We start from the raw sequence: 57,671 nt of genomic DNA on the forward strand, positions 1-57,671 counted from the left end.
CAACAGCGTCCGTTGCCGCAGCTGTCGGTGGATCTCCGCTCGGTGCTCATCCCGCAGCATCAGTGGCGCAGGGGGTCGGCTCATGCATTGAGCATACACCACCCATCGTTAAGTATCAATACATTTCGGACAATGCACTAGGGACTGAACGAGATGGCCCTTGAGGCCGTGCAGGCGCTGGGGCGAAGGCGAAGAGGCTTTCGGTCAAGGGGGTTAAGGCTGTGTTGGCGGCGACGAGGCACCATGATCCTGCGCGAACAACCTAGCGAGGCACTGCAGCGCGCCGAAGGATCAGACCGCGTGGACCCCGGCGCGATCGGCGACTCACTCGCTCGCGTTGTGAGGAGAGGAGTCACGGCCCTGCGCTGGTAATCTTACCGTGCCTGGGCAGGCGCCGAGGACCTTTCGGAGGGGGCGCGCATGGAATCGATCCTTGGCTATATGGAGCGCTACGACTACGAGAACGTGTTCCTCTGCCAGGACCGTACAGTTGGGCTGCGGGCCGTGATCGCGATTCACGACACCACGCTCGGCCCGGCGACCGGCGGGACGCGTATGTGGACATACGCGTCTGAGATGCACGCGATCGAGGACGCCCTCAGGCTCGCGCGCGGCATGACCTACAAGTACGCCGCGGCAGGCATCAACCTCGGCGGGGGCAAGTGCGTGGTCATTGGGGACCCCCGGGCGGAGCGGAGCGAGATGCTATTCCGCGCTCTGGGGCGGTTCATCAACCGCCTCGGCGGGCTCTACATCACCGGCGAGGACGTGGGGACGACGCTGCGCGAGATGGAGTACATGCGCATGGAGACGCCGTACGTCGTCACACTGCCGGCCTCGTGGGGCGGCGCCGGGCCGATCGGACCGGCCACGGCGTTCGGTGTCGTGCAGGGCATGAAGGCGTGCGCGAACGCCGTCTTCGGCAGCGACTCGCTCGAGGGCCGGTCCGTCACAGTGCAGGGGATCGGCGCGGTCGGCTCGGAGGTGATTCCGCTGCTAGCGCAGGCCGGTGCGCACGTCACCATCGCCGACATCGACGCGGACAGGGTGAGCGCGCTCGCTGCCCGGTACCATGTCGAGGTGGCAACTCCCGAGGCCATCGCCGGGCTCCAGGCCGACGTCTTCTGCCCGTGCGCGCTCGGGGGCATCCTGAACGCCAAGACGATCCCGCAGCTCCGCGTGCGGATCGTCTGCGGCTCGGCGAACAATCAGCTCGGGGACGAGGAGGACGGGCGCCGCCTCGAGGACCGGGGGATCATGTACGCGCCCGACTATATCGTCAACGCGGGAGGCACGATCTTCGACACCGACCGCCTGAACCCGGGCGGGTTCAACCGTGAGCGCGCGATGGGCAACGTCGCGCGCATCTACGAGACGATGTCCGCGCTGATCGGCATCGCGCGCAAGGAGCGAATCCCGACGGCGCAGGCCGCGGACGTGTTCGCGGAGCGGCGGATCGAGGCCGTACGCAAGGCCAAGCTGCTTGCCCACGAGGGTGAGCGGCGCATGTAGGCGCCGGGCGGAGCGATCGCCGCCGACGGCGGCCGAGACCGCGTGCGCGGGCCGCGAGCGTCGGAATAGACGCCCGGCGCCTTCCGTCTAGTCTTCGCCGAACAGTCCCAGCGCGCGCGCCACGCGCTCCGGTGTGATCGGCAGCTCCGCGATCCGGACGCCGATCGCATCTTCGATCGCGTTCGCGACGGCCGCGGCCGGCGGGCCGATCGGCGGTTCTCCGATGCCTCGCGCGCCGAACGGGCCCTTGCCGTCCCCCGACTCGACGAGCAGCGGCTCGATGTCGGGCACGTCGAGCGAGGTCGGAATCAGGTACGCGGCGAAGCTGGTCGACAGGTTGACGCCGCGCTCGACGACGATCTCCTCCATGACCCCGTACCCCAGTCCCATCACCGCGCCGCCCTCGATCTGTCCCTCCACGCTCTGCGGGTTGATCGCCGTGCCGACGTCGTGGCAGGCGACGTGCCGCAGCACGGTCACGGCGCCCGTCTCGGCGTCCACCTCCACCTCCACGGCGTGCGCCCCAAACGTGTAGTCGGGAAACACGCGCCCTCCGCCGCGTTCAAGGTCTACGGGATCGCCGGCTGGAGCGTGGTAGCTGCCGAGGTAGCTCCGGGGCACGCCGAGGCGGGCGCATTCCTTCATGACGTCGGCAAGCGTGACGCGCCGGCCGGACGCAGCGACGGCGCCGTTCTCCCGCAGCGCCACCCGGTCGACGGGCGTCTCGAGCATCTGGGCGGCGACCCGCACGATCTGCGTGCGCAGCTCTGTGGCCGCGGTGAGAACCGCGTTGCCGGACATGTACAGCTGGCGGGTCGCGGTCGTGGTGCCGGCGAGCGGCGTGAGCGCGCTGTCGGCGATGTGTACGGACACCCGGTCCGCGTCCACGCCGAGGACCTCCGCCGCGATCTGGCACAGGGAGGACGCCTGCCCCCCTCCCACGTCCGGAACCCCGGTGCGGACCACCACGCTGCCGTCGGTCTCGACCCCGACCCAGGCGCTCGCCCAGTCGTGCAGCCAGACGATGCGGCCGTAGGGCTGGAGGTTGCACGCGAGTCCCCGGCCGACCCGGTGATGCGGCGTCGAAGGCGAGCGGGCGGGCCCGAGCGCCGTCCACGCGCGCCGCGCGGCCTCGGCCACGCCGACGTGATTGTCGAGCTCCTGGCCGACCGGCAGCCGGTCCCCGCGGCGCAGTGCGTTCGCGGTGCGCACCTCCAGGGGAGACAGACCCAGGCGCCGGGCGACCTGATCGATCTGCGACTCATACCCCAACACCATCTGCATCGCGCCGAAGCCGCGCATCGCGCTCGTCGGCGGGTTGTTCGTGTAGGCGACGCGCGCGTCAACCGCGACCGCGGGAGTCCGGTACGGGCCAGCGGCCGTCACGGTCGCGTACATCAGCACGAGCGCGCTGAGATAGGCGTAGGCGCCCGAGTCCGCCAGCAGCTCGACCTGCTGCGCGACGAGCGTGCCGTCCCGCATCGCGCCGGTACGGTAGTGCAACACGAACGGATGGCGCTTCGGGCGGGCGAGAAGCGACTCCTGGCGCGACCACACCATCCGCACCGGGCGGCCGGTGCGCGAGGCCAGGAGCCCGAGGAACACCTCCACGGTAACGTCTTCTTTGCCGCCGAAACCGCCGCCGACGTACGGGCCGATCACACGCACCTTGTTGTGCGGCAGCCCGAGCACGTCGGCCACGTCGCGGAAGTGCTCGATCACCTGCGTGGACGCGCGGATCACGACCACCCCGTCCGCGTCCACCCACGCGACGCCGGCCTCGGGCTCGAGGTAGGCGTGGTCGACGAGGCCGCATCGATAGGTGTGTTCGACCACGAGATCCGCCCGGGCGAAGGCCGCGGACACGTCCCCCCGCTGCACCTGCCACCGGGCCAGCAGGTTGCCCTCGTCGTGCACGCGCGGGGCGTCCGCGCGAAGCGCGGCCTCCGGGTCGAACACCGCAGGCTGCTCCTCGTACTCGACCCGGAACAGCTCGAGCGCCCTCGCGGCGATCTCACGCGTCTCGGCCGCCACGAGCGCCACCGGTTCCCCCTGGTAGCGGACCCGCTCGTCGGCCAGCACCTGGATGCGCGCGCGCAGCGGGCCGACCGTGGTCGTCTGACCGGGGACGTCCGTCCACAGGGAATTGCGCGGGACGTCGCGGGCCGTGAGCACGGCCGCGACACCCGGCAGCGCGGCAGCGGCCGCCGTGTCGAGCCGCACGATGCGCGCGGACGGATACGGCGAGCGCAGGACCGCGCCGTGCAACATGCCCGGCATCTGCCAGTCCGCGGCGTAGAGCGTGCGGGCGCGGACTTTGTCGCGCGCGTCGTGACGGGGAAGCCGTTGACCGACGACGCGCAGCGCCTCCCGCGTGACGGCGGCGCCGTCAGCCACGCGGGGCCGCCCGCTTGGCGCACGCGGCGATCGCATCAACGATCTTGGTGTACCCGGTGCACCGGCAGAGGTTGCCGGCGATCGCGCGGCGGATCTCGGCGCGGCCGGCCTGCGGATTGTCTCTTAAAAAGGCGTACGCGGTGAGGATCATGCCGGGCGTGCAGAACCCGCACTGCGCGGCGCCGTGTTCGACGAACGCCGCCTGGAGCGGGTGGAGCGCTTCGCCGTCGGACAGCCCGCGCAGGGTCACGATTTCCCGGCCGTCGACGCGGCCGGCGAGCACGAGGCAGCTGCTCACCGGCTCCCCGTCGAGGAGCACCGTGCACGTCCCGCAGACGCCCTCCCCGCACCCCTCCTTGACCTCGACCGCCCCGAGGTCGTCCCGCAGCACGTCGAGCAGCGTGCGGTGCGCGGCGACGCGGTGTTCCCGGCGCTTGCCGTTCAGCGTGAACGCGATCCGGAGCTCGGTCACGGGCCGACGCTCCCCGCGGCGCGGGCCGCCGCCCGGTCCAGCGCCCGCGCGGCGAGCACGCCGGCGAGGTGGCGGCGGTACGCGGCCGACGCGTGCACGTCGCCGTCCGGTTCGATCTCGAGCGGCCGCGCAGCCAGCGCCTTCCGGATCGTATCCCCCGTGGGCGTTTCGCCGGTGAGCGCTTCCTCCACGCGGGTCAACCGCTGTGGGACCGGTCCAACCCCGGCCATCGCGACGCGGGCGCGCGCGACCCGCCCGGCCGCGTCGAGCTCCACGACCGCCGCCGCGGCGGCGATCGCGAAGTCGCCGACGCGACGGCTGAACTCCTCGATCGCGGACCCGGTCCGGGCGCCGGGGACCGGCAGGAGGATCCCGACGACCAGCTCGCCGGGCTGGAGCGCGGTGGTGAGGATCCCCACGAAGAAATCGGCCGCCGCGATCTCCCGCCGTCCGCGCGCGCTTTGCGCGACGACGGTGCCGTCGAGCGCGCGGACGACCGCCGGGAACTCCGCAGCGGGGTCGGCGTGCGCGACGCTGCCGCCGATCGTGCCCAGCGCGCGCACGCGCACGTTGCCGATCAGCGGGGCGGCCTCCTGCAGAAGTGGGCAGGCGCCGAGCGCCCCCTCGCCGCGCTCGATCGCGCCGTGGCGCACGAGCGCGCCGATCTCGAGCATGCCGTTGTCGCGCCGGACCGTGCGCAACTCGCGGAGGCGGTCGAGGTCCACGACGATCGCCGGCCGCGCGAGGCGCAGCGTGAGCATCGGCACGAGACTCTGCCCGCCGGCGAGCGGCTTCGCGTCCTCGCCGCGGGTCGAGAGGAGCTCCAACGCCTCGGTGAGCGTGGCGGGTGCGGCGTACTCAAACGGTACGGCCGGCATCGCTCGAAGCCCCCTCCTCAGACGTCCCAACCGCCGTCGACGATCAGATCGTGCCCCGTGATCTGCCGGCTGTCGTCGGACGCGAGAAACACCACAGCGCGGGCCACGTCGTCATCGGTGGAGAAGCGGCGGAGGGCGGTCTCGTCCACGTACTCTTCGAACACGTCGTCCTTCGTGGCGCCGCGCACGCGGGCTTTCTCGGCGATGATTCCGGTCATGCGTCCGCCCTCCACCACGCCCGGACAGATCGCGTTGACGTTGACGTTGAACGGACCCACCTCGAGCGCGAGCGTGCGGGTCAGCCCCCGCACCGCCCACTTCGACGACGAGTAGGCGGCGCGGTACCGGTACCCGCGCAGGCCGGACGTCCCGGCGATGTTGATGATCTTGCCGGAGCGCTGCGCGATCATCGCCGGCACGACCGCGCGGCAGCACAGGAACACGCCTCTCAGGTTTACGCCCAGCACGTGGTCCCACGCCGCGGGATCGATCTTGTGGAGCGGCGTCTCGATCGGCCCCGTCACCCCCGCAGCGTTGACGAGGATGTCGATGCGCCCGAACTCCTCCTGCGTCCGGAGCGCGAGCGCCGCCACCTGGTCCTCCGCGGTCACGTCCGTGGGCACCACGAGATACCGGCCGCGCTGGTCCCTGGTGCGGAGGTCCGTCACGAGCGCCTCGAGCGCCCCCGCCTCCCGCGCCGCGGCCACGACGTGTGCGCCCTCGCGCGCCAGCGACCCGCAGATCGCGCCTCCCATGCCCTTCGCCGCGCCGGTGACGATCGCAACCCGGTCGCGCAGTTTCACGGCGCGTCCCCCCTCTGAGGGTTCGACATGTAGCCGTTCCACAGGTCGGCCTGCACGAGCTCCGTCGGCCGCTCCGCCGGGGGCCCGAACCCCCCGCCCCCGCAGCTCTCCACGACCACGAGATCGCCGCGCTGGAGGTCGCGGTTGTCCTTGCCCCGCAGCGGACTGTACCGCCCCTCCCGCTCCAAGAGTACGCGAAACGGGGCCCCGTCTCCCCCACCAAAGATTCCCCACGGCGCGACCCGCACCCGCTCGATCATCGTGGCGAGCTCCGCGTGCGGGCCGAGGAGCCGGTAGGCGCGCCGCAGGCCCAGCCCGCCGCGGTGGCGCCCGCCCCCGGCGCTGTCCGGGATCAGCTCGCACCGCTCGACGCGCAGCGGATACTCGCTCTCGATCACCTCGACCGGCGTGTTCATGACGTTGCTCATATGCACGCGCACCGCGTTCGTGCCGTCGCGGCCCGCACTCCCACCCTCGCCGCCGCCGTGCACCTCGTACAGCAGGTAGGGCCGCCCGCTCTCGTGCCGCCCGCCGAAGATCACCAGCCCCGACGTTCCCGGTCCGCCGGCGACGATCCGGTCGGGGAGGACCGGCGCGAGCGCACGGAGCAGGGCGTCGACGACGCGCTGAGACGTCTCGTGGTTGCCGCCGACGCGCGGCGCCTCCGGCCCGGGGTCGAGCAGCGACCCCTTGGGAATCCGCACATCGATCGGGCGGTAGCAGCCGGCGTTCGCAGGGATGTCGGGGCCAAGCAGCGCCCGGGCCGCGTAGAAGACGGCGGACGCGGTGACGAAGCGCGTGGCGTTCAGGGGGCCGCGGGCCTCCGGTGCCGTGCCCTCGAAATCGGCGCGGAACGTGTCCCCGTCCACGGACACGCGGACGGCGATCCGGAGCGGCCCGCTCTCTCCGTCGTCGTCCAGCCAGTCCTCCCCCGCGTACGTGCCCGTCGGCAGCTTCGCGATCTCCGCGCGCATCATCGTCTCCGATTCGTCGAGGAACCGCTCCATGCATGCGGCGACGACCTCGGCCCCGAAGCGCTCGAACACCTCCCGCAGGCGCGCGGCGGCCACGGCGTTCGCGGCGTACTGGGCGAGGATATCACCCCGCCGCTCCTCCCGGCCGCGGACGTTGCTCAGGACCATGTCAAGCATGGGCTCGTTCGGCTCGCCCCCCAGAAACAGCGGGACCGGCGGAATGCACAGACCCTCGGCGTAGCGGTCCCGCGCCGCGGTGACGTAGCTGCCCCGGCGGGCGCCGCCCACGTCGGGCCAGTGGGCGAGGCTGATCGCAAACGCTGCCGGCTGGCGGCCGAAGAACACCGGCGTGATCGCCTTGACGTCGGGAAGGTGGTTGCCGCCGACCTCCGGGTGATTCGTGAAGTAGACATCGCCCTCGCGCAGCGCCGACGCCGGGACCCGCCGCAGAAACTCCTCCACCGTGAAGGCCATCACGCCCAGGTGGATCGGAATGTCCTGGCCCTGCGCGATCAGCCGTCCCTGCGCGTCGGTCAGTGCGCAGGACAGATCCCCGGCTTCCTTCAGCACCGGCGAACGCGCGGACCGCATCAGGACGACGCGCATCTCCTCCGCGATCGAGAGGATCGCGTGGCGCACGACTTCCACGGTAACGGGGTCCATCGTCACGTTCCTTCGATCCAGAGCAGGTCCAGCGCGTCCCGCCGCACGGTCTGTCCGGGATAGACGACGACCGTCGACCACTCGTCCTCGACGATCGCCGGCCCCGGCACGGCGGACCCGACGTCGAGCTCGTGGCGTCCGCACACCACCGCCTCGGCCCACCCTGTCTGGTAGAAGAACGCGCGCCGGATCTTCGGCCCGCGGCGCGGCGCTGAGGACGCCGCAGGGAGGATCGCCTCGGGCGACGGCGCGACCGCGGCGACGCGCACGGTGACCGCTTCGACCGGCTCCTCGGTCGCGTACTCGTACTCCCTGCGGTGGGCCTGCGAGAACCGCCGCGCGATCGCCGCTTCGTCGAGCCCGGCGGCGACCGGCACCTCGATCTCGTAGTTCTGCCCGGAGTACCGGAGGTCCATCGAGCGCCGCAGGACCACGTCGCCCGGGGGGACGCCGTCGTCCGCGAAACGGGCCAGCAGCTCGGCTTCCAGGTCGCGCAGCGGGGCTTCCCAGACCTCCGGAGCGTCGCGCGCGAGCTGCGCGCGGACGGTCCGCGCCGCATCGTAGCGCAGGTCCGCGAGCAGGCAGCCGCAGGCGGAGAACACGCCGGAGTGTGGGGGAACGAGCACGCGCGGCATCCCGGCGAGGACCGCCAGCCGGCCGGCGTGGACCGGCCCCGCCCCGCCGTACGCGATGAGCGTGAGGCGCCGCGGGTCGAAGCCGCGCTGCAGCGAGACCAGCCGGATCGCGCGCAGCATCGCCGCGTTCGCGATTTCCACGATACCGGCAGCGGCCTCCGGCGCGGCGAGGCCGTAGCGCGCCCCGATCGATTCGATCGCCGCCGCCGCCCGGTTCGGATCGAGCCGGAGCCCCCCGATCTCCTCCTCGGGGTTGAGGTAGCCGAGCACCACGTACGCGTCCGTGACGGTCGGCTGTGCGCCGCCGTGGCCGTAGCAGGCCGGGCCGGGATCGGCCCCGGCGCTCTGGGGTCCTACTCGCAGGGCGCCCGCGCGATCGCGCCAGGCAATCGATCCGCCGCCGGCGCCGATGCTCTCGACGGCCAGCGACCGCAGGCGCACCGGCTGCCCCTGGACGCGGCGCTGCGAGACGGTCGCCACGCCGCCGTCGCGGATCAGGCACACGTCGGCGGACGTCCCCCCCATGTCGAGCGTAACCGCGTCCGTGACGCCGGCGTGCGCGCCGACCGCGCGCGCCGCCGCCACCCCACCCGCCGGGCCCGACATCAGCATCGCAAGCGGCGTTTGGCGCATCCGGTCGGGCGAGGCCATCCCGCCGCTCGACTGCATCACGTGGAGCGGCGCGCGCACGCCCGCCGCCGCGAGCCCGGCCACGAGGTCGTCGAGGTACCGGTCGACGAGCGGCATCAGCTGCGTGTTGACGCACGTCGTGTGCGTACGCTCGTACTCCCGGAACTCCGGGTTCACGTCGGAGGACAGGCACACATACGGAACGTGAGGAGCGAGCAGCGCCCCCAACCGGCGCTCGTGCGCCGGGTTTGCGTACGCGTGCAGCAGGCTGACGGCGACCGCCTCGACCCCCTCGCGCCTGAGCGCGTCCGCGACGCCCGCGATGTCCGCCTCGTCGAGTGGCGTGAGCACGCGCCCCTCGTGGTCGACGCGCTCGGTCACCTCGAACCGCAGCGCGCGGGGCACGGCCGGCGGCGTCCGGCCGGGCACGTCGAGCCGGTAGAGATGATCGCGCTGCTGCCGGGCGATCTCGAGCACGTCGCGAAAGCCCCGCGTGGTCACGAGCCCGACGCGCGCCCCGCGGCCCTCCACGAGAGCGTTCGTCACGACCGTCGTGCCGTACGTCAGGCGCGCGACGTCCGCGCCGGCGCGCAGCGCGTCCAACCCGTCGAGGAGCGCGCGCGACGGGTCGCGTGTCGTCGGCACCTTGCGCACCCGAGGCGGTCCCCCGTCGCGCAGGTGCGCGATCACGTCGGTAAACGTCCCGCCGACGTCAACGCCGACGTTCATCGTGGTTCGGCACGCCGCGGCGCGCCCGTCACGCGCCGTCGCCGCCAGCGTCCGCCGGCACGTATCCGCGCCGCTTGTCGACGACGTTCAGCAGCGGGTCGCCTCCGCGCCAGCGCGCGAAGTTCTCGCAAAACAGCTCCGCCAGTGCGTCCTGGGAACCGGCAAAGTCGCCCGACATGTGCGGCGAGACGATCACCCCCGACATGTCCCAGAACGGATGGTCCGTGGGAAGCGGTTCCTCCCTGAACACGTCCAGCGCCGCGCCGGCGATCCGCTTCGCGAGGAGAGCGGCGAGCAGCGCGTCCTCGTCGACGATCGGCCCGCGCCCCACGTTGATCAGGCGGGCGGTCGGCTTCATGCGCGCGAACGCCGCCTCGCCGAACAGACCCTTCGTCTCCGGGGTCAGCGGCACCGCGACGACGACGTAGTCCGCCTCGGGCAACACCGCCCCGAGATCGCGCGCGCCCACGATGCGCCCGAGATCGGGGTCCGACGCGCGGGCGGTCCGCGCCGCGCCGATCACGCGCATGCCGACGCAGCGCGCCAGCCGCCCGATCGCCCGCCCGATACCCCCCGCGCCGACGACGAGCGCCGTTTGCCCGCGCAGCATCTCGGTCTCGCGGAACTGCCAGGCGTGGCGCCGCTGCAGGCCGATCGTCGCGGCCGAGTCCTTCGCGAACATCAGCAGCAGGCCGAGCACGTACTCGCCCATCGCGTGATCGAACACGCCGCGTGAATTCGTGAGCGTCACGCCGCTCGACGCGAGCTCGGGGAACAGGACCGTGTCGACGCCGGCCGCGGCGACGTGGATCCACCGCAGGTGGCGTGCGTGCGCCCACGCGTCGCGCAGGATCGACGACTGGAAGTTCCACACCAGCGCGGCGTCCGCGCCGGCGAGCGCGTCCCGCAGCTCTTCCAGCGACGCCGCGTACCGAACCACCGCCGCCTCCTCCACCGGCTCGAGGCCGGGTGGCCGCTGCCCGCGCCGCACGAGCACGGCGACCACCGGGCGTTGCCCGGACGCCCGCCCAGTCATTGCGTGTGCGGGCCGGCCCGGCGCGGCATCAGGCCCGGCCCGCCGCCGCGACGGCACGCGATGGATGGGGAAGCGCAGCAAGAGCGCGCGAGCGCGGCGATGCCCCCGAAGGAGGGCGTGCGGCCGACCGGCGGCGGGCGTCTCATCGCCGGCGCCTCCGGCACCCGCTACCAGCGCGCAAGTCGCACCATGGCGTCGCGGATGCGATCGACGCTCGGGAGGTACGCCGTCTCCAGCGGAGGCGCGTACGGCACGGGCGTGTCGGGCGCGCCGACCCTGCAGATCGGGGCGTCGAGCGACGTGAAGAGGTGCTCGCCGATGTGCGCGGCGATCTCGGCCCCGAGCCCCCCGCGCAGCCGGTCCTCGTGCACGACCAGCGCGCGGCTGGTGCGGGCGACCGACTCCGCGATCGTGGCGAGGTCGAGCGGCAGGAGGGTGCGGAGATCGATCACCTCGGCCTCGATGCCGTCCCGCGCGGCGGCCTCGGCGGCCTCCAGGCAGCGGTGGACCATCATCCCGTACGTGATGACGCTGAGGTCGCGCCCGGGGCGCCGCACCGCGGCCGCGCCCAACGGGACGAACGCAAGACCGCCGTCTACCTCGGCGCGCTGCGAGCGGTACAGGGCTTTATGCTCGAGGTAAAGGACCGGGTTGGGGTCGGCGATCGCCGACAGCAGGAGCCCCTTCGCGTCCGCGGGCGTCGCGGGGAACACGATCTTCAACCCGGGCGTGTGAAAGAAGTACGCCTCCACCGACTGCGAGTGAAACGGTCCGCCGTGCGTGCCCGCGCCGCAGGGAGCGCGGATCACGAGCGGCACGCAGCCGCCGGCGCGGTACGCGGACGTCGCCGCGACGTTCACGATTTGGTTGAACGCGTTGGAGATGAAGTCGGCGAACTGCATCTCGGCTACCGGGCGGAGCCCAACGAGCGCCGCGCCGACCGCCGCGCCGACCACCGCGGCCTCGCTGATCGGCGTGTCGATGACGCGCCAGGCCCCGAACTCGTCCTGGAGCCCTTTTGTGAGCTTGAACGCCCCGCCGTACGCGCCCACGTCCTCGCCGAGCACGATCACAGAGGGGTCCGCGCGCATCGCCTGGCGCAGGCCGTCTGCGATCGCTTCCAGGTACGTCATCACGGCCACGGCTGGCCCTCGCAGTACACGCCTCGCTCGAGCTCGGAGGGATCCGGAGGCGGGCTGGCTTCAGCCCACGCCTGGGCCGCCTCGACGTCCGCGAGAGCCTCGGCCCGCATGGCCTCCGCCTGCTCCGCGGTCAGCACCCGCGTCTCCACCAGGTAGGCTTCGAACCGCGCGACGGGATCCCGCGGGCGCCACTCGTCCAGAAGCGCCCTCGGGACGTAGGATGCGTCGTCGGCTTCGGAGTGCCCACGGATCCGCATCGTCCGGCACTCCAGAAACGACGGCCCGTCTCCCCGCCGCGCCCGATCCACCGCGCGCCGGGCGCCGTCGTAGACCGCGAGGACGTCGTTCCCGTCGACGGAGCACGAGGCCATGCCGTAACCCGCCATGCGCTCGGCGATCGGCCCGGCGACCTCCCGGTCCACCGGCGTAGAGAGGGCGAATTGGTTGTTCCAGCACACGAGCACGAGCGGCAACTTGAGCACCGCCGCGAGATTCGCCCCCTCGTGAAACTCCCCGGTCGCGAGCGTCCCCTCCCCGAACGACGCCATCGCCACGCGCGCTTCCCCGCGCACTCGGAACCCCAGCGCCGCGCCCGCGGCCACGGGGATGCTCGCGCCGATGTGATCGATGTGGAGCAGGATGCGGGGCCCGAGCCCGCCGATGTGCAGGTTCCCTTCGCGGCCGCGGGTGGGCGACCCGACGCGCCCGAGGAAATTCGCGAAGTACAGCCCGAGCGGCATGCCCAGCACGAGCCTGGCGCCGAGGTCGCGGTGGAGCGTCGCCGCGACGTCGAGGGGGCCGAGCGCGTACGCCGCCCCGACGGCGATCGCCTCGTGGCCGTAGCCGGTGAAGCAGGCCCCGATCACGGCACCCTGCTGATACAGCTTGACGATGCGCTCCTCGGCCAGACGCTGCCGAAGCATCCACCGGTACAGCGCCCGGAGATCGTCCGAGGTGAGGCCCGCAGGGACCGCAGCCGGCGGGACGGCCGCCGGCTCACGCCGGTCTGTCATGCGCCGGCCCCCGCCGCTCGCGCCCGCGGGCCGCGCTCACCAACCGCCATAGGCCACCCACCCGCCGTCCACCGTGACGCACGACCCGGTGATGTAGTCGGCGTCGTCCGACGCGAGGAACGTGGCGGCCCTGGCGACGTCCTCCACGGTGCCGAAGCGCCCCGCGGGGGTGCGGCGCTCGATGTCGGCGTCCGAATAGTCTCCCGTCCCCTGATCGTGCACGTCCATCGGCGTCTTGATGTACGCTGGATCGATGCTCACGACGCGGATGCCGTGACGCGCCCACTCGCTGGCCAGCACCTTCGTCAGCCCGATCAGCCCGTGCTTGCTCGCGCAGTACGCGGCGCGCTTCGGCAGGCCCACCTCCCCCAGGATCGAGGAGACGTTGAGGATAACGCCCCGCCGCTGCGGGATCATCACGCGCGCCGCGGCCTGCGCGCAGAAGAACGCGCCGGTGAGGTTCGTGTCGATGGTAAGGCGCCACCCGTCCTCGGGCAGCGACTCGGACGGGCCGATCATGGAGGTCCCGGCGTTGTTCACGAAGACGTCGAGGCGGTTCCACCGCTGCTGCGCGGCCGCTGCGAGCCGGTCAGCGGTCGACCGCTCGCGCACGTCGCCGTCGACCGCGATCGCGTCGTGCCCGACGTCGCGCAGCGCGCGGGCCACACCCTCGCCCCGCTCCGGCGACCGCGAGTTGACGACGATGCGTGCGCCCTCCCGCGCGTACGCCCACGCGATCGCCTCGCCGATGCCCATGCTCGATCCGGTGATCACCGCCACGCGCTCGCGGAGTCGCATCGCTCCCCTCCCTTTCGCGCCGCCGGGCGCGGCGCACGCCCCTCGCGGCGCCCGGCCGGCCGCGGCCTCAGTAGCGTGAAATGACGGCGTGTCCGCCGAATTCATTCCGGGCCTGAAAAGGTCACTCCTCCGCTCGGGCTCGCCGGGTGAGCGCCCTCAGCGATCGCCGCTGACGCGCGCTTCTGATTATATCCTTGACGAACCCTTTGTCTTCGCGTCGTAGTGTCAAGAGCGTTGGATGCGCCCTAGGCCCTGACGCGGACGCCGGCGGGATCGTATGGAGGCCGGAGCCCGACCGTCGCCGGCATGCGCTCTGTGGCCACCTCGACCTCGTACGTCCCCGAGGCGAGAAAGGCGCCCGTCACGCCTTCCTCCGACTCCACGTACCCTAGTCCGACTGACCGGCCAAGCGTGTGCCCGTAGGCGCCCGACGTCACCCGTCCGGCGAGCACGCCGTTCCGGTAGATCGGCTCCTCGCCGAAGAGGAGCGGCGCCGGATCGTCGAGCGTGAGGCTGACGATTCGACGCGTGCGCGGCCGGGCGCGCTGGGCGAGCAGCGCGTCGCGGCCGATGAACGGCGTCGCCTTGTCGAACGCGACCGCGAAGCCGAGCCCCGCGTCGAGCGGCGTGTCCCGCCCCGTAATGTCGACGCCCCAGGCCCGGTAGCCCTTCTCACAACGCAGCGAGTCCATGGCATGGTAGCCGGCGTGCCGGAGGGCGGCGCCGCCGCGGTCGAGCAGCGTGTCGTAGGCGCCGACCGCGTACTCCGCGGGAACGTACAGCTCCCACCCCAGCTCCCCGACGTACGTGATCCGCAGCGCCCACACCGGCGCGTACCCGATCGTGAGCTCCCGGCACGATCCAAACGGAGCGGCCGCGTCCGAGAGGTCGGCGTCCGTGCAGCGCGCGAGCAGGGCTCGCGCGCCGGGGCCCATCACGCCGAGCACCGCGAACGCCGACGTGACGTCGGTGACGACCGCCGGCGTTCCCGCCGATATGTGCGAGGCGATCCAGTGATGGTCGTGGGCCCCCGCGGCCGCCCCGGTGACGACCAGATAGCGATCGTCCGCGAGCCGGGTGACCGTGAGGTCGCACTCGATGCCGCCGCGCTCGTTCAGCATCGAGGTGTAGACGACCCTGCCGGCGGGGCCGGCGACGTCGTTCGCGCAGAGACGCTGCAGCACGGCTTCGGCCGCGGATCCCTGGACCAGAAACTTGGCAAACGAGGACTGGTCGAACAGGCCGACCGAGTTCCGCACGGCGCGGTGCTCGTCGGCGGCGTACGGAAACCAGTTCTGGCGGCCGAACGAGTATGCGTAGGCCGGGTCGACGCCGTCCGGCGCGTACCAGTTCGGGCGTTCCCATCCGGCGGCAACGCCGAAGCACGCGCCGCGCGCCGCGAGCCGCTCGTGGAGCGGCGAGCGCCGGACGGGACGCGCCGTGTCCGGCTGGCGAAACGGCCAGTGCATCGCGTACAGCACCCCGAGCGATTCGACCGTGCGCTCGCGCAGATAGCGGGGCGTGCCCTGGAACCTCGAGAACCGTCGGATGTCGACGTCCCAGAGATCCAACGGCGGCGAGCCGTCTGCGATCCACTGGGCGAGCGCATGCGTCGCGCCAGGCGCGGACGCGATGCCCGTGGAGTTGAACCCCGCGGCCACGAAGAAATTCCGCAACTCGGGCGCCTCGCCGAGAATGAAGCGCGTATCGGGCGTGAAGCTCTCGGGCCCGGTGAACGTCTCCGAGGGCTCCACCGCCTCGAGCGCGGGGACGCGGGCCCGCGCGTTGTCCAGGAAGAGCCGGCACTGCTCCCAGTCCGTGTCCAGACGCCCGAACGCGAAGCCGTGCGGGATCCCGTCGAGGCCCCACGGCCTGGACGCCGGGCCGAAGCCGCCCATCAACAGACGCCCGTCGCGTTCGCGGAAGTAGATGAGCCCGTCGGGGTCGCGCAGCGCCCGGAGATCCGCGCTCACCCCGGCGAGCGGCAGCAGCAGGTACGAGTGCTCGGCGGCGCACAGCGGCACGTTGACGCCCGCGAGCCGGCCGATCTCGCGCGCCCACATGCCGGCGCAGTTCACCGCGACCTCGCAGACGATCGTGCCGCGGTCGGTGGCGACGCCCGCGACCGCGCCGCGGCGCGCGGCGATGCCCGTGACCGTGATCCCCTCGCAGATGATCGCGCCGCGCCGCCGGGCCGCCTCCCCGAGCGCAACGGCCGTGTCCCCGGGGTGGGTCACGCCGTCCCCCGGGAAGTAGGCAGCGCCGACGAGGTCGTCGGTGCGCATGAGCGGCCACAGCCCGCGGGCCTCGCGCGGTCCGATCAGCTCCGCCTGCACGCCGGCGGCCCGCGCCGTCGACACGCCTCGCTTGAGCTCTTCCATCCGCTCGCGGGTGCGCGCGACCGTGAGGCCGCCGGTCACCCTGAACCCGGTCGGCCGCCCGGTCTCGGCCTCGAGCCGCGCGTAGAGCGGGCGGGCCGCGGCGGCGAGCTTCGTCAGCGTCTGCGTGGCCCGCAGCTGGCTCACCAGCCCGGCGGCGTGCCATGTCGTGCCGGAAGAGATGGAGTGACGCTCGAGCAGGACCACGTCTCGCCAGCCGAGTTCGGCCAGGTGATAGGCGAGGCTGCACCCCGCGATGCCGCCGCCGACGATCACGACGCGCGCGTGGCGGGGAACGGCCGCAGACATCTTCGGGCGATCCGCTCCGCCGTCAGGCGGACGGCGGCCGCAGCCCGTGCAGGCCCCGGTAGTCGGCCGGGGTCGAGGGCGACCATCCGGCGAGCAGGTCGGGCGACGGTTGGTAGACCTCCACCCCGAGCGGCCGGCAGGTTGAGAGCGGATCGCCCCGCGTCGGGCCCCACATCTGCACGGACAGGTCGCCGTGCGGGCACGTGGAAAGGGCGCAGAGCAGATCCATCTCGGCGAAGAACTCGAAGAAATCTCCCTTTCGCGCCGGGCTGGCTTTCGCGAAGTACCGCCCGTCCCGCCGAAGCCCGGTGACCATGAAGACGTTCAGCACGTCGTGGACGTCGAACTCGGCGAGGCGGTACGGGGCGACCGCGCGCACAAGATTGGAGTGGCAGGAGTAGTCGAACTCCTCCCCGTTCAACAGCCGGTGCACATACGGGTCGCAGCGTGTGCCGAGCAGATCGTGGCACCCGGCCCCGTCCTCGTCGATGCCGTAGTTCACGGTGTCGTTCGTGATGGTGAGCATCGGCCGCAGGTACGGCAGGCACGACCACAACCGGTGGAACGTCGTCACGTGCGTACCGTACAGCTGACGCGTGCGGGCCGCCCAGAAGCGCTCGCGCGGGTTGTGCCGGTTCCAGACGTTAAAGTCGGCCACCTGCGGCCCATCGACGATCACGATGCGGCACAGGTGCGCGGCGGGGACGGTCCACGCCCGGCCGGACCTGATCGGCACGACGAACCGGTCGACCAGGGTCCGCCGCTCCATGCCCTGAGCGAGCCGCGCGTAGAACGCGCGGTCCACGTCGAGCGGGGTCCCGGGGCCGTGATCATAGAGCGCCCGTGGTTCTGCCATACGACACCTCCCTGCGATCGGGACGCGCGGACTTCCGGCGCGTCGCGCGCGGCTACGGCGCGCGGTCCCGGCGGGCGTCCGCGGCACCGAGGACCGCGCCCACGCCGAGGTACGCCCGCCGCACCGCCTCGTTCCGTGCGAGCTCGGCGCTCGGCCCCGCGAGCGCGATGCGCCCGTTTTCCAGCACGTACGCGCGCCGCGCCAGCCGCAGCGCGGCGTTCGCGTTCTGCTCGACGAGCAGCACCGTCGTGCCGTCCGCGTTGATCTCGGAGATCGTGGCGAAGATCGCGCGCACGAGGACCGGCGCCAGCCCCATCGACGGCTCGTCGAGCAGCAACACACGCGGTCTGGCCATGAGCGCCCGCGCCATCGCCAGCATCTGCTGCTCGCCTCCGGAGAGCGTGCCTGCGAGCTGGCCCCGGCGCTCCGCGAGCCGGGGGAACAGCGCGAACACTCGGGTCAGCGCCGCGCGGGGGAGGTGCCGCTCCGCATAGGCGCCGAGCCGAAGGTTCTCGTCGACCGTCATCAGGGTGAAGATCCACCGCCCCTCCGGCACGTGCGTCAGCCCCAACCGCACGATCTCGTGCGCCGGCCGCGTGTCGATCCTCTCGCCGGCAAACCGCACCTCGCCCGACCGCGGACGCAGGAGCCCCGAGATCGTACGCAGCGCGGTCGTCTTCCCGGCGCCGTTCGCGCCGAGCAGCGCGACGATCTCGCCCTCCTCCACGTCCAGCGAGATGCCGTGGAGGGCCTCGATGCTCCCGTAGGCCGTGACGAGGTCCCGCACCTCGAGCAGGCTCACGGGGACGTCCTCACACGTCGTCCTCCCGGCCGAGATACGCCTCGATGACCTTCGGGTTGCGCTGGATCTCGTCGGGGATCCCCTCCGCGATCTGGACCCCGTGGTCCAGCACAACGATGCGATCGCTGATCCCCATCACCACGCTCATGTCGTGCTCGATGAACAGCACCGTGGTGCCGGACTCGCGGATCCGGCTGACCAGCTGTACAAGCCCCGCCTTCTCCGCGGGGTTCATGCCGCTCGCCGGTTCGTCCAGGATGAGGAGCCGCGGCCCGGTCGCGAGCGCCCGGGCGATCTCCAGCCGCCGCTGGTCACCGTACGCCAGCTCGCGGGCGCGGTTGTGGGCGCGATCCTGCAGGCCGACGAACAGCAGCCACCGGTACGTCTCCTCCCGGGCCCAGGCCTCTTCCCGCCGGTGCAGGGGCGTGTGCAGGAGCGAGTCGAGCGTGCCCGCCCTGGTCCGGCCGTGCAGGCCGAGCATCACGTTTTCGTCCACGTCGAGGTCCGGGAACAGCCGGATCATCTGAAACGTGCGCGCGATTCCCCGCTTCACGACGAGGTCGGGACGCAGCCCCGTGACGCCTACCCCTTCGAACGCGATGCGGCCGGAGGTGGGCCGAAGGAAACCCGTGATGCAGTTGAACACGGTCGTCTTGCCCGCGCCGTTCGGGCCGATGATACTGAGGATCTCGCGCGGGCGCACCGCAAACGACACATCGGACACCGCGAGCAGGCCGCCGAACCGCATCATCAGGCGCTCGACCAGGAGGATGGCCTCGGCCGGCTCGACGGGAGCGGTGGAGGCTGCGGTCATGCCGGCGTCGCCCCGCTACTCCCCGGTGGGGGCGCCGCCGGCCGCGCCGCCCGCGGCGGCGCTCGCCTCCGAGAGGACGACGGTGCGCCGCACGATCTGTCCGATCCGGCTCGGCCACAACCCCTGCGGCCGCGCCAGCATCAAGACGATGAGCCCGATTCCGAACGCGAACATCCGAATCTGGTCGAACGCCCGCAGGGCCTCGGGAAGGATGACGATCACCGCGGCGGCGAGCATCACCCCGGGCAGGCTTCCCATCCCGCCGAGGATGATGACCATCAAGATCGTGACCGATTGGATGAACGTGAAGCTGGACGGGTTGATCGCGGTCAGCTTCACGGCGAAGAACGACCCGGCGAGCCCGGCGAAGATCGCCCCGAGCACGTACGCCATCAGCTTGTAGTACACGGGGTAGATGCCGACCGCCCGGGCCGCGGCCTCGTCCTCCCGGATCGCCAGCCAGGCCCGCCCGAGGCGCGAGCGGGCGAGGTTGTAGCTGCCCACGAGGACGACGAGCACGAACGCCAGCCCGAGGACGTACAGCGCCTGCGGCGAGCGCACCACGAAGGCACCGATCGTCGCGTGCGGGATGTCGTAGATCCCCTCCGGGCCGCCGGTGAACGTGAAGTTCGTCGCGGCGATGCGAACGATCTCGCCGAACCCGAGCGTGACGATCGCGAGGTAGTCGCTGCGCATCCGCAGCGTGGGCGTGCCGATCACGACGCCGGACACCGCGGTGCACACCACCGCCGCCGGCAGCGTGAACCAGAACGCCACGTGGTACTGGGTCATCAAGATCGCCGTGGTGTAGGCCCCGATCGCGAAGAACGCCGCGTAGCCGAGGTCAAGCAGCCCGGCGTATCCCACGACCACGTTCAGGCCGAGGCCGAGCATGATGTACACGAGGACGAGCGTGCCGACGTCGACGAGGTACGCGGACCCGACGATCGGCAGCAGGATCGCCGCCAGCACCACCGCAGCGACCAGCGCGAGCCGAGGCGGCGAGAACGCGCGGCCGTTGGACGCGATCACATGCGCTCGACGACGCGCTCGCCCAGCAAGCCGCGAGGGCGCACGACGAGAATGATGATCAGGATGGCGAACGCGACCACGTCCTTCCAGCGGCTGGAGAAATAGCCGGCCGCCAGGCCCTCCAGCACGCCGAGCAGAAACCCGCCGACCACGGCGCCGGGGATGTTGCCGATGCCGCCGAGCACGGCCGCCGTGAACGCCTTGAGGCCGATGAGAAAGCCCATGAGGAAGGAGATCTGGGAGTAGTACAGCCCGGTCAGCACCCCGGCAAACGCGGCAAGCGACGACCCCAGGAAGAACGTCATGGCGATGATGCGGTTGACGTCGATGCCCATCAGCCGGGCGGCGTCCTGGTTGATCGCCAGCGCCCGCATCGCCATGCCGATCTTCGTGCGGTGGACCAGCAGATACAGGGCGCCCATCAGCGCGACGCTGGAGACGAAGATCAGCACCTGCAACCAGGACACCTCGACGCCCCCGAGGGGCGGGCCGGCGCGGCCGAAGAGGTGCGGGTAGACGAGAAACGACGGGCTGTAGATGAGAAAGAGGCCGTACTCCAGGGTCAGCGATGCGCCGATCGCCGAGATCAGGATCGACAGCCGGGCGTGCAGCAGGGGCCGGTACGCGACCCGGTACAGCAGCACCCCGATCAGTCCCGTGCATCCCATCGAGACGACCAGCCCCAGCACCGTCGTCAGCACGGGGTTCGTCACGTGCAGAACGGCGAACAGCCCGTACAGGGACAGCCCCAGGAACGCGCCGACCGCGTAGATATCTCCGTGCGCGAAGTTGATGAGGCGGATGATCCCGTACACCATGGTGTAGCCGAGAGCGATCAGCGCGTAGAACGCGCCGACGGTCAGCCCGTTGACCAGCTGCTGCAGCGCGAGGTCCATGCGATTGGGGAGAACCATGCCCGGGGCCGCGCCCTCACCGGGGCGGCCCCGGGCGGATCAGACTCAGGAAGCGCCGTAGGGAACGAACTTGCCGTTCTTGATAATGTAGCTGATGTAGAGCACGCTCGTGCGGTCGCCCTTCTTGTCGAAAGAGATCGCCCCCGTCGCACCGTGATAGTTCTTCGTGGCGGCGATCATCTTGATGACCGCCGCGCGGTCGGCCTTCCCGGCCCGCCTGAGCGCGTCGATCACGACGTTCACGGCGTCGTACTCGAGCGCCGAGTACGGGCCCGGATCCTGGTTCCACCGCGCCTTGTACTGCGTGATGAACGCCTTCGCCGTCGACTGGTCCTGGGGCAGCGGGGTGGACGTCACGAACACGCCGTCTGCCGCCGGCCCCGCCTCGCTGACGAACGTCGGGTCGTTGTTCGCGTCGCCCGCCATGAACTTCCCGGACACGCCGAGGTCCTTGAACTGCTTCGCGACGAGCCCGCCCTCGGGGTAGTACCCCGTGAAGTACGTCACGTCGGGTTTGAGGCCCTTGACCTTGGTGAGCACCGCGGAGAAGTCCTTCTCGCCGGGCGTGATGGCGTCGAAGAACACGACCTGCACGCCGGACATCTTGTCCAGCGCCGCCTTCGTCGCGTCGGCGAGCCCCTTCGCGTACACGGTGTTGTCGTGGATGATCGCGACTCGCTTCGCCTTGAGCGTCTTCGTCATGAACCCGGCCGCGTACGGACCCTGCTGGTCGTCCCGGCCGATCACGCGGAACACGTTCTCGAACCCCTGGTCCGTGAGCTTCGGGTTGCTGGACGCGTCGGCGACGAACGCGACCCCGCTGTCGTGGTACACCGCGCTCGCGGGGATTGCGGCCGAGGAGCAGTATCCGCCGGCCACGGCGACCACGCCGCCGTCGACGAGCTTGTGCGCCGCGGTCACGCTCGCCTGGGCGTCGCAGGCGTCGTCGAACGTCACGATCTCAAGCTTGCGCCCGAGGACCCCGCCCTTGGCGTTCCATTGCTCGACCGCGAGCATGGCTGCCTTCGAAATGTCGTCGCCCATCTTGGCGTTTCCGCCCGAGAGCGGGACGGGCACGCCGATCTTGATGGTCGCCCCCTGTGCACCGGCGTTGAGCGCGGCCACGGGTAACAGCAACGCGAGCATTGCAACAACCGCGAGACCTCTGCGCATGCTTCGCCTCCCTCTCCACGGCCGGGCGTCCAACCGTTCGGCTCGATCACGCCCGGGCTACGCGCGACCACGCCTTCTCCGTACCCCGGGCAAGTCCTCCTTGCCGGGGACGCGCCCGGGCGGCCCTCCGGCGGCGGACGCCGGCCAGGATCGGGGCCGGGCACGCCAGCCCCGCGCGGCAGGAACCCCCGGCGGACCCATCGAACCGAAGGGCGCGGCGGCGCGGACTGCGCCGCGCAATCGACCGACGTCAGGGTGGTGGCCATGGCGCGCCCCGATACGCTCGCGCAGCCCGAGATCGCGTCCTCGCTTATCGCGTTTCAAGAGGCACTCGCGCCGCGCGCGGGCACCGCGTTCACGATGCGCGCCGGGCAGGTGTGCCGGGTGATCGACGTCGAGGGCAAGCAGGTGGCGGATTTCATCTGCTTCAACCTCCGCGATTACGTCGACAAGCTCTCGCCTGAGAACACGCAGCTGCTGAACGGGGCGCTGTTCCTGACGACCGGTCACCACCTGTACTCTACGAAGGCCACGCAACTCATGACGCTCGGCGCGGACACCTGCGGCGTGCACGATCTGATCAGCGGGTCCTGCAGCGAGTACACGAACGCGTTCCGCTACGGCGTGCGCGGGACGCCGAACTGCCGCAGCAACTTCGAGCGCGCGCTCAAGCCCTACGGCATCCCGCTCGCCGAGATCCCCTATTCGTTCAACATCTTCATGAACACTCCGATCGCGCCCGACGGGAAGACCGGGATTCAGGAGCCGAAGTCGGGCCCCGGGGACTACCTCGACCTGCACGCGAACATTGACCTATTGGTTGCGATCTCCAACTGCCCCCAGGAACGCAACCCGTGCAACGGCTGGCGTCCGACCACGCTGCGGGTCCTCGTGTACGAGGTCGAGCCGACCGGCAAGGGCGCGGTGCACCAGTAGGAAGAGGCGGGCCCTCCGAGCGAATGGACTGGGAACGGCGAAAGCGCCCTGCGGCGAGCATCCTCGACACCGCGGGCCTGACTCCGCTGGTGCGCCTCGGCCGCACGGTCGCCGAGGTCCAGGCGTCGGTGTTCGTCAAGCTCGAGTACTTCGGCCCCAGCGGCAGCGTGAAGGACCGCATCCTCCCCGCGATCGTCGAGGAAGCGGAACGGCGCGGGGACCTCCGCCCGGGCATGATCCTCATCGAAGGCACGACCGGCAACACCGGGATCGCCACGGCGATGGTCGGGGCCGCCAAAGGCTACCGGGTGATCATCGTCATGCCCGAGGGCATGAGCGTGGAGCGCCGGCAGGTGATCGAGGCGTACGGCGCGGAGCTCGTCCTGACCCCCGGCAGCGAGAGCGACGTCGATCTCGTGCTGGAGAAGGTGCGGGAGCTCCGGGCGCGGTGGGGGTCGCAGATCTGGGAGGTGGGCCAGTTCGCGAACCCGGACAACGTGCGCGCGCACCGGCGGTCCACCGGCCCGGAGATCTGGGAGCAGACGGAAGGACGTGTGGACGCGTTCGTCGCGGCGCCCGGGACGGGCGGCACGCTGACCGGGGTGAGCGCATACTTGAAGGAACAGCGGCCGGAGGTCTTGAGCTTCGCGGTGGAGCCCGCGGAGTGCGCGATCCTTGCGGGGCGCGGATGGGGATCGCACAGGATCGAGGGGATCGGGGACGGGTTCATCCCCGACGTCCTAGACCTGCGCTGGATCGACGGTGTCGTGACGGTCTCCTCGGAGGAGGCGATCGCGATGGCGCAGCGCCTGGCCCGGGAGGAAGGCATCTTCTGCGGGATCTCCTCCGGTTGCAACGTCGCCGCCTGCGTCAAAGTCGCCCGGCGGTACCCGGCACTCCGCACCATCGTGTCCACGATCAACGACAACGGCCTGCGCTATCTCTCGACCGAGCTCGGGGGCGCGTCCCCGTCGCACGGCGCCTCGGCAACGCCGGCGCGCGGGATCCGGCCCGAGGACGCGCGTAGGCTCGCCGGGAAGCACCTCGTCGTGATCGATTGAGTTCTGACCTCGAACGCCCGGAGGCGGCGACAATGGCACGCGCACGCGTCTGCGTGGATATCGCAGCCGACATGGGTGAGTCGTTCGGCCCGTGGCCGATGGGGCGCGATCCCGAGATCACCCCGCACCTCACGTCCGCGCACATCGCCTGCGGGTTTCACGCGAGTGACCCCGGGACGATGCGGCGCACGGTCGAGCTGCTGCGCCGCCACCGCGTCGCGATCGGCGCGCACCCGGGATACCCGGACCTGGTGGGTTTCGGCCGGCGCCGGATGGATATGACCGGGCGTGAGGTGGAGGACATGGTTCTCTACCAGGTCGCGGCCGCGAAGGGCGTGGTGGAGGCCCACGGGCTCCGGCTGCAGCACGTGAAGCCTCACGGCGCGCTGTACAATGTGGCGGAGGCCGACGACGCCGTCGCGGCTGGCGTCGTGGCCGGGGTCAAACTGATCGATCCCGCGCTGATCATCGTGGCCACACCGCACTCCCGCCTGCGCGCCCAGGCGGACGCCGCGGGGATGCGCGTCGCGCGCGAGTTCTTTCTGGACCGCGGCTACAACGCCGACGGTACGCTGGTCAGCCGGCGGCTCGCGAATGCGATGCTGACGGACCCGGAGGCGATGTGCCGGCGCGCGGTCGCCGCGGTGCGGGACCACCGTCTGCCGGCCGAGGACGGCACGGTGCTCGAGATCGAGGTCGACACGATCTGCCTCCACGGGGACCACGGACCCTCGCAGCAGGCCGTGCGGATGCTGCGGGGCATGCTCGAGGCGACGGGCGTCGTCGTCCTCCCGCTCGGGCAGTGGCTCGGCGCCGCCTGACGCGAGACGACCGCCGGCACGGGGGCGAGTGACGATGGCCCAGGGCACACCGGGAGCGCTCCCGCCGTCCACACCCTACCGGATCATCGGGAAGTCCCTCCCCCGCTTCGACGCCACCGACAAGGTCCGCGGCGCGACGCTGTACGCGGCCGACTGGCGGTTGCCGGGCATGCTCGTCGGCCGCATCCTCCGCGCGGTCTACCCGTCGGCGCGGATCCGCCGCATCGGGGTGGAACGGGCTCGCGCCCTCCCCGGCGTGGTGGCCGTGCTGACGGCGGAGGACGTCCCCGCAAACGCGATCCACGAGGACCCGACCGGCGTCGGCCTCGCCTTCTTCGACACGCCCGTGCTCGCGGCGGAGTGCGTGAGATACCAAGGAGAGCCCGTCGCGCTCGTGGCCGCCGAAACGGACGCCCAGGCGCAGGACGCCCTCGAGGCGCTCGAGGTGGAGTACGAACCGCTGCCCGGCGTCTTTGACGTGGAGGCGGCGCTCGCGCCGGACGCGCCGCGCATCCACCCGGACCGGGAGAACCTCCTCATCCACTGGAAGCTGCGGCGGGGAGACGTGGACGACGGGTTCCGGCGCGCGGACGTCGTCGTCGAGCGCACGTACCGAACGCAGCGCGTCGACCACGCGTACCTAGAACCCGAGGCGGGGGTCGCGTGGGTGGACGGGGACGGCGTCGTGAACGTCCGCGCCGCGACGCAGGTGATCGAGCACTTCCGTGAGATCGCCGAGATGCTCCGCCTACCGCACAACAAGGTGCGGATGATCGCGCCGTTCGTCGGCGGCGGGTTCGGCGGCAAGGAAGACATGACGGTCGAACCCTACGTTGCCCTCCTCGCGTGGAAGACGGGACGGCCGGTGCGCATGCTGTGGACGCGCCAGGAATCCCTGCTCGCCCGGCCCAAGCGCCACCCCCTCGCGATGCGGTACCGCACGGGCGCGACCCGGGACGGCCGCCTCGTCGCGCAGCACATCGCCCTGCTGGCCGACGCGGGCCCCTACCCGCTGCTTTCCCCACGGGTGCTGTTCGCCGCGCTGGTCGCGGGGTGCGGCCCGTATCGCGTCCCCAACGTCACGATCGACGCCCGTGCCGCGTTCACGAACAACGTGCCAACCAGCGCCATGCGCGGCTTCGGCGCGATGCAGGTCACGTTTGCGTACGAGTCGCAGATGGATCTGCTCGCGGAGGCGCTCCACATCTCGTCGGTGGAGCTACGCTCGCGGAACTTCCTCCAAAAGGGCGACGCGCTGGCCACGGGGCAGACGATCGACACGCACGTCGCCCTGCCCCATCTGGTCCCGCTCGCCACCGCCGCGCTCGGCCCCCCGAGCCGCCCATCGGGCCCCGCGGCCAGGGTGGGCCGGGGAATCGGCTGCAACATCCAGCCCTACGGCCGCACGGTGTGGTTCCGGGACCGCGCGCACGCGTGGGTCGGGTTCGAGGCCGACGGGTCCCTCGTGATCCGCACGGGCGTGACCGACCTCGGCGGCGGTCAAGCCGCGTCGCTGGCGCAGATCGCGGCGGAAATCCTGGGCGTCTCGCCGGGCCGCATCGCCGTCCACATCGGCGACAGCGCGCTGACCCCGCTCGCCGGCGGGACGTTCGCCACCCGGCAACTCTACATGTCGGGCAACGCCGTAGCACAGACCGCGCGGGAGCTCCGGGCGATGATCGCGCCGGTCGCCGCCGTGGCGCTCGAGGCGGCCGAGGTAGACGTACAGCTCGCCGACGACCACGCCAGCGTCATCGGCAGCCCGGAGCGGACGATCGCGCTCGCGCGCGTGGTCGCGGAGTGCGCCCGCCGCGGCGTCCCCGCGGCGCACCTGTCGACGTTCCACGGCGAGCAGGCCCCGCCGATCGACCTCGAGACGGGACAGGGCAAGACGTTCCCCGACTACACGTTCGGGTGCCACGCCGTCGAGGTGGAGGTCGACGTGGAGACGGGGGCTGTTACGCTGCTCAAGTACGCGGCGTGCCACGACGTCGGGCGCGCCATCCACCCGCAGAGCGTGCAGGGCCAGATCCAGGGCGGCGCCGTGATGGGAGCCGGCCAGGCGCTCATGGAGGAGATCGCGGTCGACGCCGGCACCAACCTGAGCACGCTATTCGCGGGCTATCTCATGCCCACGGCGATGGACGTGCCCGACGTCGCGCCCGTGGTGGTCGAGTCCGGCGAGGGCAAGGGACCGTTCAACGCGCGGGGAATCGGGGAACCGCCCACCGGCCCTCCGCCGGCGGCGATCGCCAGCGCGATCTGGGACGCCGCGGGCGTTCGCCTGGTTGACCTGCCGATGACTCCGGAACGGGTGCTCGAGGCGCTCGACGCGCAACGGAAGAAGACCGCGGGCGAGCCGATCTAGCGTCTCGGACGCAGGGTCCGGCAGGAGTTCGATATCCTCGTCGAAGCAACCCAACGCGGCGCGGGGCCGCCCCGGGCACGATGCGGCAGAAGCGCCCGTGCGCGGGGCCCCGCCCGGAACAGAGACGGTCGGGCCTTAGGAGGCGCCACATGGCGGGTCGAGAGGTCCACTTCGGCGTCGCGCTCGAGAACTTCACCCCGCATCCGGACGAGCCGAACGTCGACGGGATCCTGGACTACGCGGCCAAGGCGGAGACGTTGGGGTTCCACTCGGCGTGGGTGTGGGACCATATCCTCTTGGGAACAAAGCGCCCGTTTCCCTTTCTCGAGGCCCTCTCCACGCTCGCGGCGCTCGCCGTCCGCACGAGCCGCCTGCGGCTCGGCACCGGCGTCTGCGTCCTGCCGCTACGGAACCCCGTCGTGCTGGCGAAGGTGCTCACCAGCATCGATCATCTCTCCAAGGGCAGGCTCGTGATGGGATTCGCCGCCGGCTGGTACGCGCGCGAGTTCGAGGCGTGCGGCGTCTCCTTCAAGGACCGCGGGAAGATCTTCGTGCAGCACCTGGACATCGTCAAGCGATTTTGGACCGAGGAGCGCGTGGACGGGGCGGTCGACGGCTACGCCTTCAACGGGGCGGTGATGCTGCCGAAGCCACTACAGCGGCCGCGGCCGCGGATCCTGATCGGCGGCTACGTCGACGCCGTCCTCCGCCGGGTCGTGCGCCACGGCGACGGCTGGCTGACGTACTTCTACACGGCGGAGAGTTTCCGAAAGACCTGGCGCAGGCTGCACGAGATCGCCGGCGAGCAGGGGCGCGATCCGGCGGACCTCCGCAACGTGAACCAGCTCCCCATCTACGTCGCCGACACGTTCGAGGAGGCGGACCGCGGCAGCCGCGACTTCATCGCCCGGTACTTCGACGTGGCGCCGTGGAGCGAATCCTCCCCGGACAGCGCCATTCGCGGGACGCCGGCACAGTGCGCCGAGCAGCTGGCGCGTCACATCGAAGCCGGCGTGGAACACATCGTGCTGGTGCCCTTCGAGTACCGCACGGACCAGCTCGAGATCATCGCCCGAGACGTGATCCCCCGCCTGCGCGGCATGACCGCGGGGGTCGCGCCGTGACCGGCCTGACCTTCGTGGAAGCGCGGCGCCGCGTGGAGACGAAAGACCGGGCGCTGCGCGACAAGCGGATGTCGCTCGCGCAGGCCGCGTCGCTCGTGCGGAACGGCGATCATCTGGCGATCGGCGGGTGCCTGTACTCGCGCACGCCGATGGCGCTGCTCAGGGAGATCCTGCGCTTGCGCCGCACCGGCCTCACGCTCTCGCGCAACCTGATGTGCTACGAGAGCGAGCTGTTCCTGGTGGCCGGGGCGACGCGCGAGCTCGTCACCAGCTGGATCGGCATCGGCCTCCCGTGGGGGCTCTCGCGCGTGGTGCGGGAGCTCGTCGAAAGCGGGCAGGCCCGCCTCGAGGAGTGGAGCCACCTGGCGATGGGACTCCGGTATCGCGCGGCGGCGATGGGGATGCCGTTCTTGCCCACGCTGTCGATGCTCGGCTCGGACCTGCAAACGACCACGACGGCCAAGACGATGGCGTGCCCGTTCACCGGCGAGCGGTTGTGCCTGGTCCCCGCGCTGTTTCCGGACGTCGCGGTCATGCACGTCCACCGGGCGGACCGCTTCGGCAACGCGCAGATCGACGGGTATCCGCACATGGACGCCGACATCGGGCTCGCGGCCTCCACGGTCATCATCAGCGCCGAGGAGATCGTGGACACCGAGGAGATCCGGCGCCGCGCCGACCGCACGGCGATCCCCTTCTTCGCGGTGGACGCGGTCGTCGAGGTGCCGTACGGCGCGTACCCGCACGAGTGTTACGGCCTCTACGAGGCCGACATCGACCACATCGGCGCCTACGCGCGCCGCACCGGGGCGGAGGGCGTTCCGGCCGCCCGCGCGTATCTCGAGGACTACGTCTACGGAGAAGAGACCTTCGACGACTACCTCGGGCGGTTCGGCACGGACCGGCTTCTCCGCCAGCGAGAGGCCGCCCGCGAGCTGACGGGCGGATGACGTCGTACACGGCGTCCGAGCTCCTCGCCGTGACGGCGAGCCGCCTCCTCGCCGACCACAAGATCGTGTTCGCGGGCGTGGGGACCCCGCTCCTCGCGTCGGCGCTGGCGCGCACCACGCACGCGCCGCACCTGACCATCGTCGTAGAGGGCGGGGTGATCGGCCTGGAGGCGCAGCCCGGAAAACTTCCGATCTCGACGAACGAGATGCGCGCCGGGTGTCGCGCGATGATGCTCCCTCCGATCACGCAGACCTTTCTGTACGCGCAGCGCGGCTTCTTCGACTACGGCTTCCTCGGCGGCGCGCAGATCGACGCGCACGGCAACATCAACACGTCGGTGATCGGCCCCGTCGACCGCCCACGGGTGCGCCTGCCCGGCAGTGGAGGCGCCTGCGACATCATCTCCCACTGCCGGGAGGTCTTCATCGTCACGACGCACGAGCGCCGCCGATTCGTGGAACGCCTGGACTTCGTCACCAGCCCGGGCTACCTCGCCGGGGGAACAGCGCGAACCGGCGCCGGCCTGCTCTTCGGGGGGCCGAGCAGGGTCGTCACGAACTTGGCGATGATGAGCTTCCATCCCCGGACTCGGCGCATGCACCTCGACGCGCTGCAACCCCAGGCCGACGTCCGGCAGGTCCGCGACAACACTGGGTTCGAGATCGAGGTGCCCGCCGAACCGGAGAGGCTCTCCCCGCCCACCGACCACGAACTCGAGTTCCTCCGGCGGCTGGATCCGGACCGCCTGTTCCTGGGCTGAGCGACCGCACCCGTTCGGCGGCCCGCCGCCGGGGCGACCGTCAGCGACAGCCGACATCGTCAGAACAGCGCAACGCCGGGAGGCATGCGATGACGATCCCAAGAGTACAGGTTCAGGAAGGCTCCGGCCCGCTGGTCGACGCGCTCCCGTTCAGCGATGCGGAGTTCCAACGCCGCCTCGACAACACCCGGCGGGAGATGGCGGCCCGCGATCTGGCGGCGTTCATCAGCTTTACGCCGGAGAACATCTACTATCTGACGGGGCACGATAGCCCGGGCTACTACTTCTATCAGGCGTCGGTGTTGACGCCGAACCGGCGTCCCGTCAACGTGCTGCGCCGGATCGAAACGACGAACACGCTGGGACGGAGCTGGTCGCGACAGACCGTAGGGTACGAGGACCGGCAAGACCCGGTCGAGGCCACGCTGGGGCTGTTGCACGAGCTGGGGGTCGCCGGCAAGACGGTCGGGGCCGAAGCGGATAGCTGGTTTATCAGTCCCAAGCGGTATCACCAGCTTCAGCGGGGCGTCGAAAGCGCGGGAGGGCAGCTCGCCGACGCCTCGCGAGTGGTGGAGGAGCAGCGGGTGACCAAGTCGGCCGAGGAACTGAACCACATCCGGGCGGCGGCGCGGGCCGCGGCGCGGGCGATGCGGGCGGCGATCGGGGCGTCGCGGGCGGGGACGACCGAGAACGAGGTCGCGGCGGCGATGTCGGCGGAACTCATTCGGGCGGGCAGCGAGTACGCCGGGCTGCCGCCGTTCATCACGAGCGGGCCCCGGACTAGCCTCTGCCACAGCACCTGGGCGGGGCGAACCTACCTGGCGGGGGATGTGCTCAACTACGAGCTGCCAGGGGTGGTCAAGCGCTACTGTGCGGCGCTGTTCCGCAGCGGCGTCGTGGGCAAGCCCGCCGATGAGGTGGCACGGCGAGGGCGGGCCGTGCGGGAGGCTCTTGAGCACGTGATCGAGGCGATCAAGCCGGGGGCAACCTCAGGAGAAGTGCACGATGCGAGCAAATCAGTGTTCCGCAAGCACGGGATGGGGCACATGCTCGGACACCGCACCGGCTACTCCGTGGGGATCAACTACGCGCCCGACTGGGGTGAAGGGCAGATCATGTCGATTTGGGACGGCGACGAGCGCCCCCTCCGACCCGGGATGACGTTCCACTTGGTGCCGGGAATCTACGACCTCGCCCGCTACACGATCATCATCGGCGAAACGGTACTCGTCACAGACACCGGGTGCGAGGTGATCACAGACTTCCCGCGGGATCTGTTTATCGTTTAGGGGTCGTCGCAGCCGGAACGATCTACGAGCACGGCGCCCTACCGCGTTCACAAGACGGTTCTGTGCGGTTTGGTTTCGTGTGGGAGCACGTCTGCCGAGCTCTCCGGTCCGCCGCGGTCGTGCTCGAGGAGTCGGAGCGGTTCGACGCGATTCACGCGGTCGTGGCGCGGATCGTAGTACACTCGAACGGTCGAGTGGATATCGATGCGGCTGTACCGTTGGCAGATGATCCGGTGACTCCGACGTACGTGAGAAATGTGGCCGCTGCGTCTATGGCGTCGTGGAGTCGTGCACGCAACGGGCCACCACCGCGAGAAACGTCCGTGACCTCGGCCCCGCACGCTTGGTGGTGCGAGACAGTCTGGCAGCGGCACCGTCGGACCGTGGTCGAAGCGCATCCCCTGCTCGTCGCGCTCGAACTGGCCCGTGGCACGGCGTGTATCATGTTAACATGATGATGATCGTTCCTGCCTTGCCCAGCCCGACGGCACTTGCCTCATCAACAGCCGGTGACGGTGGACCTCCGCGCGCTTGATCCCGGTGCGGACGCGCGCGCCGAAGCCGTCCGTGGCGCGGAACGCAGGGATGTGGGGCCGTCGCGACAGGAGTGCGGATGTATTTCGACAAACAGCTTTGGGCGTTGATGCGCGGCGCGAGGCTCCGGATCGCGGCCGCGATCGCGGTTGGACTCCTCTCCTCGTTCGTCGGAATTGCCCGCTTCGCCGCGCTCGGCTGGCTGTTGACCGTCGTGTTCCGCGGCGCGCAAGCCGGAGGGCTCGTCATTCCGGCCGCCACCGTGGCCGGGGCCGTTTTCCTGCGAGGCGCGCTCGAATACGTGCGGGCTATGATCGCGCATCAGACCTCATCGTGTATCCAGACCCAACTCCGCGCGCGCCTCTACGACAAGGTGGTCGAGCTCGGCCCCGCTTGGTTCGCCGGGGAGCGGACGGGTGGTGTAATGCTGTCGATCGTGGACGGCGTCGAACAACTCCAACCCTTCTTCGGCCAGTACCTTCCGCAACTATGCGTCACCGCGCTGACCCCAATTGCGATCTTTGCCTTCATTGCCTGGTGGGACGTGCCGGTCGCCGCGGTGATGCTTGTCTTCGCGCTCCTCGGGCTCGTGGTGCCGGCGGTCCACGGGGGCAATCGGCACGCAAGCCTGCGCCGCTCGGCGTCACTGAAGACGTTCAGCGAAGAATTCCTCGATGCCATCCAGGGGCTGGCGACGCTCAAAGCGTTTGGGCAGAGTACTGCGTACGGTCGGATGCTCGCGGACAAGGCACGCGCCCTGTCGCGCGATACGATCCGCGTGCTCGCCACCAGCCTGTCGAGCCGCGGGATCACCGACCTCGTTGTCGCAAGCGGCGCCGCCGCAGGGCTGACGCTCGGCGCGTACCGGGTGTCACACGGACTCATGAGCCTCCAGGCCCTGCTGATCATTCTCATGGCCGGCACCGAGATTTTCCGTCCGCTCCGCGACCTCCGGACCGTGCTGCACCAAGGACTCGTCGGACAGGCCGCGGCGATCGGGATCACCGCCCTGCTGGACACCGCAGCGACAACGCCCAGCGGCCGCGGGGCCGCGCCGGTGACACTCCCACCCACGCTCGAATTCGAACGTGTCCGGTTCGCCTACCCCGGCCGGCGCGGCGATGCCCACGGCGGCTTGTCGTTTACAGTCGGCGCCGGGGAACGTGTCGGCATCGTGGGACCGAGCGGTGCCGGCAAGTCATCGATCACACGCCTGCTGTTGCGACTGTACGATCCTCAGGAAGGCACCGTGCGCATCGGGGGACGAGATTACCGCACGATCGACCCGGAACAGGCGCGTTCCCAGATCGCCGTGGTCCAGCAGGATACCCACCTGTTCCACGGTACGGTCGAGGAGAACCTGCGGCTCGGGAGCCCGGACGCCACGACGGAGGAACTCGTCGCGGCGGCGCGCGCCGCAAACGCGGATGGGTTCATCCAGACCCTCCCGCAAGGATACGCTACCGTGATCGGCGAGCGCGGCGCCAAGCTCTCAGGCGGGCAGCGTCAACGTCTCGCGATCGCGCGGGCGCTGCTGCGCGACGCGCCGATCCTGATTCTCGACGAAGCGACGTCTTCGGTCGACTCAGAGAGCGAAGCCGCGATCCAGCAAGCGCTCGACCGCCTGATGGTCGGACGCACGACGCTCATCCTTGCCCATCGCCTGTCGAGCGTAATCGACGCCGACCGCATCCTCGTTCTCGACCAAGGTCGCATCGTCGAGAGCGGACGTCACGACGAACTGATGCGACGGGATGGGGCTTACCGCCGGTTGATGGGCACGCAAGCTGACGACGGAGTCCTTGTGGCAGACTCCCGCTCCGAACGTCCGCGGGTCTCTCGCGGCGGCCCCGATCTGCTCGGCGATGTTGACCTCGCCGCGGACCCCGAGGATGCGATCGTACGGGCTTTCCCACTCGGCCTAGGGAAGACCGTTGCCACGCTGTTGCAGTTTGTCCTGCCGCTGCGCGGGCAGCTCGCACTGACGATGCTGTCGGGCATCGGTCGTGTCGCCGCCTTCACCGGTGTCGCGATCGTGAGCGCCCTCATCGTCGCCGCCGTGCGGCACGGCGCGCCGTACGGCGCGTTCCTCGTGCTGCTTGCGATCACCACGCCGCTGGCCGGGATCCTGCAGTGGGTCGAAGCCTACCTCGCTCATGTGGTGGCGTACGATCTGCTGGCCGAGATGCGCATCGCGCTGTTCGCGAAACTGGATGCCTTGGCCCCGGCGTATCTGCTCCGACGGCGGTCGGGAGACCTGGTCGCGCTCGCGACGCAGGATGTCGAGACGATCGAGTACTTCTATGCGCACACCGTCACGCCCGCGGCCGTGGCGGTGTTCACGCCCGCCACTGTGCTCATCGCGCTCGCCGTCGTCGCATGGCCGGTGGGCTTGGCCTTGCTGCCGTTCCTTGCGTACGTTGGGATCGCGCCGCTGTTCTTCCGGCGGCGCATCGACCAGATCGGGGCGCGCGTTAGGGAAAGTCTGGGATTGCTCACCGCCCACGTCGGGGACACGATTCAAGGGCTCTCGGAGCTCGTGGCCTTCCAGGCGCTCGATCGGCGCCGCGCTGAGTTCATGGACGTCGTCCGCGCGTACCAGGCGACGCGCCTGGAGTTCTTCAAGGATCTCGCGTTCCAGACGGCGCAACTCGAAGTGGGTATGGGCCTGGGCGGGCTGGCGGTCGCCGGGGCCGGGGCGCTGCTCGCGGCGCACCGACGCCTGGATCCCACGGTGTTGCCGCTCCTGACGCTGCTCGCGGTCGCGGCGTTCCTCCCAGTATCGGAGATCGCAAATGTCGGCCGGCAACTGGCCGACACCTTCGCGTCGACCCGTCGGCTGTACACGGTCAACCGCGAACCCGTAACGGTGACCGACGGCCCGGAGAATCCGCCACCGCCGGCACGCGGCGGATCCGCGATCGCGTTCAACGGTGTGACCTTCACGTACCCGGGGACGCGCCGCGCGGCGCTCTCGTCGTTCAGCCTGGACATCCGGCCAGGCGCCACTGTGGCGGTGGTCGGCCCCTCGGGGGCCGGCAAGACCACGGCCGCGAACCTGCTCCTGCGGTTCTGGGATCCGTCAGACGGCACGATCACGCTCGACGGCCGCGACGTGCGCGCCTACGCGCTCGACCAGCTACGGGGCCGCATCGCGCTCGTCGCCCAGGACACGTACTTGTTCAACAACACGCTGCGCGCGAACGTGCTGCTGGCCAAGCCGGACGCCGATGACCGCGAGCTTCGCCTCGCGATCGACCGCGCCGCGCTGGCCGAGATGGTCGAAAGCCTCCCGGACGGGTTGGACACTCGGGTCGGCGAGCGCGGCGTGCAACTCTCGGGCGGCCAGCGCCAGCGCGTGGCGATCGCCCGCGCGTTTCTCAAGAACGCGCCCGTGCTGATCCTGGACGAGGCAACCTCGCATCTCGACGCGGTCAACGAAGCGCTAGTGCGATGCGCGCTCGATGACCTGATGCACGATCGCACGACGATCGTGATCGCTCACCGGCTGTCAACGATCCGCGCGGCCGACCTGATCGCCGTGCTCGATGGCGGGCGCCTCGTGGACACGGGAACGCACGCGAGCCTGCTGGCGCGAGGTGGGCTCTACACCAACCTCGTCGAGCGGCAGCTCGGGCTTGTCCGCGCCGCTTCCGTGCGCAGAATTTAATTCGCCGCGGCCCGCTCAGGACGGGCTGGCGGTGCGACGGTCTCAGCCGTTCTGTGGCGACTCACGCCGCAGAAAGACGCTGGCGGGCAGCTCGCACAATGGGCCGGTAGAGTCGCATGGCGCTCATCGTCCACGACAGTCCGAGGACACGGGCGACGATCATCAGGTACGTGATCCCGTCCAGGGCGCGCGGATTGGGGCGGAACCAGAACCTGAAACCCTTGCACGACCGTGGTCAGGTGTCACGCTCGAGCACGCCCGCCGGGTCGCCGCGTCACATCCGTATCTCCGCCGACAGATCCGTAAAGGAATGTCCGCTGGCGCCAAGCCCCTGGGTATTTAGGAGACGGGGGGCACCTCCTCTGCGATGCGCTGCAGCCTGTTCCTTCGACACTCTCGTCGAACCGGTGCCCCTCGACAACCGCCACAAGGCGCACATGGGAGGGGTCAGATGCGGCATTCCGATTCTGAACCGGTTCCGTTGATGCCCGGGCACGAGTACGATTGCGGGTGGGTATATCCACAGTGGCCGCAGCGACCGTATCTAGTGTTCGTCGAGCGGTCGGCGGACGCGGGGTATCGGGTGGTCCGGCACGGAACGGATGGCAGCCGCCCAATCCTGAAGGCCGGGTTTGCGACACTCACGGAGGCTAGCGCGTTCGGCAACGGGCACGTGCACGCGATGGCCAACATCGTGACATCTCGCCGGGTTCTGAATGGGACGACACCCCGCGCTGAGTTGGGCAAACCTGCCTAGCTCATCGACAATCGGGGTGTGCTTCTACGACCGTGCTCAGGGAACCGTGTGAGCCTCTCCGCGCCAAGCACCAACTGCGCCAGCGGCGATAGTTGCGAGAGACGGCCCGGAACCGCTCCGCCACACTTCATTTGGTACTGCCCATCCGAGCTTTGAACCAGCCGCGTTCGGCAGGAGCGGCACACTGAACACGAGCTGGCAAGGATGTATGCGCTGCCTTTCTGTGGCTCGTCCGATGATTGTCCCCCCTGTCGTCCTCTGCGTTCGAGACTCGCAACAGTGCAGTCACTAGAAAACGAGAAAAGCGGCGCTGAGGGGCTGCCGCTCTTCTCGTCTTTCCCGTGGTGCACCGCGTCTTGTACATACCCATCTCGTTGCTGCCAACGACCATCAGGTTCTCTTGGGTTGCCGGTGTCTCTCCAAGAGACCACCTTCGAGCGAACTCTAGTTGCGAACACAGGTTCGGTATGCAATACTTCCAGCATAGAGGCCGCTGGAGGTGGTACCGTGGCGCTGAGCGAGAAGGCTCTGCAAACCTCAACACTGTCAAACTCGCACCTGACCGCCGTCCAAGACGCCACGGTGTTGCTCTTCCGGTTCTTCTTCGATGCGGTGAACGACTTGAGCAAGGGCGTGCCGATCGAAGAGACGTGGATGGCCGAGTACCTCCCAACACGCTACCTAGAGTTGTACGACGAAGCCTTTGCGCGGCAGTTCCTCACGTGTCTCCTCACCGTGAGCGCGAAGCTATGGAGTGGGGAGGCCTACCGACCGGCCTGTGTGGCAGAGCAGCTCGCATTTCGGGCGCTGCTTGACTTCGCGCAGGCCACCCTGGAAGAGCGCGGGATAGAGCCAGACTTCGGACCCGCATGGGAAGCGGCCTTCGACGATCTGGGCGTGACGACGCTGTTTGAGGAATCCTCCGTCGTTGATCCGCGGCTTGAGTTCGAACAGTGGTTCCGGCCAATCGCAGAAGCCGGCGTCCATCCGTCGATTCGGTTTCAGGACCGTGTGCTGACTCGGATTTCGTAAGTGTGCGGCCGGCTCGGCATCTATTTGATTCCTGGGCTTGTCGCGCAGTTCTTCCGGGCCGGGTATGACCCGGACCCGCGGATCGAACCCAGCTGGAACCTTGCACCCAGCCAACCCACGATGGTGATTCTGCGCACCCCCGAGACGGGGCACCGCCGTCTGGAGCTGCTCCAATGGGGCTTCTTGCCTCGGTGGGCAACAGACCCCATGCACACGCGGCGCCCGATCAACGCCCGGGGAGAGACCGTCTCCACTTCGGGGCTATTTCGGGACGCCTTTGCCAAACGGCGATGCCTCATCCCTGCCGACAACTTCTACGAATGGAAATCACTGCCCGGCCAGAAGCAGAAACAGCCGTATGCTATTGCTCGCGCGGACGGGAACCCGATGGCCCTCGCAGGACTGTGGGAAACGTGGCACGATCCTGAGAGCGACACGGATCGACGCACGTTTGCGATCGTGACGACAGAAGCCAACGGAGACATGGCCCGGATTCACAACCGCATGCCCGTCATCCTCGACGAAGCAGAATGGCCTGTCTGGCTGGGCGAAGTGGAGGGCGATCCCAAAGCCGTCCTGCGCCCCGCATGCGAGGGCATTCTCCGAATGTGGCCCGTGAACCGCAACGTGAATACACCGGCGAACAACGGGCCTGACTTGCTGGAGTCGCTGGGCCAGCCGGAACAGAGCGGGCTCGCTCTATGTTAGACGCAGACTTGCCGAGATGCGACTCAACGCTAGGAGTTCCACAGGAGAACGCCTACGCGACAGTGACAAGCTCTCGGGTCCTGGACGAGGGTTGGACAGATACGATCTCCATGCGGACCGGATCCATCTGGTCTCGTGCGTGTGTCGTATGCCGGCCGCAGTAGACGGACACGATCTCCGTCCCGTACTTTGGGGCCACTTCGGCTTCGTGACCACACGTCGGGCAGCGGTACATTGCCATGACGGACCTCGCAGTTGGGATGTCTGCTCAGATTATTCCCGAGTCGCGCGTGCCCCGGACCGCAAACGGCGCGAAGGGCTGCATCGAATCCGTTCGATCCGCGGGTCCTCCAAAAGAATCCGTCAAGACGCGTTCGGCTAGCTCGGACCCTCCAGGTGGGGTTCCCGGCCTTTTTTGGGGCATTCAGCAAGTGCACCAAGTAGAGTCGCGTGACGGCGACGAGAGGTGCACAGACTGGGAACCTTGGGGGGATGGGATGCGGCGGACGCTTCTGGTGGGGTTCTTGAGCGCGATGGTCATAACAGTGCTGCCAGGATTCACCCTGCCGTACGGTGGGACTTTCGTCGGCGGCACTGGGATCGCAAGTGCGGACGACCTGAACGGCGACTTGAACAGTAACTGTCACACTGGGGCGAAGGGTCGCGGAGCTGGCGGGAACGACAAGGTCGACGAGGGCGACTGCATTCTCGACATTCTCGGCGGTTTCTAGACAAGCACGTCACACTCAATTCGTGCGAGAGCCCGCACGATGGGGGGCCGGGGCATCCAACGTGACGTTCGGCCCCCCGTCTAACTACGCCGAACAACCGGCAACCTCTTGGATACTACACGAGTGGTGATTCGCCGCGAGGAAGGGGCGAAGGAAGAAAGAACTCTCCATTAGAAGCGCGAAGGCGTCTCCCCCTCCGGCTCGGAGCTGAATTGTCGTTCACCGCGATTCCTGTATCGAGATCGACGCCTGCATCCCCCTGGGGGAGCGGAGATGCTGAGCGGGCCACCATGGGTGATAGCGTCCGCGCCTTCGTGAACTCATGACCCGCAACGGGGAATGGCCGACCGGTCAAACGGGACTTCCCGCACCACCGCCGAACGTAAGTACCCAGCGGAGGCGGGTCCCGGTCCCGCGCGCGGCCGCGCGACCGGTGCCTGTGTATTCGAGGTGATGCGCTGGTGATGATGCACAACATCCTGCTCGTCCTCTCCACCTTCCTCGCCTCCGCGGTCGAGATGGTGGAGGCGTTGACGATCGTGCTCGCGGTCGGCGTGACGCGCGGCTGGCGCCCGGCGCTCGTCGGTGTTGCGGCCGGGGTGGTCGTGCTGGCCGCCGTCGTCGCGGTGTTCGGGCCCGCGCTGACGTACATCCCGATCGACGCCCTCCGGCTCGTCGTGGGAATCCTGCTGCTGGTGTTTGGCCTGCAGTGGCTGCGCAAGGCCGTGCTCAGGGCCGCCGGCTACGTGCCGCTGCACGATGAGGACGCGGCGTTCCGGCGAGAGACGGAGGCGGCCCGGGCCGCAGGGACCGAAATCCGCGCCGGGCTCGACTGGTATGGATTCACGCTGTCGTTCAAGGGCGTACTCTTGGAAGGACTGGAAGTGGCATTCATCGTCGTGACGTTCGGGAGCACCGAAGGCAATCTTCCGCTCGCGGTCCTCGGGGCGGCCGTCGCGGTGGTTCTCGTCGCGGGCACCGGCGTGCTGGTCCACCGGCCGCTCAGCACCGTCCCCGAAAACGCGATGAAGTTCGCGGTCGGCCTCATGCTCACCACGTTCGGGACCTTCTGGAGCGCCGAGGGCGCCGGCGTGACCTGGCCCGGCGGGGACGGAGCGATCCCGGCCATCCTGGCGTTTCTGATCGTGGTGTCGCTGGCGTTCGCGTCGCTCCTGCGGCAGCAGCGGCAGCGGATGGCGGCGACGCCCTCGATAGGAACCGGGGGACAGTGACATGGCGGCCGCGGTGATCGGGTTCTTCCGCTTCTGGTACGAGTTCATCGTCGGGGACGACTGGACCGTCGCGGCCGGCGTGATCGTGGCCCTCGCCGTGACCTTTTTCTTGGCCCACCGCGCCGTCCCGGCGTGGTGGATCATGCCGCTGGCGGTGGGAGCGGTGCTGTTGAGCTCGCTCCGCCGGGCCGCCAGGCGCGCACGCTGAGGCCTGTCCGGGCCCCGGATTCTCCCTCATGACCTTCCGCACAACCGCACCCTCCGGACCACTGCCCGCGGGTGACGCGCCCGGTCGGGTCCGTTCGCGGGAGATCGCGGCGGCACTCGACCGCGTCGCCGACGGGGCGGCGCTCGGCCGCGACGACGCGGTCCGCCTGCTCTCGGCTGAGCCCGCGGACGTCGGCGCGATCTGCGAGGCGGCGAGACGCCTCCGCGGCCGCGGCAAGGGCACGACGGTCAGCTTCTCTCCCAAAGTCTTCATTCCGCTGACGCGCCTGTGCCGCGACGCGTGCGGGTACTGTACGTTCCGCACCACACCGGCCTCCGACCCCGCGCTCTACATGACGGCGGAGCAGGTGCTCGACGTCGCACGGCGGGGGCAGCGGCTCGGATGTACGGAGGCGCTGTTCACGCTTGGGGAACGCCCCGAGCAGCGGTTCCCGGAGGCCCGCGCGTGGCTCCGCCGCCGCGGATACCGGAGCACGCTCGCCTACCTCAGGGAGATGGCCGCGCTGGTGCTCGCCGAGACGACACTGTGGCCGCATGTGAATCCCGGGACCCTGTCCGAATCCGAGATGACGGGGCTGCGCGACGTGAGCGCGTCGATGGGCCTCATGCTCGAGAACACGAGCGAGCGGCTGTGCGGCCCGGGCGGGCCGCACGAGCACGCGCCGAGCAAGCATCCGCGGGCACGCCTCCACACGCTCGAGACGGCCGGCCGGCTGCGCGTGGCCTTCACCACGGGCCTGCTGCTCGGGATCGGCGAGACACGGGAGGAGCGCGCGGACACGCTGCTCGCGATCCGCGACGCCCACGCGCGGTGGGGCCACGTGCAGGAAGTGATCGTGCAGAACTTCCGCGCGAAGCCCGCGACACCGATGTCCGGGGCGCCGGAGCCCGACGTGGACGACGTCGTCCGCACAGCGGCGGTCGCGCGGCTGGTGCTGGGCCCCGACATGAACATCCAGGTGCCGCCGAATCTCACCGCGGACGCCTACCACGTGTACCTGTCCGCGGGGATCAACGACTGGGGCGGGATCTCGCCGCTCACGATCGACTTCGTCAACCCGGAGGCCCGGTGGCCCGAGATCGCCGCCCTCGCGGCGCGCACCGCCGAGGCCGGACTGACCCTGCGCCCGCGCCTGCCGGTCTACCCCGAGTACCTGTTGCAGCGCTCCGAGTATGTCCCAGCCCCCCTCCGCGCCGGCCTCTGCAAGGCGGCCGACGAGGAAGGGTATGTGAAAGGGGGCCTCGCCCGCCATGGCGTCACCGCGTCCTGAACCCGAGTACCCGCTCCACCGCATGCTCGCCAGCGTGTCCACGGAGGTCGCGCGCACGCTCGACCGCGCGCTGTCCGGCGGCGACGTGACCGCCGAGGAGGCCGAACGGCTGCTCGCGGCAACCGGAGCGGATCTCACGGCGACGATCGCCGCGGCCGACCATCTGCGCCGTCAGACCGTCGGCGAGGTCGTCACCTACGTCGTCAACCGCAACATCAACTTCACGAACGTCTGCATCAAGGGCTGCGGCTTCTGCGCGTTCAGCCGGGACTACCGGGAGGAGGAAGGCTACTTCCTCCCCGAGGAAGAGATCCTGCGGCGCGCGCGCGAGGCGTGGGAACTCGGGGCGACCGAGGTGTGCGTCCAGGCCGGGCTGGCCCCGAAGATGGACGGCGACCTCTACATCGACCTCGCGCGGCGGATCAAGGCCGCGCTGCCGGAGATGCACATCCACGGCTTCTCGCCTGAAGAGGTGCTGTACGGCTCCGTGCGCTCCGGCCGGTCGATCCGCGAGTACCTCGTTGCGCTGCGCGACGCGGGCGTGGGGAGCCTGCCGGGCACGGCGGCGGAGATCCTGGACGACGAGGTGCGCAACCGCATCGCGCCCGGGCGGATCCGCACGGCGCAGTGGATCGAGGTGATCCGCACCGCGCACGAGCTCGGCATTCCGACGACGTCCACGATGATGTTCGGCCATGTTGAGACGGCAGGCGATCAGGCCCGGCACCTCGTGCTGCTGCGCGACCTGCAGCGCTCGTCCGGCGGCTTCACGGAGTTCGTGCCGCTCAGCTTCGTCCACACGGAGGCGCCGATGTGGAAACGCGGCCTCGTCCGGGGGCTGCGCCCGGGACCGACCGGTGTCGAGGTGTTCCGCGTGCACGCGGTCGCCCGGATCGTCCTCAACCGCGCGATCCCGAACCTGCAGGTGTCCTGGGTCAAGGAAGGGCCCCGCGTGGCGCAGTTGCTGCTCGGCGCCGGGGCAAACGACCTCGGCGGCACGCTTATCAACGAGAGCATCTCCACCGCGGCCGGCGCCGGGTACGGCCAGCTGATCTCGCCGCGCGAGATGCGCCGGCTCGTCCGCGAGGCCGGCCGAGTCCCCGCGGAGCGCCTGACCACGTACAAGATCCACCGGCTGTTCGACGCGGCCGACGACGAGGCGCCCGACCCGCTCGACCTGGCGGCGGCCGACCCGACACGCTTCGGCAGCTACCGGCAGCTGATCAAGATGGACACGTTCCGCTACCGGCATCCGCACCGGGCGGGCGTCGAGCCGCGGGAGACCGTCCCGTAGCCGCCGCCGCGAGCCAACCGCACCACAGGAGCGGTCGATGACACTCCAGACATGGGCGATCGGACGCCCCAAGACGGACCTCGACACCCCCGCCCTGCTCGTGGACTTGCCCACGATGCAGCGGAACCTGGACCGGATGGCCCGCTACATGCGCGACGCCGGGGTCGGGTGGCGACCGCACACGAAGGCGATCAAGACGCCGGCGATCGCGCACATGCTGCTGCGCGCCGGCGCCCACGGGGTCACCTGTGCGAAGCTCGGCGAGGCCGAGGTGATGGCCGCGGGCGGGATCCGCGACATCCTCATCGCGAACCAGGTCGTCGGCGACCAGAAGATCGCGCGGCTCGTCAACCTGCTCCCGCACGCCGACGTGATCGTGGCCGTAGACAGCGAGGTCAACGTCCGCGCGCTGGACGCCGCATCACGCGAGAAGGGCGTGCGCCTGCGCGTGCTGATCGAGGTCAACACCGGCATGAACCGCGCCGGCGTGGAGCCGGGCGACCCGGTCGTCCGTCTCGCCCGGACGATCCACGGCTGCGAGGGGCTGCGCTTCGCAGGCGTGATGGGATGGGAGGCTCACGCGATCCGAATCACCGACCCCGCCGAGAAGCGGCGCGCGATCGAGCAGGCGGTGGGCCTGCTCGCCGACAGCGCCGAGCGCTGCCGGCGGGCGGACCTTCCGGTGGATATCGTCAGCTGCGGGGGCACCGGCACCTACATGATCACGGCTCGGGTGCCTGGGATCACCGAGATCCAGGCCGGCGGCGGCATCTTCGGCGACGTGCTGTACCGCACCCGGATGGGCGTCGATCACGAGTACGCGCTCACGGTACTCGCGACCGTCACGAGCCGGCCGACGCCGACCCGGGTCATCTGCGACGCCGGCAAGAAGACGATGAGCAGCGACGCGGCGCCGCCCGAGCCGATCGGGCTCGCGCACGTGACGTCCGTGGCGCTGTCGGCCGAGCACGCCAAGCTGGAGCTCAGCGAGCCCGACGCGTCGCTGCGGGTCGGGGACAAGCTCGAGTTCGTGGTCGGCTACTCCGACACCACCGTGTGCCTCCACGACGAGCTGTACGGCGTGCGGGACGGCCGGGTCGAGATCGTCTGGCCGCTGCTGGGACGGGGCAAGTTGCGCTAAAGGCCGCCGATGGCTGCTCCGACAATCGGTCCCGCCCGAGGGAAGACTGGCGCGGCCGTGCCCGCCGGCGATCGGGTCGCGGTCGTTACCGGTGCCAACCGGGGGATCGGCTGGGCGATCGCGCGCGGGCTCGCCGGCCTGGGTCTCACCGTCTACGTCACGGCGCGCGACCCGGATGCGGCCGCCACGGTCGTCGCAAACACGCGCGCCACGGAGCTGCGGTTGATCCCGCACCAGCTCGACGTCACGGACGACCGGTCGGTGGCGGCGCTGCGGGACGACATCGAGTCGCAGCATGGGCGCCTGGACGCCCTCGTCAACAACGCCGGCGCCTACTACGACCTGGGCCAGCGCGCGGGCGAGGCGGACTTGGCGATCGCGCGGGCGGCGCTCGACGTCAATCTGCTCGGAGCGTGGCGCATGTGCGTGGCGTTCGTGCCGCTGATGCGGCGCGGGCGCTACGGACGGATCGTGAACGTCTCGAGCGGCGCGGGGAGCTTCGTGGATCCCGACCCGGACGCCCCGGCCTACAGCGTCTCGAAGGCGGCGCTCAACATGCTGACGGTCAAGCTCGCATCCGACCTAAGCGGGACGGGCATCCTCGTCAACGCCGCGTGCCCAGGCTGGGTGCGGACCACGATGGGAGGCCCCTGCGCGCCGCGTGCTCCCGAGCAGGGTGCCGACACGCCGATCTGGCTCGCCACGCTTCCGCCGGACGGCCCGACGGGCGGCTTTTTCCGGGACCGGCGCCCGATCTCCTAGTAGGATCCCCACGCCGCACGGGGCGCCCGCACGTCTGCGCAACCCCGGCGCGGTCGGGACGATGCCTCAGGCCGTGCCTGGCTGATACCGCGTGGCGAGCGTCGGCTTGTTGGCGCTTCCGAAGATCGCGCCCTGCAACTCCGCCAGCCGGTCGAGCAGCGACGCATCATCAAGCCCGGGGATGCACGTGACCTCGCCCCGCGCGAACGCGGCGAGCGACGCGGCGGCCACGTCGTCCGCCGTCATCCGCGGCCGCTGGCTGAAGTCCATGCCCTGCACTGTGTGGAACTCCGTCGCCACAACGCCGGGGAGGCACACCTGCACGCGGACGCCGGTGCCGGCGATCTCGCCCCCGAGCGCCTGCGTGAACGTCACGATGAACGCCTTCGCCCCGGCGTAGGTGGCGCGGTGAGGCAGCGGCCTCGGCGGCATCGAGCCGCTGAACGCAAGCAGGGAGGCGATGTTGATGACGCCACCTGTGCCGCGACGGATCAGGCCGGGGAGCGCCGCGCGGGTGAGGCGGGCGACGGCGCGGATATGGACGTTGATCAGGCCGTCGATGACCTCCGGCTCGACCTGCGCGAACGGGCGGTACCCGCCGAAGCCGGCGTTGTTCACCAACAGAGCGAGAGACTCGTCGCCGGCAACCCGCGCTTCGACGCGGGCGAGCGCGCCCGCGTCGGCGAGGTCGGCCGCGAGCACCTCGGCGTGCGCGTGCGCCTCCCTGTGCAACCGCTCGGCCAACTGCTCCAGCCGCTCGCGCCGCCGCGCGACCAGGACCAGATCGTACCCCTCGCGCGCTAATCGCCCGGCGTACGCCTCTCCGATGCCGGCCGATGCTCCGGTGACCAGGGCGCGCGGCCGGGTGCCAGAACTCGACATGCTCATCCCTCCCGGATCTCAACCACCACGGTGCTGCAGAATCGCGAGGTCGAAGTTCCCGATCGGGCCCCTTCGTCTCCTCCATCGCGGCGGAACGCTGCACCACCGCCTGCGGCATGCACCCGGTCACCCCTTCGTCGGCGCTCCGCGACGCGGTACCGACGCCCGGGACATCGTTCGGAATTGCCCCATCGAGCACAGGCGGCTATGCTGAGGGCAGCACCAATCTGCGGGTCACCGTGGGGGCACATGGGGAAGCCAGATACCGCGGGTGTCGTCGCTCCACCGCCCTTGATCTATCTTGCGGCTGTCGTCGTGGGGTTGGCGCTCCGGCGGCTGGCTCCGGCGCCGGTCCTCCCGCGTCCCCTCGCCTACGAGCTCGGCGTCGCCGTCATCGTGATCGCCGTGGCGCTCGCGTTGTGGGGCGTGCGTGAGATGCGCCGCGCCGGCACGTCCGAGAGTACGGCGGTTCCGACGCGCGCGCTCGTGACGACGGGCCCCTTCCGTCTCAGCCGCAATCCCTTGTACGTGTCGCTGACGCTCTGTTATCTCGGCATCATGCTCGCCGCCCAGGCGCTGTGGGGGCTGGCGTTGGTGGTCGTCGTGCTCTTCGTGATGCGGCGCGGCGTGATCGACCGCGAGGAACGCTACATGTCGCGGAGGTTCGGCGACGCGTATCTCCGGTACAGGAAACAGGTACGGCGCTGGATGTAGGCTCCGCGGCCCGCGTCCAGACCTCCAACCGGCGCTGCAGAACCAAACCGCTGGACCATGGTCGCGCTCGACGTCCAGCACGGGCCACACATCCGAACCGCGCGGTTCGTGCGGTCGCGCAGCGAACCGGCGGACCTCAAGATCGGGAGGCGAGCGTACATGCAGATTGAACACCGGGGGCGTCGTCCGAGCGTGGACTCGACGGCGTGGGTCGCTCCGACGGCCGTGCTGTCCGGCGCGGTCACGATAGGCCCGCGTGTCCGCATCTTGCACGGCGCGGTCTTGACGGCGGAGGGCGGCGCGGAGTTGTTCGTCGGCGCCGAGTCCGTGATCATGGAACAGGCCGTGCTTCGGGCGGCCGGGCGGTTTCCTCTCCGCCTCGGTGAGCAGGTCCTCGTCGGCCCCCATGCGTACCTCACCGGGTGCACCGTCGGACCACGCTGCTTCATCGCAACCGGTGCCATGGTGTTCAACGGCGCATCGCTTGGCGAGACGTGCGTCGTCGCGCTGGATGGCAAGGTGCACATCGACACAGAGCTCCCGGCGGGCGCACGCGTTCCCATTGGATATCTCGCGTTCGGGCGACCGGCGAGGCTCTACAATCCGGTGCAGTCCCCTGAGGTCCACGAAGAGCTCAACAAGACCAACTTCATGCGCTACGTGTTCGGTGTCGATCCCGAGGGAAGGGACCGGTCCGCGATCATGGCGGAGGCACTGACGAAGTACGCGCGCGCCCTCGGAGCCCATTCCGGCGACAGGGTGCTCACGAGCGATGAATAGCCAAGGCGTCCCCTCGGACGACGTCGTTGGCCGGCACGGCCGCCCTCCAGATCGTCCGGTATGACCGTCGGATCTCCGCCCGTTACTCCGGCCAGACGAAGCGCTGCTTCACGGTAGCCACCACCCGCGCGACGTCCTCCGGGCTCGGTGTGACGCCGCCGGCGCGCACCGTGATCTCGTCCATCGCCTTGAGCCGGATGAGACCCTGAAACGCCGCGGGAGCATCGCGCAGTCCTGCCTCCAGCGCTTCGCGCACGGCGCCGGTCCAGACCGCGTCGTACGCATCCCGCTCTGGACCGAAGTCGAATTCGCGCTCGGGCATCGCCCCGCGCACCTCGTTCCGCCGTCGGGCCGTCACGTCGAGGTCGGGGTGTCCGCCGGCGTCGAGCACGACCCCGTACACGCGACGCGCCGTCTCGGGTGTGACAAGTTGATTGCGGACATCCTCCGCCACCGCGTCAGGATCACGGGCTAGCGGGGATCCGTGGCCACCGCCGCCCTGCGTGAGGAACTGGATGACGTCCCCCGCTTCCATCTCGAGCACGTCGACCTTCCCGACGTTCCGTTCCTCGGGGGTGCCAGGGTTGAGGATCGCCATGCCGGGAGTCCCGGCGCGACCGCCGCGAAGACCCCACGGGCGGAAGTGGAAGCGCTCAAGACCCCGCGCCGTCAGAATCGTGTGCGGGGCCAGGCAGCGGAAGGTGAATTCGAGCCCGTTCCCGCCGCGGTGCGCTCCGGCGCCTGCGGAATCTTCACGCAGCGCGTACCGCAGAACCTCTACTGGCATCTCGGTCTCCAGCACCTCGATCGGGATGTTCCGGATGAACGAGGAGAACTCCGCCCCTTCGATCCCGTCCTTGGATGCGCGGGCTCCCGAGCCGCCCGAGAGCGGCTGCGCCACGTTCACCTTGAGGTCGCCGGTGTCCGGGTCCGCGCAGGCGATCAACACGGGCGCCGACATCCCGCCGCCTGCCGCCGGAATGTACGCGGGATCGAGACGGCTGAGCGGCCCCATGCTGACTTCCCACGCACGCCGCATCGTGGCGGCGCGAACCCCGCACGCCGCGTTCGTGCGGGGATTCACGAGCGACCCCTCGGGGGCCACGATGTGGAGGGGCCGCACGAGCCCGCTGTTGTACGGCAGATTCGGATCCTTCGTACGCAAATAGTTGACGACACCCGGCACGATCATGTAGTGCCCGGTCTGGCTGAACGTCGGCAGGTTCAGGGCCGCCCGCACCTGCGGATCGGTGCCCGTGAAATCGAGGACGATCTCGCTGCCGCGCACGCGCAGGGTGAGCTCGAGGCGAATCGGATGCCCGCCCGGCACGACGTCGCCCTCGAGGAGGTCGCCAAAGGCGTAGTCGCCGTCTGGCAGCTGCTCGATCAGGCGGCGCGCCTGCCCTTCGGCGTAGTCGAGCAGCGCCCTGCCGCCGCGCATCGCCGCGTCCGCGCCGTACCGGGTAAACAGCGCGTGCATCCGGCGTTCCGCGGTGTTGACGGAGCCGATCAGCGCCTTGAGGTCGCCCCAGTTCTGATCGGGGATGCGGGAGTTCAAGAGCAGCAACCGGAGGAGCCCCTCGTTCAGCTCGCCGCGGGCGTACAGCTTGAGCGGCGGGATCCGAAGTCCCTCCTGCCAGATATCGTAGCAGGAGGGCGAGATGCTCCCGGGCACCTTGCCGCCCACGTCGGATGAGTGAATGAACCCCATCGCAAAACAGCACAGGCGGCCCTCGGCGAAGATCGGCTTCCAGATGAAGACGTCGCACAAGTGCGTGGACAGCCCCCCGGTCAGGTAGGGGTCGTTGGAGATGCAGACATCGCCCTCCTGATACTCCGGAATCGCCGAGAACGCGCGACCGCACCACATGCCGATCATCACGCTCACGCCCAGGTTGATCGGGGCGGCGAACAGCTCGCCCTCCGGCGTGGCGATCCCGGTGCCGAAATCCGCGGTCTCCTTGATGAACACCGTGTGCCCGGTGCGGAGCAGGTTGTACGCCATCTCGTTGGCGATGCTCTGAAACCGGTTCTTGAGGATCTCCAAGAGCACGCTCTGCGGCGGCATCGTCACCGCGCCTCCCCGATCAGGTTCTCCCACTGATCGACGCGCACCGCGAAGCCGGGCGGGACGAACGTCGTGGTGTCGTATTGCTCGATGATTGCGGGACCGTCGAGCGTGTCCCCGGGGCGGAGCGCCGCGCGCGCGTACACGGCCGCCGGCACGCGTCCGGCCTCGAAGAAGATCGACCGTGTGCCGCACGGGCGGGCCACCGCCGGAGGTCGGCCGTCCGCGGCACCGCGCAGCGCGGGCCTCGCGGGCACGCCGATCACCGTGAGGCGCGCGTTGATGAACTCGATCGGGGTGGCCGGGTCCGCGTGCCCGTAGACGTACTCGTGCTGCCGGTGGAACCGATCCGCCAGCGCGTCGCCCGCGTTCGGACCGAACCCGCCGTCGGGCACCGCCACCGTCAATTCGAACGACTGCCCCTTGTAGCGCAGGTCCGCCGCGTACGCGTAGTCGATCCGCGCCAGCTCCACGCCCTCCCCGGTCACCCACGCGGTCGCGGCCGACTTCAGGCCGGCAAACAAGTCCGCGAGTTGCGCGGAGGCCACGCCCAACGGGGCGTAGATCGTCCGCACGAAGTCGCGCCGGAGGTCGGCCAGAAGCGAACCGAGCGCGCAGAGCGTGCCGGGGCTCGGGGGCACGAGGACCCGCGTGATGCCGACCTCGCGCGCGATCAAGAACGCGTGGGTCGCGCCGGCCCCTCCGTACGCGAGCAGCGCGAAGTCCTGAGGATCGACGCCCCGGCGCGTCATCAGCGGCATGAACTGCGCATACATGTTCGACGTCGCGACCTGCAGGATGCTCTCCGCCGCCGCCTCCGGCTCCATCTCCAGCGTGGCGCCGAGCGTCGCCACCGAGTCCACCGCCAGGTCGCGGCGGAGCGGCATCGTCCCGCCCAGGAACTGCGCGGGATCGATGATCCCGAGCGTCACATAGGCGTCCGTGACCGTGGGGCGGCGCCCCCCTCGACCGTAGCACGCCGGGCCCGGATCCGCGCCGGCGCTCATGGGTCCGACCTTCAGCACGCCGGCGGAGTCACACCAGGCGATCGACCCGCCGCCCGCCCCAATCGACGACACGTCCACCGCGGGAATGATGACGGGGAAGTCGCCGACCGCGTTCTCCGTGCCGTACGCGATGTCGCCGTCGATCACGCTGACGTCGGCGCTGGTGCCGCCCATATCGAGTGCGACGACCTTCGACCACCCGGCCTGGCGTGCGATCTGGAGCGCCCCCATGACGCCCGAGGCTGGGCCGGAGAGCAGGGTCTCGACCGGTGAGTGGTAGGCGCTCTCGACGCTCATTGCGCCCCCGTTGGATTTGGTCGTCAACAGCGTTGTACGGGGACTCAGCGTCTCCATCCGGGCGCGCAGGTTCGTGAAATACTGGCGCAACCGGATGCCGAGATACGCGTTGATCACGGTCATCGACGTCCGTTCGTACTCCCGTTGCTCCGGCCACACCTCGTGCGAGGCGCACACGTAGAGGCCGGGGAAGTTCCGACGCAGGCACGCCGCGGCGGCGGCTTCGTGCGACGGATTCCGGTGGGCGTGCAGGAACGAGATCGCGACCGCCTCCACCCCCTCGTCGACCAGCCGGCGGCCCGCCTCCTCCACGGCGGCGATGGGGAGCGGCCGCACCTCGCGCCCGGTCGCGGCGATGCGCTCGTCGACTTCCACCACCCAGTGCCGCGGCACCAGCGGCGCCGGCTTGGCGGTCATGTAGTCGTTCGGATTCGGCACCCGCTGGCGCGCGATGATCAGCACGTCGCGGAACCCGCGCGTCACGAGCAGGGCTGTGCGCGCTCCGGTGCGTTCGATGAGCGTGTTCACGCCGAGCGTCGTGCCGTGCACGAGATACGCGATCTCGCGGGGGTCCATGGACGTCTTCTCGACCAGCTTCTGCAGGCCGTTCCAGACGGCCCCCGCCGGATCCGATGGCACGGAGGGTGTCTTCAGCGACACGACCGCGCCGGCGTCGTCCATCAACGAGAAGTCGGTGAAGGTGCCTCCGATATCGATGCCCAGCCGATAGTGCGCCACGAACCGTGCTCCTCTCTTCCGTCACTCAATCGGGGTCCGACCGGACATCTCCCCAGGACGGCGCGAGGCCCTACTGGCCCGCCGTGACGCCGAGCAACTGAATCCCCTCGTCGGGCCGCGGATGCCAGCCGTGCACGCGCTTGCGCACGGCCCAGATGTTGTCCATCTGGTAGAGGTAGATGATCGGCGGATCGTCGTGCAGCAGCGCGGAGGCCGTCTGGTACAGCTTCAGCCGGGCATCCGGATTGTCGGTGGCGAGCGCCTTCTGCACGAGCGCGTCGAAGCCGGCGTTGCAGTAGAGCGAGGCGCGATACTGGCACATGTACAACTGAAGCTGGAAGTACGCGTCGGGCTGGGTCGAGTACGCGAGAACGTTGAGCGGGGCGAGGGTCCGGCTCATCAACTGCTGGATGAACGGCGCCCACTCCACGATTTGCACCGTCGCGTTCACGCCGACCTGCTGGAGCTGGTTCGCGACGACCTGCGCGAGTTCTTCCCCCTTCGGATAGCGTCCGCGCCCGACCTCCAGCGTGAGCTGACCGCCCTTGTAGCCGGCCTCCTGCAGGAGCTGTTTCGCGCGCGCGGGGTCGTACGGATACGCCTGCACCGCGGGGTTGAAGCCCAAGTACTCGGTCGACAGCACCTGCCCCGGGAGGGCCTTCCCGTACCCGAGCAGCAACCGCGAGACGATCGTCTTCTTGTCCACGGCGTAGTTGAGCGCCTGCCGGATCCGTTTGTCGGCGAACGGCGACGTCGACCGGGAGTCGAGATAGATCCCCATGAGGCGCAAGCTCGGCCCGGCGATGACCACCACGTCGGGGTTCTGCTTAAGGCCGGCCACGTCGTTGAGGTTCACGTTCGTCACGAGATCCGCGCCGCCGCTCTCCAGCGCGGCCATCCGGCTCGCGTCGTTCGGGATCGCACGATACACCACGGTCCCGATCTGGGGCCGGCCGCCCCAGTAATCCGGGTTCGCCTGCAGGATGATCCTGTCGTCCTTCACCCAACTGACGAACGTGTACGGCCCCGTGCCGATCGGGTGGTCGATGAACTGCTGCGCGCCGACCTTCTGGAAGTACTCGGACGGCAGGAGCTGCAACCGCGTCAGCGCTAGCGGCAGCAGCGGAAACGGCGCCGTCGTGCGAATGTTCACCGTGCTCGCGTCGACGACGTCCGCCCCGGCGAGTTGGTTCAGTAGGGCGGCGACGTTCAGCTTGTTGGCCGGGTTGAGGAGGCGGTCGATGTTGAACTTGACGGTCTGCGCCGTCAGCGGCTCTCCGTTCGTGAACTTCACGTTCTCGCGGATCTTGAACTGCCAGGTGGTCGCGTTGAGCTGCTTCCAGCTCGTTGCGAGGACCGGCTTGATCTCGCCCTTCGTGTAGTCCCAGTCCAAGAACGGCTCGTTGATTTGCTGGGTGATGTTGAGCGTGGCCTGCGTGAGACTCCCGTGAGGGTCGAGCGTCTCGGCGTCGACTCCCTGCCCGATCGTGAGCGCCGGACCGGTGGCGGCGCTCTGCGCCGGACCGACGCCGGCGATGAGCGCCACGGCGACGCCAACAGACAACAAGACCCCAAGGGCCCCGTGGACCCGGCGGTGCGCATCAACTCGTGTCACCTGCTCCACCTCCCCCTGACTTCGCCCGTGCCGACTACCTACGCCACCACACAGAGGTCGCGGTGCGCCTGATTGAGACGCTCGCACCCGTCCCGCGTCACGACCACGATGTCCTCGATGCGCACGCCGAACCGGCCCGGCAGATAGATGCCCGGTTCCACGCTGAAGACCATCCCGGGGCGCACGGGGGCGGTGTTCCCGGCCACGATGTACGGGGGCTCGTGCACTTCCAGACCGAGGCCGTGCCCCGTGCGATGCGTGAAGTAGTCCCCGTAGCCCGCGCCGGCGATCACGCCCCGCGCCGCCCGGTCGATCTCCTCGGCCGGCACGCCGGGCCGCACCGCGCGGACCGCCCGCTCCTGCGCCTCCCGGACGACTCCGTAGACGCGCGCGAACTCCTCGTCTGGCGGTCCGATGTGCACGGTGCGCGTCAAGTCCGACACGTACTCCCGATACTTCCCACCGAAGTCCATGCACACGGCGTCTCCGCCGCGCAGCGGCCGCTCGCTCAACACGTGGTGCGGCGAGGCCGAATGGTCCCCGCCGGCGACGCTGCAGATGTAGCTCCACTTCCAGGCCAGCCCCTGCGCGCGCAGATGCCGTCCGATGAGATCGGCGACCGCTACCTCGGTGCGCCCGGCAAACGTCTCCGTTCGGAGGTGCTCGAACACCGCGTCCGTCCGGCGCCCGGCCTCCCGGAGCGCCTCGACCTCGTCGGCGTCCTTGTACTGCCGGAGGCCCCCGATCAGCGCGCCGGCGGACCGGACGCGGGCCCTGGGAAACGCCTCCTGGATCGCCAGCACGAACCCGGCGCGCATCACATCGGAAACGGCGACGACACCGGCCGCGTCGCCGATCCGCGCGCGCAGCGCGCGCCAAGGATCCTCCTCGTCCCGCCATCCCCGCACCTCGATGCCCGGAGCGGCCGCGCGGGTCTTGTCGGCCTCGAGCTGCGGGACGAGAAAGAACGGGTCGCCCGCCTGGGGCAGGACCAGCAGCGTCGGGCGCTCCATGTTCATCGCATCGTAGCCGGTGAGGTACACAAGGTCGGCCGATGGACTGACGATGAGATGCTCGACGCCCACACTGCCCATCTCCGCCTGCGTGCGCCGGCGGCGCGCGGCGTGCTCCATCCAGCGATCCCCCTTCAGACGCTTCTCGAACGGCTCGGGCGAAACGGGCCGGCCGCGTCAGCGATGTCGGGTCGCAGGGTCGGCGACCTCTCGCAGGGCGTCCCCGAACAGGTTCAGGCCCAGGACGACCAGCGAGATCGCCAGCCCTGGAAACACGCCGACCCACCAGGCCGACCGCAGGTAGGCCCAGCCGTCGGCCGACATCGCGCCCCACGACACCAGCGGCGGCTGCACGCCCACGCCGAGGAACGCCAAGGAAGCTTCGGCCAAGATCATCGTCCCCACCTGCAAGGAGGCCACGACGAGGACGGGGACCGCCACGTTGGGGACCACGTGACGGTGAAGAATGCGCACGGGCCGCGCCCCGACGGCGCGGGACGCCTCGATGTACTCCAGCTCCCGGACCGCCAGGGTCTGCGACCGGGAGAGCCGCGCGTACGGGGCCCAGCTGGTGATCGCCAGGACCAGGATGATGTTGAAGAGCGATGGGTGGAGGACCGCCATCACCGCCAGCACCACGACTAGAAACGGCAGCGACATCAGCGTGTCGGTGAGACGGGAGAGCGCGTCGTCGGTCAGCCCGCCGAAATAGCCCGCGCACACGCCGATCGGCACCCCGATCGCCAGGGAGACGGCCACGGCCATCGTCCCCACGACGAGCGAGACCCGGGTCCCGAAGACGACACGGCTGAGGATGTCTCTGCCAAGGGCGTCCGTGCCGAACAGGTGGAACCCCGCGTCCGTCGGCGCCACATGCGGAGGGACCAGGGCGCTCAACAGATCCTGCCGGTTGGGATCGAACGGCGCGATCAGCGGTGCGAACAGTGCCGCCCCGACGAACACTACCGTGAGCGCGAGCCCGAACACACCCTTCGGGCTGCGCGTCAGGACGCGAAGGATGCGCATCGGCCGACTCGCCATCCCCGACGCCCCTACTGATATCATTGGTACCGGATGCGGGGGTTCAGGGCGAAGTAGAGCACGTCGACGACGAGGTTGGTCACCACCACCACCGTGGTGAACACGACGACGAACGCCTGCACGACCGGCACGTCACGGTAGCCGATCGCCTGAACCGCCAACCGCGCCATCCCCGGGTAGCTGAACACCTGCTCGGTCACGATCGCGCCGGCCAGCAGCGTCGGGATCTGAATCCCGATCACCGTCAGGATCGGCAGCGCGGCGTTCCTGAGGGCGTGCCGGTAGAGCACCAACCGCTCGCTCAACCCCTTCGCCCGCGCCGTTCGCACGTAGTCGGTCGCGAGCGCCTCGACCAATCCGGAGCGGGTGAGCCGCGCGACGATCGCCGACGAGAAGATGCCGAGCGTGACGCCTGGCATGACGAGATGGTCGAGACCCCCGCCGCCGCCGTACGGAAACCACCGCAGCCGCACGGCGAAGACCAGGATCAACAGCATCCCTACCCAGAACGTCGGCACACTCTGCCCGAGTACCGCGGCCGCCGACGCGATCGTGTCCACGAGCGAGCGCTGGCGCGCGGCCGCGACGGCGCCGAGCGGGATCCCGAGCACCAGCATGACCACCGCGGATGCGCCCAGCAGCGCGAGGCTGGCCGGCACCCGCTCGAGGACGAGCCCGAGCGCCGGCTGCTGCTGCCGGATCGACTCCCCGAAGTCTCCGCGCGCGGCGCGCACGAGAAACCGCTCGAACTGGACGGGCAGAGGGAGGTTGAGTCCGAGCTCGGCTCGCAGCGTATCGACCTGCTGCTGGGTGGCCTCGAACGGAAGCATCAGCTGGACAGGATCGCCGGACAGGTGGATCAGGACAAACGCGACGAGGACGGTGGCAAACAGCACGATCACGCCACTGGCGAGGCGTCGCCCGATATAGATGAACGACATGTTTAGGCTACCTCGGGCACAGGCGAAACGCAGGGTTTGGACAACACAATAGTTACGGCTGCAGCGCGCGGTGCACCTGCGTCCCCGGACGAGCGGTGCTGTGCGTCGTCGTTCGCGTCACGCGGGGGCGGGATCGTCGACCACGAAGCACGTCGCGCGGACCGCAACGTCGACGCAGCGGATCGCTGTGCTGAACACGGCATGTCCGACCCGGAACATGCGGAGTGGCACCGGGAACACCGGACGGGGCCGACCCGCCGCTCGCTACTTCTCGTGCTTGGGCCAGTGCACCAGAAGAGCGTCGATCTTGCGCGCAACGGTGCCCACCGGGACCAGGGTCGGCCCGGCGTTGCGGACCAGCGCGACGACGTTGGCCCGCGCAAACAGCACCATCGTGTCGTCGAGCCCGAACGCCACATCACCCGGGGCGTGCTTGTCGGTGAGCCGTTCGACGGCGCCGGATTGCATGTTGCCGAGCGCGTCCAACAGTTGGGTATGCGCCGCCTTGACCGAGGCACACTCGAAGACGTCGACGGCGAGCACCTCGCTCGTCGATTCGCCGCGGCGCCACAGCGATCGAATTGTCGTCGTGTCGGCGTGCTCGGCCCGCTGCGACCGCACCAAGGTCCACCCGCGCATCTCCAACCGGTCGAGGCTCACGCCCTCAAGCACCCGCCGGCCCTGACCGCCGCGCCCGCGCCACTTGCCGGCGTCGTATCGCTTCTCGAGGAATCGCCGTTGCTCGACGCTCATCGGAGTCCTCCTACACCACGGTCCGTCTCTGGCGCGTGCCGGGTTGCGGGTTGCAGTTCGGCCGGCCGGCCGGGGTGGCGAGACGGTCGCGATAGAGCAGGTCGCCCGGATTGCCGAACCGCAGATCCTGCGGGAGCAACGGGACGTGCGGAGCGGTCGTGGGATCGCTGTCGCCGTCGACCCGGAGGCACGCGTCGTACACGTCGTCGCTCGCCGTGCAGGCGCCCTCCCACGCGACCTCGTGATAGCTGAACGCTCCCCACCCGCACGCGGTCTGCCAGACGCTGCTGCCGATCGCGAGCAGTTCGTTGAGCGCGAACCCCCACCCCATCTTCGACTGCCACAAACGGCACCCGAGCGCGTTGGCAAACGTCGAGACGATGGTCGCGCAGTCGCTGCAGTTCACGTACACGCCGTTGCCGATTCCCCCGCGCAGCCGATCGACGAACGCGGTGCAGTCGAACGCGCCCCAGCTGTAGTGTGAGCTGCCGCCGCCGGGGCAATCATAGGTGACCACGCTGGGACCCAACGCGTAGACGTGCTGCGTGACGAGCGCGGCGGCCATGTCCCGGGATGTCGCACCCTCCGCCCAGCGGCACGCGTAGTCGAGCACGTCCGTCCAGGGGAGCTGCGTGTTGCCGGCGGTGTAGGGCGCCTGCTTCCACGGGTCGTCCGGCACGTCGAGCACGACGTACAATCGGTGGCGGGTCGTCGCGAAATGGTGCCACGAGCGGTGCGGCGCCGTCCGGTATTCCCACTGCCAGTCGACGTCCCAAACCCCCACGTGGCCGCGCGCGGAAGGCGGATCGATGAGTTCGAACGTGACGAACCCCGTCTGCCCGTTGACGAAGTTCACGGGACGGGCCTTGACGTGATCCTTGACCCGCACCTCGATGAAGGCGACGCTCGGATCGGTCGAACTCATCGAGACCTGGATCGAGATCGGGTTCCCGTGGGCCGGCCCCACCGCATACGCCGCGCGGGAATCTTCCGGATTGACGCAGACAAAGCGCCGCCACTCGGGGACCGCAATCATGCGCGTCGCGTTCTCGCGGATGTTCAGCGCGTCGTGGGTGGCGGCGTTCGCGTCATAATTGAACTTGATCGCCTCGACCGCGATCATCGGTCGCTAACCTCCTCGGTGCCCATCGTGACACTCCGGAAATCCGGTGCATGCCAAGTAGATGTCGCT

The 57,671-nt window shown here is 69.9% G+C and carries 48 protein-coding genes; 22 read left to right on the plus strand and 26 right to left on the minus strand.

Features of this window, described 5'->3' with window-relative positions; all coding sequences use genetic code 11:
- Nucleotides 1-420: 420 nt before the first annotated feature.
- On the plus strand, nucleotides 421-1,512 hold the full coding sequence (locus tag VKZ50_06750; protein ID HLJ59411.1) for a Glu/Leu/Phe/Val dehydrogenase dimerization domain-containing protein: 1,092 nt from the start codon (nucleotides 421-423) through the stop codon (nucleotides 1,510-1,512).
- Nucleotides 1,513-1,599: 87 nt separating this feature from the next.
- Here the strand turns inward: VKZ50_06750 and VKZ50_06755 are convergent, their stop codons facing one another.
- From VKZ50_06755 to VKZ50_06835, 17 genes are all read right to left on the minus strand, one after another.
- Entirely contained in the window at nucleotides 1,600-3,909 is a 2,310-nt protein-coding gene (locus VKZ50_06755; protein ID HLJ59412.1) for a xanthine dehydrogenase family protein molybdopterin-binding subunit, read from the minus strand.
- Nucleotides 3,902-4,381 (minus strand): (2Fe-2S)-binding protein, encoded by a 480-nt coding sequence (locus VKZ50_06760; GenBank protein HLJ59413.1) that lies wholly within the window; start codon nucleotides 4,379-4,381, stop codon nucleotides 3,902-3,904. Before VKZ50_06760 ends, VKZ50_06755 begins: the two co-directional genes overlap by 8 nt.
- Nucleotides 4,378-5,259, minus strand: coding sequence for a xanthine dehydrogenase family protein subunit M (locus VKZ50_06765; protein HLJ59414.1), 882 nt, complete (start codon nucleotides 5,257-5,259; stop codon nucleotides 4,378-4,380). Before VKZ50_06765 ends, VKZ50_06760 begins: the two co-directional genes overlap by 4 nt.
- A gap of 17 nt (nucleotides 5,260-5,276) precedes the next feature.
- A complete protein-coding gene (locus tag VKZ50_06770) occupies nucleotides 5,277-6,062 on the minus strand; it encodes an SDR family NAD(P)-dependent oxidoreductase (GenBank protein ID HLJ59415.1) in 786 nt (261 codons plus the stop codon).
- Nucleotides 6,059-7,699 (minus strand): hydantoinase B/oxoprolinase family protein, encoded by a 1,641-nt coding sequence (locus tag VKZ50_06775; GenBank protein HLJ59416.1) that lies wholly within the window; start codon nucleotides 7,697-7,699, stop codon nucleotides 6,059-6,061. The genes VKZ50_06770 and VKZ50_06775 overlap by 4 nt, the downstream gene beginning before the upstream one ends.
- Nucleotides 7,700-7,701: 2 nt before the next feature.
- The gene (locus VKZ50_06780; protein HLJ59417.1) at nucleotides 7,702-9,693 is read right to left on the minus strand and encodes a hydantoinase/oxoprolinase family protein; all 1,992 of its coding nucleotides are present in this window, start codon (nucleotides 9,691-9,693) and stop codon (nucleotides 7,702-7,704) included.
- 28 nt (nucleotides 9,694-9,721) lie between these two features.
- Entirely contained in the window at nucleotides 9,722-10,729 is a 1,008-nt protein-coding gene (locus VKZ50_06785) for a D-2-hydroxyacid dehydrogenase (GenBank protein HLJ59418.1), read from the minus strand.
- 167 nt (nucleotides 10,730-10,896) lie between these two features.
- Entirely contained in the window at nucleotides 10,897-11,862 is a 966-nt protein-coding gene (locus VKZ50_06790; GenBank protein ID HLJ59419.1) for an alpha-ketoacid dehydrogenase subunit beta, read from the minus strand.
- Nucleotides 11,862-12,884 carry a thiamine pyrophosphate-dependent dehydrogenase E1 component subunit alpha gene (locus tag VKZ50_06795; GenBank protein ID HLJ59420.1) on the minus strand — a complete coding sequence of 341 codons (1,023 nt, stop codon included), beginning with the start codon at nucleotides 12,882-12,884 and terminating at the stop codon, nucleotides 11,862-11,864. The genes VKZ50_06790 and VKZ50_06795 overlap by 1 nt, the downstream gene beginning before the upstream one ends.
- A gap of 36 nt (nucleotides 12,885-12,920) precedes the next feature.
- Nucleotides 12,921-13,682, minus strand: coding sequence for a glucose 1-dehydrogenase (locus tag VKZ50_06800; GenBank protein HLJ59421.1), 762 nt, complete (start codon nucleotides 13,680-13,682; stop codon nucleotides 12,921-12,923).
- 245 nt (nucleotides 13,683-13,927) lie between these two features.
- Nucleotides 13,928-16,369, minus strand: coding sequence for an FAD-dependent oxidoreductase (locus VKZ50_06805; GenBank protein HLJ59422.1), 2,442 nt, complete (start codon nucleotides 16,367-16,369; stop codon nucleotides 13,928-13,930).
- A 22-nt stretch (nucleotides 16,370-16,391) separates the two neighbouring features.
- Entirely contained in the window at nucleotides 16,392-17,225 is an 834-nt protein-coding gene (locus VKZ50_06810) for a DUF1989 domain-containing protein (GenBank protein HLJ59423.1), read from the minus strand.
- 52 nt (nucleotides 17,226-17,277) lie between these two features.
- Nucleotides 17,278-18,027 (minus strand): ABC transporter ATP-binding protein, encoded by a 750-nt coding sequence (locus VKZ50_06815; GenBank protein ID HLJ59424.1) that lies wholly within the window; start codon nucleotides 18,025-18,027, stop codon nucleotides 17,278-17,280.
- A gap of 10 nt (nucleotides 18,028-18,037) precedes the next feature.
- Nucleotides 18,038-18,841, minus strand: coding sequence for an ABC transporter ATP-binding protein (locus VKZ50_06820; GenBank protein ID HLJ59425.1), 804 nt, complete (start codon nucleotides 18,839-18,841; stop codon nucleotides 18,038-18,040).
- 15 nt (nucleotides 18,842-18,856) lie between these two features.
- Nucleotides 18,857-19,873: a branched-chain amino acid ABC transporter permease gene (locus tag VKZ50_06825; protein HLJ59426.1), complete on the minus strand. Its 1,017-nt coding sequence runs from the start codon at nucleotides 19,871-19,873 to the stop codon at nucleotides 18,857-18,859.
- Nucleotides 19,870-20,769, minus strand: coding sequence for a branched-chain amino acid ABC transporter permease (locus VKZ50_06830; protein ID HLJ59427.1), 900 nt, complete (start codon nucleotides 20,767-20,769; stop codon nucleotides 19,870-19,872). Before VKZ50_06830 ends, VKZ50_06825 begins: the two co-directional genes overlap by 4 nt.
- A gap of 63 nt (nucleotides 20,770-20,832) precedes the next feature.
- Complete coding sequence (locus VKZ50_06835; protein ID HLJ59428.1) at nucleotides 20,833-21,960, minus strand: branched-chain amino acid ABC transporter substrate-binding protein; 1,128 nt, start codon at nucleotides 21,958-21,960, stop codon at nucleotides 20,833-20,835.
- A gap of 264 nt (nucleotides 21,961-22,224) precedes the next feature.
- Between VKZ50_06835 and VKZ50_06840 the strand changes: the two genes are divergently transcribed.
- From VKZ50_06840 to VKZ50_06930, 19 genes are all read left to right on the plus strand, one after another.
- Entirely contained in the window at nucleotides 22,225-22,896 is a 672-nt protein-coding gene (locus VKZ50_06840; GenBank protein HLJ59429.1) for an urea carboxylase-associated family protein, read from the plus strand.
- A 23-nt stretch (nucleotides 22,897-22,919) separates the two neighbouring features.
- Nucleotides 22,920-23,957, plus strand: coding sequence for a cysteine synthase A (gene cysK / locus VKZ50_06845; GenBank protein HLJ59430.1), 1,038 nt, complete (start codon nucleotides 22,920-22,922; stop codon nucleotides 23,955-23,957).
- A 32-nt stretch (nucleotides 23,958-23,989) separates the two neighbouring features.
- Nucleotides 23,990-24,778, plus strand: coding sequence for a 5-oxoprolinase subunit PxpA (locus VKZ50_06850; GenBank protein HLJ59431.1), 789 nt, complete (start codon nucleotides 23,990-23,992; stop codon nucleotides 24,776-24,778).
- A gap of 34 nt (nucleotides 24,779-24,812) precedes the next feature.
- A complete protein-coding gene (locus VKZ50_06855) occupies nucleotides 24,813-27,146 on the plus strand; it encodes a xanthine dehydrogenase family protein molybdopterin-binding subunit (GenBank protein HLJ59432.1) in 2,334 nt (777 codons plus the stop codon).
- Nucleotides 27,147-27,295: 149 nt separating this feature from the next.
- A complete protein-coding gene (locus VKZ50_06860; protein HLJ59433.1) occupies nucleotides 27,296-28,270 on the plus strand; it encodes a TIGR03619 family F420-dependent LLM class oxidoreductase in 975 nt (324 codons plus the stop codon).
- Entirely contained in the window at nucleotides 28,267-29,220 is a 954-nt protein-coding gene (locus VKZ50_06865) for a CoA-transferase (protein ID HLJ59434.1), read from the plus strand. Before VKZ50_06860 ends, VKZ50_06865 begins: the two co-directional genes overlap by 4 nt.
- Nucleotides 29,217-29,981, plus strand: a complete 765-nt coding sequence (locus VKZ50_06870) for a CoA-transferase (GenBank protein ID HLJ59435.1) — start codon at nucleotides 29,217-29,219, stop codon at nucleotides 29,979-29,981. Before VKZ50_06865 ends, VKZ50_06870 begins: the two co-directional genes overlap by 4 nt.
- A gap of 89 nt (nucleotides 29,982-30,070) precedes the next feature.
- Entirely contained in the window at nucleotides 30,071-31,270 is a 1,200-nt protein-coding gene (locus VKZ50_06875; GenBank protein ID HLJ59436.1) for a Xaa-Pro peptidase family protein, read from the plus strand.
- Between the two features lie 613 nt (nucleotides 31,271-31,883).
- Nucleotides 31,884-35,474, plus strand: a complete 3,591-nt coding sequence (locus VKZ50_06880) for an ABC transporter ATP-binding protein (GenBank protein HLJ59437.1) — start codon at nucleotides 31,884-31,886, stop codon at nucleotides 35,472-35,474.
- 451 nt (nucleotides 35,475-35,925) lie between these two features.
- Entirely contained in the window at nucleotides 35,926-36,231 is a 306-nt protein-coding gene (locus VKZ50_06885; protein ID HLJ59438.1) for a hypothetical protein, read from the plus strand.
- A gap of 507 nt (nucleotides 36,232-36,738) precedes the next feature.
- Nucleotides 36,739-37,263, plus strand: a complete 525-nt coding sequence (locus tag VKZ50_06890) for a hypothetical protein (protein HLJ59439.1) — start codon at nucleotides 36,739-36,741, stop codon at nucleotides 37,261-37,263.
- Nucleotides 37,264-37,971: an SOS response-associated peptidase gene (locus VKZ50_06895; protein ID HLJ59440.1), complete on the plus strand. Its 708-nt coding sequence runs from the start codon at nucleotides 37,264-37,266 to the stop codon at nucleotides 37,969-37,971.
- A gap of 497 nt (nucleotides 37,972-38,468) precedes the next feature.
- Nucleotides 38,469-38,702, plus strand: coding sequence for a hypothetical protein (locus tag VKZ50_06900; GenBank protein HLJ59441.1), 234 nt, complete (start codon nucleotides 38,469-38,471; stop codon nucleotides 38,700-38,702).
- Between the two features lie 467 nt (nucleotides 38,703-39,169).
- Entirely contained in the window at nucleotides 39,170-39,934 is a 765-nt protein-coding gene (locus VKZ50_06905) for a hypothetical protein (GenBank protein ID HLJ59442.1), read from the plus strand.
- A 1-nt stretch (nucleotide 39,935) separates the two neighbouring features.
- Nucleotides 39,936-40,142, plus strand: a complete 207-nt coding sequence (locus VKZ50_06910) for a hypothetical protein (protein HLJ59443.1) — start codon at nucleotides 39,936-39,938, stop codon at nucleotides 40,140-40,142.
- 28 nt (nucleotides 40,143-40,170) lie between these two features.
- Nucleotides 40,171-41,433, plus strand: coding sequence for a 7,8-didemethyl-8-hydroxy-5-deazariboflavin synthase CofG (gene cofG / locus VKZ50_06915; GenBank protein HLJ59444.1), 1,263 nt, complete (start codon nucleotides 40,171-40,173; stop codon nucleotides 41,431-41,433).
- A gap of 22 nt (nucleotides 41,434-41,455) precedes the next feature.
- Entirely contained in the window at nucleotides 41,456-42,727 is a 1,272-nt protein-coding gene (cofH, locus tag VKZ50_06920) for a 5-amino-6-(D-ribitylamino)uracil--L-tyrosine 4-hydroxyphenyl transferase CofH (protein HLJ59445.1), read from the plus strand.
- A 37-nt stretch (nucleotides 42,728-42,764) separates the two neighbouring features.
- Nucleotides 42,765-43,868: a DSD1 family PLP-dependent enzyme gene (locus tag VKZ50_06925; GenBank protein ID HLJ59446.1), complete on the plus strand. Its 1,104-nt coding sequence runs from the start codon at nucleotides 42,765-42,767 to the stop codon at nucleotides 43,866-43,868.
- 9 nt (nucleotides 43,869-43,877) lie between these two features.
- The gene (locus VKZ50_06930; GenBank protein HLJ59447.1) at nucleotides 43,878-44,630 is read left to right on the plus strand and encodes an SDR family oxidoreductase; all 753 of its coding nucleotides are present in this window, start codon (nucleotides 43,878-43,880) and stop codon (nucleotides 44,628-44,630) included.
- Between the two features lie 66 nt (nucleotides 44,631-44,696).
- Here VKZ50_06930 and VKZ50_06935 read toward each other — a convergent pair whose 3' ends face one another.
- A complete protein-coding gene (locus VKZ50_06935) occupies nucleotides 44,697-45,512 on the minus strand; it encodes an SDR family NAD(P)-dependent oxidoreductase (GenBank protein HLJ59448.1) in 816 nt (271 codons plus the stop codon).
- Nucleotides 45,513-45,761: 249 nt separating this feature from the next.
- On the opposite strand from VKZ50_06935, the gene VKZ50_06940 reads away from it, so the two are divergent.
- Together VKZ50_06940 and VKZ50_06945 are read left to right on the plus strand one after the other, a co-directional pair.
- Entirely contained in the window at nucleotides 45,762-46,226 is a 465-nt protein-coding gene (locus VKZ50_06940; protein HLJ59449.1) for an isoprenylcysteine carboxylmethyltransferase family protein, read from the plus strand.
- Nucleotides 46,227-46,385: 159 nt separating this feature from the next.
- Complete coding sequence (locus VKZ50_06945) at nucleotides 46,386-47,006, plus strand: gamma carbonic anhydrase family protein (GenBank protein ID HLJ59450.1); 621 nt, start codon at nucleotides 46,386-46,388, stop codon at nucleotides 47,004-47,006.
- 82 nt (nucleotides 47,007-47,088) lie between these two features.
- Here the strand turns inward: VKZ50_06945 and VKZ50_06950 are convergent, their stop codons facing one another.
- From VKZ50_06950 to VKZ50_06985, 8 genes are all read right to left on the minus strand, one after another.
- Entirely contained in the window at nucleotides 47,089-49,074 is a 1,986-nt protein-coding gene (locus VKZ50_06950) for a hydantoinase B/oxoprolinase family protein (GenBank protein ID HLJ59451.1), read from the minus strand.
- A 2-nt stretch (nucleotides 49,075-49,076) separates the two neighbouring features.
- Complete coding sequence (locus tag VKZ50_06955) at nucleotides 49,077-51,116, minus strand: hydantoinase/oxoprolinase family protein (protein ID HLJ59452.1); 2,040 nt, start codon at nucleotides 51,114-51,116, stop codon at nucleotides 49,077-49,079.
- Nucleotides 51,117-51,186: 70 nt separating this feature from the next.
- Nucleotides 51,187-52,731: an ABC transporter substrate-binding protein gene (locus tag VKZ50_06960; GenBank protein HLJ59453.1), complete on the minus strand. Its 1,545-nt coding sequence runs from the start codon at nucleotides 52,729-52,731 to the stop codon at nucleotides 51,187-51,189.
- A 38-nt stretch (nucleotides 52,732-52,769) separates the two neighbouring features.
- Complete coding sequence (locus VKZ50_06965; GenBank protein ID HLJ59454.1) at nucleotides 52,770-53,864, minus strand: Xaa-Pro peptidase family protein; 1,095 nt, start codon at nucleotides 53,862-53,864, stop codon at nucleotides 52,770-52,772.
- Nucleotides 53,865-53,921: 57 nt separating this feature from the next.
- Nucleotides 53,922-54,785, minus strand: a complete 864-nt coding sequence (locus VKZ50_06970) for an ABC transporter permease (GenBank protein HLJ59455.1) — start codon at nucleotides 54,783-54,785, stop codon at nucleotides 53,922-53,924.
- A 20-nt stretch (nucleotides 54,786-54,805) separates the two neighbouring features.
- Nucleotides 54,806-55,726 (minus strand): ABC transporter permease, encoded by a 921-nt coding sequence (locus VKZ50_06975; GenBank protein HLJ59456.1) that lies wholly within the window; start codon nucleotides 55,724-55,726, stop codon nucleotides 54,806-54,808.
- A gap of 264 nt (nucleotides 55,727-55,990) precedes the next feature.
- Nucleotides 55,991-56,479: a hypothetical protein gene (locus tag VKZ50_06980; GenBank protein ID HLJ59457.1), complete on the minus strand. Its 489-nt coding sequence runs from the start codon at nucleotides 56,477-56,479 to the stop codon at nucleotides 55,991-55,993.
- A gap of 10 nt (nucleotides 56,480-56,489) precedes the next feature.
- Nucleotides 56,490-57,602 (minus strand): hypothetical protein, encoded by a 1,113-nt coding sequence (locus VKZ50_06985; protein ID HLJ59458.1) that lies wholly within the window; start codon nucleotides 57,600-57,602, stop codon nucleotides 56,490-56,492.
- Nucleotides 57,603-57,671 lie beyond the last annotated feature (69 nt).

It is taken from the genome of bacterium (assembly GCA_035295165.1).
Lineage (GTDB): Bacteria > Sysuimicrobiota > Sysuimicrobiia > Sysuimicrobiales > Segetimicrobiaceae > JAJPIA01.

Coding starts and splice junctions, on each gene's coding strand:
- VKZ50_06750 (HLJ59411.1), top strand. CDS start 421: ATGGAATCGATCCTTGGCTATATGGAGCGCTACGACTACGAGAACGTG.
- VKZ50_06765 (HLJ59414.1), bottom strand. CDS start 5,259: ATGCCGGCCGTACCGTTTGAGTACGCCGCACCCGCCACGCTCACCGAG.
- VKZ50_06775 (HLJ59416.1), bottom strand. CDS start 7,699: ATGGACCCCGTTACCGTGGAAGTCGTGCGCCACGCGATCCTCTCGATC.
- VKZ50_06780 (HLJ59417.1), bottom strand. CDS start 9,693: ATGAACGTCGGCGTTGACGTCGGCGGGACGTTTACCGACGTGATCGCG.
- VKZ50_06785 (HLJ59418.1), bottom strand. CDS start 10,729: ATGACTGGGCGGGCGTCCGGGCAACGCCCGGTGGTCGCCGTGCTCGTG.
- VKZ50_06790 (HLJ59419.1), bottom strand. CDS start 11,862: ATGACGTACCTGGAAGCGATCGCAGACGGCCTGCGCCAGGCGATGCGC.
- VKZ50_06795 (HLJ59420.1), bottom strand. CDS start 12,884: ATGACAGACCGGCGTGAGCCGGCGGCCGTCCCGCCGGCTGCGGTCCCT.
- VKZ50_06800 (HLJ59421.1), bottom strand. CDS start 13,682: ATGCGACTCCGCGAGCGCGTGGCGGTGATCACCGGATCGAGCATGGGC.
- VKZ50_06805 (HLJ59422.1), bottom strand. CDS start 16,369: ATGTCTGCGGCCGTTCCCCGCCACGCGCGCGTCGTGATCGTCGGCGGC.
- VKZ50_06810 (HLJ59423.1), bottom strand. CDS start 17,225: ATGGCAGAACCACGGGCGCTCTATGATCACGGCCCCGGGACCCCGCTC.
- VKZ50_06820 (HLJ59425.1), bottom strand. CDS start 18,841: ATGACCGCAGCCTCCACCGCTCCCGTCGAGCCGGCCGAGGCCATCCTC.
- VKZ50_06830 (HLJ59427.1), bottom strand. CDS start 20,769: ATGGACCTCGCGCTGCAGCAGCTGGTCAACGGGCTGACCGTCGGCGCG.
- VKZ50_06835 (HLJ59428.1), bottom strand. CDS start 21,960: ATGCGCAGAGGTCTCGCGGTTGTTGCAATGCTCGCGTTGCTGTTACCC.
- VKZ50_06840 (HLJ59429.1), top strand. CDS start 22,225: ATGGCGCGCCCCGATACGCTCGCGCAGCCCGAGATCGCGTCCTCGCTT.
- cysK (HLJ59430.1), top strand. CDS start 22,920: ATGGACTGGGAACGGCGAAAGCGCCCTGCGGCGAGCATCCTCGACACC.
- VKZ50_06850 (HLJ59431.1), top strand. CDS start 23,990: ATGGCACGCGCACGCGTCTGCGTGGATATCGCAGCCGACATGGGTGAG.
- VKZ50_06855 (HLJ59432.1), top strand. CDS start 24,813: ATGGCCCAGGGCACACCGGGAGCGCTCCCGCCGTCCACACCCTACCGG.
- VKZ50_06860 (HLJ59433.1), top strand. CDS start 27,296: ATGGCGGGTCGAGAGGTCCACTTCGGCGTCGCGCTCGAGAACTTCACC.
- VKZ50_06870 (HLJ59435.1), top strand. CDS start 29,217: ATGACGTCGTACACGGCGTCCGAGCTCCTCGCCGTGACGGCGAGCCGC.
- VKZ50_06875 (HLJ59436.1), top strand. CDS start 30,071: ATGACGATCCCAAGAGTACAGGTTCAGGAAGGCTCCGGCCCGCTGGTC.
- VKZ50_06880 (HLJ59437.1), top strand. CDS start 31,884: ATGTATTTCGACAAACAGCTTTGGGCGTTGATGCGCGGCGCGAGGCTC.
- VKZ50_06885 (HLJ59438.1), top strand. CDS start 35,926: ATGCGGCATTCCGATTCTGAACCGGTTCCGTTGATGCCCGGGCACGAG.
- VKZ50_06900 (HLJ59441.1), top strand. CDS start 38,469: ATGCGGCGGACGCTTCTGGTGGGGTTCTTGAGCGCGATGGTCATAACA.
- VKZ50_06905 (HLJ59442.1), top strand. CDS start 39,170: ATGCACAACATCCTGCTCGTCCTCTCCACCTTCCTCGCCTCCGCGGTC.
- VKZ50_06910 (HLJ59443.1), top strand. CDS start 39,936: ATGGCGGCCGCGGTGATCGGGTTCTTCCGCTTCTGGTACGAGTTCATC.
- cofG (HLJ59444.1), top strand. CDS start 40,171: ATGACCTTCCGCACAACCGCACCCTCCGGACCACTGCCCGCGGGTGAC.
- cofH (HLJ59445.1), top strand. CDS start 41,456: ATGCTCGCCAGCGTGTCCACGGAGGTCGCGCGCACGCTCGACCGCGCG.
- VKZ50_06925 (HLJ59446.1), top strand. CDS start 42,765: ATGACACTCCAGACATGGGCGATCGGACGCCCCAAGACGGACCTCGAC.
- VKZ50_06930 (HLJ59447.1), top strand. CDS start 43,878: ATGGCTGCTCCGACAATCGGTCCCGCCCGAGGGAAGACTGGCGCGGCC.
- VKZ50_06935 (HLJ59448.1), bottom strand. CDS start 45,512: ATGTCGAGTTCTGGCACCCGGCCGCGCGCCCTGGTCACCGGAGCATCG.
- VKZ50_06940 (HLJ59449.1), top strand. CDS start 45,762: ATGGGGAAGCCAGATACCGCGGGTGTCGTCGCTCCACCGCCCTTGATC.
- VKZ50_06945 (HLJ59450.1), top strand. CDS start 46,386: ATGCAGATTGAACACCGGGGGCGTCGTCCGAGCGTGGACTCGACGGCG.
- VKZ50_06950 (HLJ59451.1), bottom strand. CDS start 49,074: ATGCCGCCGCAGAGCGTGCTCTTGGAGATCCTCAAGAACCGGTTTCAG.
- VKZ50_06965 (HLJ59454.1), bottom strand. CDS start 53,864: ATGGAGCACGCCGCGCGCCGCCGGCGCACGCAGGCGGAGATGGGCAGT.
- VKZ50_06970 (HLJ59455.1), bottom strand. CDS start 54,785: ATGGCGAGTCGGCCGATGCGCATCCTTCGCGTCCTGACGCGCAGCCCG.
- VKZ50_06975 (HLJ59456.1), bottom strand. CDS start 55,726: ATGTCGTTCATCTATATCGGGCGACGCCTCGCCAGTGGCGTGATCGTG.
- VKZ50_06980 (HLJ59457.1), bottom strand. CDS start 56,479: ATGAGCGTCGAGCAACGGCGATTCCTCGAGAAGCGATACGACGCCGGC.
- VKZ50_06985 (HLJ59458.1), bottom strand. CDS start 57,602: ATGATCGCGGTCGAGGCGATCAAGTTCAATTATGACGCGAACGCCGCC.